The 57,671-nt window shown below is 42.3% G+C and carries 48 protein-coding genes and 5 tRNA genes (2 of these 53 cut by a window edge); 21 read left to right on the top strand and 32 right to left on the bottom strand.

Annotated features, from left to right (window positions below):
* Together GNIT_RS10395 and GNIT_RS10390 are read right to left on the bottom strand one after the other, a co-directional pair.
* On the bottom strand, positions 1 to 655 hold the 5' portion of the coding sequence (locus GNIT_RS10395; RefSeq protein WP_041246786.1) for an E22 family MetX-like putative esterase. 536 nt of this gene lie to the left of the window's left edge; only the first 655 of its 1,191 coding nucleotides appear in the window; it begins with the start codon at positions 653 to 655; the stop codon falls past the left edge of the window.
* Positions 656 to 811: 156 nt separating this feature from the next.
* Entirely contained in the window at positions 812 to 2,107 is a 1,296-nt protein-coding gene (locus GNIT_RS10390; RefSeq protein WP_014109157.1) for a GntP family permease, read from the bottom strand.
* Between the two features lie 290 nt (positions 2,108 to 2,397).
* On the opposite strand from GNIT_RS10390, the gene GNIT_RS10385 reads away from it, so the two are divergent.
* From GNIT_RS10385 to GNIT_RS10370, 4 genes are all read left to right on the top strand, one after another.
* Positions 2,398 to 4,689, top strand: coding sequence for a TonB-dependent receptor (locus GNIT_RS10385; RefSeq protein ID WP_049786931.1), 2,292 nt, complete (start codon positions 2,398 to 2,400; stop codon positions 4,687 to 4,689).
* 220 nt (positions 4,690 to 4,909) lie between these two features.
* Positions 4,910 to 5,551, top strand: a complete 642-nt coding sequence (locus GNIT_RS10380) for a response regulator (RefSeq protein WP_014109155.1) — start codon at positions 4,910 to 4,912, stop codon at positions 5,549 to 5,551.
* A 160-nt stretch (positions 5,552 to 5,711) separates the two neighbouring features.
* A complete protein-coding gene (locus GNIT_RS10375) occupies positions 5,712 to 6,401 on the top strand; it encodes a crotonase/enoyl-CoA hydratase family protein (protein WP_014109154.1) in 690 nt (229 codons plus the stop codon).
* A 74-nt stretch (positions 6,402 to 6,475) separates the two neighbouring features.
* Positions 6,476 to 7,030, top strand: a complete 555-nt coding sequence (locus GNIT_RS10370; protein WP_014109153.1) for a YceB family lipoprotein — start codon at positions 6,476 to 6,478, stop codon at positions 7,028 to 7,030.
* A gap of 23 nt (positions 7,031 to 7,053) precedes the next feature.
* On the opposite strand, the gene GNIT_RS10365 is transcribed toward GNIT_RS10370, so the two are convergent.
* Together GNIT_RS10365 and GNIT_RS10360 are read right to left on the bottom strand one after the other, a co-directional pair.
* Positions 7,054 to 8,142 (bottom strand): GGDEF domain-containing protein, encoded by a 1,089-nt coding sequence (locus tag GNIT_RS10365; protein WP_148261710.1) that lies wholly within the window; start codon positions 8,140 to 8,142, stop codon positions 7,054 to 7,056.
* An 80-nt stretch (positions 8,143 to 8,222) separates the two neighbouring features.
* On the bottom strand, positions 8,223 to 11,633 hold the full coding sequence (locus GNIT_RS10360) for a hybrid sensor histidine kinase/response regulator (protein WP_014109151.1): 3,411 nt from the start codon (positions 11,631 to 11,633) through the stop codon (positions 8,223 to 8,225).
* A gap of 237 nt (positions 11,634 to 11,870) precedes the next feature.
* On the opposite strand from GNIT_RS10360, the gene grpE reads away from it, so the two are divergent.
* From grpE to GNIT_RS10340, 4 genes are all read left to right on the top strand, one after another.
* Positions 11,871 to 12,494, top strand: a complete 624-nt coding sequence (gene grpE, locus GNIT_RS10355; protein WP_014109150.1) for a nucleotide exchange factor GrpE — start codon at positions 11,871 to 11,873, stop codon at positions 12,492 to 12,494.
* A gap of 181 nt (positions 12,495 to 12,675) precedes the next feature.
* The gene (dnaK, locus tag GNIT_RS10350) at positions 12,676 to 14,601 is read left to right on the top strand and encodes a molecular chaperone DnaK (RefSeq protein ID WP_014109149.1); all 1,926 of its coding nucleotides are present in this window, start codon (positions 12,676 to 12,678) and stop codon (positions 14,599 to 14,601) included.
* Between the two features lie 194 nt (positions 14,602 to 14,795).
* Positions 14,796 to 15,914, top strand: a complete 1,119-nt coding sequence (gene dnaJ, locus GNIT_RS10345) for a molecular chaperone DnaJ (protein WP_014109148.1) — start codon at positions 14,796 to 14,798, stop codon at positions 15,912 to 15,914.
* Positions 15,915 to 16,207: 293 nt separating this feature from the next.
* Complete coding sequence (locus tag GNIT_RS10340) at positions 16,208 to 16,675, top strand: c-type cytochrome (RefSeq protein WP_014109147.1); 468 nt, start codon at positions 16,208 to 16,210, stop codon at positions 16,673 to 16,675.
* Between the two features lie 542 nt (positions 16,676 to 17,217).
* On the opposite strand, the gene GNIT_RS10335 is transcribed toward GNIT_RS10340, so the two are convergent.
* The gene (locus GNIT_RS10335) at positions 17,218 to 17,907 is read right to left on the bottom strand and encodes a cytochrome b/b6 domain-containing protein (RefSeq protein ID WP_014109146.1); all 690 of its coding nucleotides are present in this window, start codon (positions 17,905 to 17,907) and stop codon (positions 17,218 to 17,220) included.
* 198 nt (positions 17,908 to 18,105) lie between these two features.
* Between GNIT_RS10335 and dapB the strand changes: the two genes are divergently transcribed.
* The 4 genes from dapB (at position 18,106) to greA (ending at position 24,373) form a co-directional block, all read left to right on the top strand.
* On the top strand, positions 18,106 to 18,909 hold the full coding sequence (dapB, locus tag GNIT_RS10330; RefSeq protein ID WP_014109145.1) for a 4-hydroxy-tetrahydrodipicolinate reductase: 804 nt from the start codon (positions 18,106 to 18,108) through the stop codon (positions 18,907 to 18,909).
* Between the two features lie 391 nt (positions 18,910 to 19,300).
* Positions 19,301 to 20,440 (top strand): glutamine-hydrolyzing carbamoyl-phosphate synthase small subunit, encoded by a 1,140-nt coding sequence (carA, locus tag GNIT_RS10320; protein WP_014109143.1) that lies wholly within the window; start codon positions 19,301 to 19,303, stop codon positions 20,438 to 20,440.
* Between the two features lie 17 nt (positions 20,441 to 20,457).
* A complete protein-coding gene (carB, locus tag GNIT_RS10315; protein WP_014109142.1) occupies positions 20,458 to 23,679 on the top strand; it encodes a carbamoyl-phosphate synthase large subunit in 3,222 nt (1,073 codons plus the stop codon).
* Positions 23,680 to 23,896: 217 nt separating this feature from the next.
* On the top strand, positions 23,897 to 24,373 hold the full coding sequence (greA, locus tag GNIT_RS10310; RefSeq protein WP_014109141.1) for a transcription elongation factor GreA: 477 nt from the start codon (positions 23,897 to 23,899) through the stop codon (positions 24,371 to 24,373).
* A 72-nt stretch (positions 24,374 to 24,445) separates the two neighbouring features.
* Here greA and GNIT_RS10305 read toward each other — a convergent pair whose 3' ends face one another.
* From GNIT_RS10305 to miaB, 6 genes are all read right to left on the bottom strand, one after another.
* Positions 24,446 to 26,104, bottom strand: coding sequence for a SulP family inorganic anion transporter (locus GNIT_RS10305; protein WP_014109140.1), 1,659 nt, complete (start codon positions 26,102 to 26,104; stop codon positions 24,446 to 24,448).
* Between the two features lie 202 nt (positions 26,105 to 26,306).
* Complete coding sequence (gene lnt, locus GNIT_RS10300) at positions 26,307 to 27,815, bottom strand: apolipoprotein N-acyltransferase (RefSeq protein ID WP_014109139.1); 1,509 nt, start codon at positions 27,813 to 27,815, stop codon at positions 26,307 to 26,309.
* A gap of 27 nt (positions 27,816 to 27,842) precedes the next feature.
* Positions 27,843 to 28,703 (bottom strand): CNNM family magnesium/cobalt transport protein CorC, encoded by an 861-nt coding sequence (gene corC, locus GNIT_RS10295; protein WP_014109138.1) that lies wholly within the window; start codon positions 28,701 to 28,703, stop codon positions 27,843 to 27,845.
* A gap of 33 nt (positions 28,704 to 28,736) precedes the next feature.
* Positions 28,737 to 29,327 (bottom strand): rRNA maturation RNase YbeY, encoded by a 591-nt coding sequence (gene ybeY / locus GNIT_RS10290; RefSeq protein WP_014109137.1) that lies wholly within the window; start codon positions 29,325 to 29,327, stop codon positions 28,737 to 28,739.
* Positions 29,311 to 30,411 carry a PhoH family protein gene (locus GNIT_RS10285; protein ID WP_014109136.1) on the bottom strand — a complete coding sequence of 367 codons (1,101 nt, stop codon included), beginning with the start codon at positions 30,409 to 30,411 and terminating at the stop codon, positions 29,311 to 29,313. The genes ybeY and GNIT_RS10285 overlap by 17 nt, the downstream gene beginning before the upstream one ends.
* Before the next feature lie 66 nt (positions 30,412 to 30,477).
* Complete coding sequence (miaB, locus tag GNIT_RS10280; protein ID WP_041246394.1) at positions 30,478 to 31,905, bottom strand: tRNA (N6-isopentenyl adenosine(37)-C2)-methylthiotransferase MiaB; 1,428 nt, start codon at positions 31,903 to 31,905, stop codon at positions 30,478 to 30,480.
* Positions 31,906 to 32,621: 716 nt separating this feature from the next.
* Between miaB and GNIT_RS10275 the strand changes: the two genes are divergently transcribed.
* Both GNIT_RS10275 and GNIT_RS18215 read left to right on the top strand, forming a co-directional pair.
* Positions 32,622 to 33,785: an FAD-dependent monooxygenase gene (locus GNIT_RS10275; RefSeq protein ID WP_014109133.1), complete on the top strand. Its 1,164-nt coding sequence runs from the start codon at positions 32,622 to 32,624 to the stop codon at positions 33,783 to 33,785.
* 105 nt (positions 33,786 to 33,890) lie between these two features.
* A complete protein-coding gene (locus GNIT_RS18215; RefSeq protein WP_014109132.1) occupies positions 33,891 to 34,061 on the top strand; it encodes a hypothetical protein in 171 nt (56 codons plus the stop codon).
* A gap of 136 nt (positions 34,062 to 34,197) precedes the next feature.
* On the opposite strand, the gene GNIT_RS10270 is transcribed toward GNIT_RS18215, so the two are convergent.
* The 15 genes from GNIT_RS10270 to lolB all read right to left on the bottom strand — a co-directional run bounded on the left by GNIT_RS10270 (position 34,198) and on the right by lolB (position 43,592).
* Complete coding sequence (locus tag GNIT_RS10270) at positions 34,198 to 35,577, bottom strand: alanine/glycine:cation symporter family protein (protein WP_041246784.1); 1,380 nt, start codon at positions 35,575 to 35,577, stop codon at positions 34,198 to 34,200.
* 171 nt (positions 35,578 to 35,748) lie between these two features.
* A tRNA-Gln gene (locus GNIT_RS10265) sits at positions 35,749 to 35,824 on the bottom strand.
* Positions 35,825 to 35,882: 58 nt separating this feature from the next.
* A tRNA-Gln gene (locus GNIT_RS10260) sits at positions 35,883 to 35,958 on the bottom strand.
* A 12-nt stretch (positions 35,959 to 35,970) separates the two neighbouring features.
* Positions 35,971 to 36,055, bottom strand: a tRNA-Leu gene (locus GNIT_RS10255).
* Between the two features lie 35 nt (positions 36,056 to 36,090).
* Positions 36,091 to 36,167, bottom strand: a tRNA-Met gene (locus GNIT_RS10250).
* Between the two features lie 138 nt (positions 36,168 to 36,305).
* Complete coding sequence (locus GNIT_RS10245) at positions 36,306 to 36,821, bottom strand: hypothetical protein (RefSeq protein ID WP_148261708.1); 516 nt, start codon at positions 36,819 to 36,821, stop codon at positions 36,306 to 36,308.
* Positions 36,822 to 36,901: 80 nt separating this feature from the next.
* Positions 36,902 to 37,306, bottom strand: coding sequence for a hypothetical protein (locus GNIT_RS10240; RefSeq protein ID WP_041246392.1), 405 nt, complete (start codon positions 37,304 to 37,306; stop codon positions 36,902 to 36,904).
* A 243-nt stretch (positions 37,307 to 37,549) separates the two neighbouring features.
* A complete protein-coding gene (gene ychF, locus GNIT_RS10235) occupies positions 37,550 to 38,641 on the bottom strand; it encodes a redox-regulated ATPase YchF (protein WP_014109130.1) in 1,092 nt (363 codons plus the stop codon).
* Between the two features lie 64 nt (positions 38,642 to 38,705).
* On the bottom strand, positions 38,706 to 39,290 hold the full coding sequence (gene pth, locus GNIT_RS10230; RefSeq protein WP_014109129.1) for an aminoacyl-tRNA hydrolase: 585 nt from the start codon (positions 39,288 to 39,290) through the stop codon (positions 38,706 to 38,708).
* Between the two features lie 5 nt (positions 39,291 to 39,295).
* The gene (locus GNIT_RS10225) at positions 39,296 to 39,943 is read right to left on the bottom strand and encodes a 50S ribosomal protein L25/general stress protein Ctc (RefSeq protein ID WP_014109128.1); all 648 of its coding nucleotides are present in this window, start codon (positions 39,941 to 39,943) and stop codon (positions 39,296 to 39,298) included.
* A 376-nt stretch (positions 39,944 to 40,319) separates the two neighbouring features.
* Positions 40,320 to 40,835, bottom strand: a complete 516-nt coding sequence (locus GNIT_RS10220) for a hypothetical protein (RefSeq protein ID WP_014109127.1) — start codon at positions 40,833 to 40,835, stop codon at positions 40,320 to 40,322.
* A gap of 197 nt (positions 40,836 to 41,032) precedes the next feature.
* On the bottom strand, positions 41,033 to 41,980 hold the full coding sequence (locus GNIT_RS10215) for a ribose-phosphate pyrophosphokinase (protein WP_014109126.1): 948 nt from the start codon (positions 41,978 to 41,980) through the stop codon (positions 41,033 to 41,035).
* 30 nt (positions 41,981 to 42,010) lie between these two features.
* Positions 42,011 to 42,086, bottom strand: a tRNA-Gln gene (locus GNIT_RS10210).
* 31 nt (positions 42,087 to 42,117) lie between these two features.
* The gene (gene ispE / locus GNIT_RS10205) at positions 42,118 to 42,972 is read right to left on the bottom strand and encodes a 4-(cytidine 5'-diphospho)-2-C-methyl-D-erythritol kinase (RefSeq protein WP_014109125.1); all 855 of its coding nucleotides are present in this window, start codon (positions 42,970 to 42,972) and stop codon (positions 42,118 to 42,120) included.
* A complete protein-coding gene (lolB, locus tag GNIT_RS10200; RefSeq protein WP_014109124.1) occupies positions 42,957 to 43,592 on the bottom strand; it encodes a lipoprotein insertase outer membrane protein LolB in 636 nt (211 codons plus the stop codon). Before lolB ends, ispE begins: the two co-directional genes overlap by 16 nt.
* Before the next feature lie 330 nt (positions 43,593 to 43,922).
* Here lolB and hemA point away from each other — a divergent pair, with 330 nt between their 5' ends.
* From hemA to GNIT_RS10170, 6 genes are all read left to right on the top strand, one after another.
* A complete protein-coding gene (gene hemA / locus GNIT_RS10195; protein ID WP_014109123.1) occupies positions 43,923 to 45,206 on the top strand; it encodes a glutamyl-tRNA reductase in 1,284 nt (427 codons plus the stop codon).
* A complete protein-coding gene (prfA, locus tag GNIT_RS10190) occupies positions 45,203 to 46,291 on the top strand; it encodes a peptide chain release factor 1 (protein WP_014109122.1) in 1,089 nt (362 codons plus the stop codon). Before hemA ends, prfA begins: the two co-directional genes overlap by 4 nt.
* A gap of 10 nt (positions 46,292 to 46,301) precedes the next feature.
* Positions 46,302 to 47,234, top strand: a complete 933-nt coding sequence (gene prmC, locus GNIT_RS10185) for a peptide chain release factor N(5)-glutamine methyltransferase (RefSeq protein WP_014109121.1) — start codon at positions 46,302 to 46,304, stop codon at positions 47,232 to 47,234.
* Between the two features lie 62 nt (positions 47,235 to 47,296).
* Positions 47,297 to 47,674, top strand: coding sequence for a SirB2 family protein (locus GNIT_RS10180; protein WP_014109120.1), 378 nt, complete (start codon positions 47,297 to 47,299; stop codon positions 47,672 to 47,674).
* Between the two features lie 114 nt (positions 47,675 to 47,788).
* The gene (kdsA, locus tag GNIT_RS10175; protein ID WP_014109119.1) at positions 47,789 to 48,628 is read left to right on the top strand and encodes a 3-deoxy-8-phosphooctulonate synthase; all 840 of its coding nucleotides are present in this window, start codon (positions 47,789 to 47,791) and stop codon (positions 48,626 to 48,628) included.
* 110 nt (positions 48,629 to 48,738) lie between these two features.
* On the top strand, positions 48,739 to 49,455 hold the full coding sequence (locus GNIT_RS10170; protein WP_014109118.1) for an alpha/beta hydrolase: 717 nt from the start codon (positions 48,739 to 48,741) through the stop codon (positions 49,453 to 49,455).
* A gap of 36 nt (positions 49,456 to 49,491) precedes the next feature.
* On the opposite strand, the gene GNIT_RS10165 is transcribed toward GNIT_RS10170, so the two are convergent.
* On the bottom strand, positions 49,492 to 49,953 hold the full coding sequence (locus GNIT_RS10165; protein WP_041246391.1) for a YchJ family protein: 462 nt from the start codon (positions 49,951 to 49,953) through the stop codon (positions 49,492 to 49,494).
* A 373-nt stretch (positions 49,954 to 50,326) separates the two neighbouring features.
* Here GNIT_RS10165 and GNIT_RS10160 point away from each other — a divergent pair, with 373 nt between their 5' ends.
* Complete coding sequence (locus GNIT_RS10160; protein WP_014109115.1) at positions 50,327 to 52,555, top strand: NADP-dependent isocitrate dehydrogenase; 2,229 nt, start codon at positions 50,327 to 50,329, stop codon at positions 52,553 to 52,555.
* Between the two features lie 144 nt (positions 52,556 to 52,699).
* Here the strand turns inward: GNIT_RS10160 and GNIT_RS10155 are convergent, their stop codons facing one another.
* The 5 genes from GNIT_RS10155 to mnmA form a co-directional block, all read right to left on the bottom strand.
* A complete protein-coding gene (locus GNIT_RS10155) occupies positions 52,700 to 53,854 on the bottom strand; it encodes a JmjC domain-containing protein (protein WP_014109114.1) in 1,155 nt (384 codons plus the stop codon).
* Positions 53,851 to 55,095, bottom strand: coding sequence for an adenylate/guanylate cyclase domain-containing protein (locus tag GNIT_RS10150; RefSeq protein WP_014109113.1), 1,245 nt, complete (start codon positions 55,093 to 55,095; stop codon positions 53,851 to 53,853). The genes GNIT_RS10155 and GNIT_RS10150 overlap by 4 nt, the downstream gene beginning before the upstream one ends.
* Before the next feature lie 49 nt (positions 55,096 to 55,144).
* Complete coding sequence (gene purB, locus GNIT_RS10145) at positions 55,145 to 56,521, bottom strand: adenylosuccinate lyase (RefSeq protein ID WP_014109112.1); 1,377 nt, start codon at positions 56,519 to 56,521, stop codon at positions 55,145 to 55,147.
* Between the two features lie 81 nt (positions 56,522 to 56,602).
* Positions 56,603 to 57,229, bottom strand: coding sequence for a high frequency lysogenization protein HflD (gene hflD, locus GNIT_RS10140; RefSeq protein ID WP_014109111.1), 627 nt, complete (start codon positions 57,227 to 57,229; stop codon positions 56,603 to 56,605).
* A gap of 7 nt (positions 57,230 to 57,236) precedes the next feature.
* On the bottom strand, positions 57,237 to 57,671 hold the end of the coding sequence (mnmA, locus tag GNIT_RS10135) for a tRNA 2-thiouridine(34) synthase MnmA (protein WP_014109110.1). 678 nt of this gene lie beyond the right edge of the window; 435 of the gene's 1,113 nt are visible here — the last part of the coding sequence; its start codon lies beyond the right edge, outside the window; its stop codon occupies positions 57,237 to 57,239.

The following is a 57,671-nucleotide window of genomic DNA, read 5'->3' as shown; positions in this document are numbered from 1 at the left end:
CCCACTGTTCAAGAGCGGCTGTCGTCCACGCATCACTGTATGATGAGCCAATGACCGATATAAGTCGCTCCACTTTTTCAGGGTAGGCCGATGCCCATTCAATTGCCTGCATTGATCCCATTGACGGACCGGCGACAGCATATAGCTTTTCAATCCCCAGTGAATCAAGTAGTGATTTTTGGGTATTGACCATATCGCGCATAGTAATAACAGGAAAGGTAAGACCGTATGGTTTACCTGTATCAGGATTAATGCTAGCAGGACCTGTGGTTATCACATTCTCATCTTTTACATTTAAATTCGCTAAGCTGTCCATACTGAGTACGAAAAACTTGTTGGTATCTATCGCTTTATTCGGGCCAATGATACTATCCCAATAGCCACTTGTAGGATCGTTCAGATCATACTTGCCGGCAGCGTGAGAGGTGCCAGTGAAGTAGTGTGTGATTAGAATTGCGTTTGTTTTATCGGCGTTTAACTTACCGTAACTTTCCCATCCTAATTTGACTTCTTTTACGCTTTGGCCATTGAACATTTTAAAATCGGCAATAGTGTGAACTTGTTTTTGCGTTAGTAAAGGAGATTCACTCACCGTGTTCTGAGCAGCGATTGTGAAATGACTGATAGACAGCAATATTAACGCTAATGTCAGCATACAAAGCACTGCTGCGTTTCTAATTATGTTAGTCATAACGCGATGACAAATTGCCATTACTGTCGGCGCTGAAAGCAACGGAGTTAGCCTTTTACGCTTATCCTCTGTTTCAGCTGATTGGCTCATTAATGTAGAATTTTGCATTCTGTGTTATCCCTAAAAAATGATGAATAGTGCAATCGCAAACATTAAACCAATCAGCGGCACAGCAACCGTTAGAGCAGCCATTGGTCCATATGCACGTTGATGCGTTTCATGACAAATTGCACGAATAGTCGTGACAACATAACCGTTATGCGGCAGAGAATCCAAAGCACCTGATGAAATAGATACAATACGATGAAGTTCTTCTGGATCAACACCTTGGTCGATGTAGTGAGGTCCTACTAGCGGCAAAGCGATGGCTTGCCCACCAGACGCTGATCCAGTAAGGCCTGCGATAACACTAACGGCAATTGCAGCACCGATTAATTCATTTCCCGGTATTTGGGTCATTACCTCTACCGTGTCTTGAAATGCAGTCGTCGTTTTTGCAATGGCACCAAAGCCAACCACTGCCGCGGTGTTGCCAATAGCAAGCAGTGCGCCCGTTGTGCCTAAGTTTACTGCTGTGGATAAGTTTTGAAAATACTTAAAGTTAATGGTCATTAAGGTGAGTACACCGCCTCCTAAAGCAACTATTAACGCTAGCTGTGCCAGAGATTCGTGTAAAAAGAACGATAATAAAAGAACAACCAAAAGCGGTATGAACCCGGTAATTGGGTGAGGGTACTCGCGTTCTTTTATTTCGGGATCTTCTGGTTTTGCTTCAAACACTTCCCCCGCTAATACCGCTTTCCCGACCATGCGTTTTAGCCACCAGTAGCCGAACAGTGCCATAAATATTGCAACAACTAAGCTTACTTCCCACGCTGCATAAGGACTCGTTCCAAGATATTTAATCGGGATCCAGTTTTGTATTTCTGGTGAACCCGCAGATGTCATCGTAAAGGTAACCGAGCCAAAAGCCATAGTTGCTGGTATGAAGCGTCGAGGAAGGTTGGCATCTTTAAATAAACTCAGTGCCATTGGGTAGACTGAAAATGCCACAACGAAGACACTCACACCACCATAGGTTAGTATCGCGCAGGCAGCTACCACGGCAAATACAGCTTGTTTGTAACCTATTTTACTAATAATCCATTTTGACAGCGCGTCTGCGGCGCCAGTATCTTCCATAAATTTACCGAACAAAGCGCCCAGTAAGAACATAAAAAACCACGAAGCAATAAAGCCAGTAAATCCAGACATGTATGTTGCGACAAAGTTGCTATCACCCGCAAACACAGGCAATCCGCTGGTTAGTGCTACAATCAAAGCGCATAGAGGAGCCGCTATAAATAGGTTCATTCCGCGGATGGTTAGCCATATTAGCAGACCCAAACCACCTACTAAGCCAATTAAACTTATCATTATTTTTTTCCTAATTGCCAAGTGAAAAATCTGTGACCGCAGACTGCTTCACCAGTACGCAAGTGTGCTGCATAAGCGAACTAATGCCCATAGTACGATGGTACTAGTTACCTTTGAAGGTTTTTGGCCTAGATTAGTAATAGACCGCTACTGCTAGCAAGATATTTAGAGAAGGCTTATTGCATCTTTGCTGTTTGTAAAAAGCTATTCAACAAACATGATCTGGTAAAAGTACAGATTAAAATTACAGATTAAAAGTACACACAGAGAAATACCTTTAAGGGGACACAATGAAAACTATAATGAAAAAAACGCCTCAACTTGCGCTTTGCGCTCTGGCGGTGAGTGCCGCTTTAACAATAGGAACGCAAGTTCAAGCACAAGAAACGCAGCAAGTTAGGGAAGGGAAGCTAGAAAGGATCCAAGTTACAGCACGTAAAAAGTCAGAGAACTTGCAGGAAGTACCTATCGCGGTTACCTCTATCGGTGCAAAAGAACTCAGTGAGAAAGGTATTTCTGTTATCACTGAAATACAGCAGTTTTCGCCAAATACAACATTGCAAACTAGTCGTGGTACTAACTCAACACTAACCGCATTCATTCGTGGTGTTGGTCAGCAGGATCCTCTTTGGGGCTATGAGCCCGGCGTTGGTATCTATATTGATGATGTCTACATGGCTCGTCCTCAAGGCGCCGTACTTGATCTAATCGACGTTGAAAGAATAGAAGTACTACGTGGTCCTCAAGGGACGTTATACGGCAAGAACACCATCGGTGGTGCGATTAAATACGTTACTAAAGAAATGAGTGGCGGTACAGAATTTAACGCCGAAGCAACCGTTGGTAGCTATGCACAGCGTGATGTCAAATTAACGGGTCAACTACCTGTGATTGACGACAAACTATATGTTGGTTTCGGCTTCGCAGATTTGAATCGCGATGGCTTTGGTGAGTTTTTGCAATCAGCATTGCCTAACCAAGATCGTGAAAACTACAATAAAGATTTATGGGCAGCGCGCGTTGACGTTGAGTTTAGAGCGTCAGACGATCTTTTCGTTAAATTTAACTGGGATAAGACCAGAGATACGTCTAATGCAAAAGGCGGTTATCGCCTTCTTCCAAGCCTATTGACGAACGCACCTGTGCCAGACAGCGTTTATGATTCTTATACTAGCTTACCCACATCAAACTTAGTTGAGTTGGAAGGGTACAGCTTGATGCTTCGCTACAACTACAGCGATGCAATGGAACTTAAATATATTGCGTCGTATCGCGAAAGCTATTCACCCACCAACATCGATTTTGATAACACTGCGTTAGACATATTTGATGTGCCCGCTGAGTATTCAGATGACAACAGCACACACGAGCTGCAAATGAACTACACGGGAGACCGCTTTAACGTTGTCAGTGGCCTATATCTATACGATGGTGAGTCTTGTGGTAACTTTGACGCGATCCTTGGTTTCTTAGGGCGTGCAGCGTTCGGTACGCCAGGATTAACGAGAGAAGTCACCGGCTGCAATAATTCTGAAAGCTGGGCTATCTATTCTCAAGCAACTTTCCAAGTGACCGATGACTTATCGATGACCGTGGGTGGTCGATATACTGACGAAGACAAAACGGCCATTGTTAACAACGGACTCGTATTTGCTAACGTTTATCCGCAGTCCAATTGGATCCCTGGATATACTAGACCTGACGGTCAACTTGTACCAACTGTACTAGGTGCCGATGCTAACGGTGACGGTGTACTTGATGGTCCAAAAACTGAAAATTGGACCCGCTTTACACCACGTCTTGGCATAGAGTACCAAGCCGCTGATAACATGATGTTGTTTGCTAGCTTCTCGCAAGGTTTCAAATCAGGCACATTTAACCCAAGAGCGACAATTAATGAAGAGGGCGTTAATCCTGAAATCGTAGATACATATGAAGCCGGTATTAAAGCCGATTGGAACGACAACTTTAGAACTAACGTGACCTTATTTGCGCTGGATCATAAAGACCGTCAGTACGTTGGTATTGGTGCGGGAAACAGTGCGACGGATTTGCAACAAGTACTAAGAAACGTTGCGGAAACTTCTGCAACGGGTATAGAAGCTGAAGCAACCTATGTTGCCAGTGATTACCTCACTTTCAACGTTTCTTATGGCTACATCAATGGGAAAATTGAGAAAAACAACTCGATACCGCCGCTTATTGGCTTAGCAAACACACCTGAGCAAACGATTAATTTATCGGCTAATTACGTGATTGAGTCAGATATAGGTGACTTTACAATTAATGCCGGTTATTACCACCGAGGCGACTACCTTTTGTTCGAAACAAGCACCTTGCTTGAGCAGGACGCATATGGCTTAGTCAATGTGAGTATTAATTGGCAAAGTGTTGAAGGCGACTGGTATGCAAGCTTGCATGGCAAGAACCTGACAGATGAAGAATACTTAGTGGGTGGTTATGACTTTGTCGGTGTTGCAGACGATGGCTCATTACTTCCTGGCTTAGGTGGTGATTTGACCTTAATTGGCTATTACGGTGACCCAAGAACGGTTCACTTAACTGTCGGTTATCGTTTCTAAGCGTCATGTGTCCTTAGGGGCTTCGGCCCCTTTTTTATTTTCTCGATATAAAAACATAAATTACAAAAAGCAAGCTTCAAAACACCGGCTATTTAGCGCTATTAGCCAAAGCCACAACTATTCAAATTGACTCTCAATTTAACACCCTCTAGTATTCACGACTCAGCTATTTAAAGCTAAACGGTCCAAGGCGTAATCTATTAAGGCATCAACATTCGACATGGAAAATATCAAAGCATTAATTGCTGACGATCATCCTTTATTTAGAAATGCACTCAAGCAGGCATTGAGCGATGTATTGGGTGATGGCCTGCTAGAATCCGCAGATTTTCAATCCACTATCCAGCAATTGAATTTACACGACGATATTGATTTGCTTTTTCTTGATTTAAAAATGCCAGGTAATTCTGGTCTCACCGGATTAAGTCAAATTCGTGCTGAATTTCCAAACATTTTAATTGTGGTTGTATCTGCTGAAGAGAATCCGTCGTTGATTGTCAAAGCACTGCAGCTTGGTGCAAGTGCATTTATTCCTAAATCGACATCGCTTGAGTCAATCACCGAAGCGGTTTCAGACGTCTTGAATGGTAATGAATGGCTGCCAGAAAACTTAACGCACTTAGGTGAGCATGCTTCAAATGACAATAATGAAGCCTTGCAACGAATAGAACAATTGACGCCTCACCAATTAAAAGTGCTTAGAATGATGGCTGATGGATTACTGAATAAGCAAATTGCTTACGAATTAGATATCTCGGAAAGCACGGTTAAACAGCATGCTTCTGCTTGTTTGCGAAAATTAAATGTGAATAACAGAACGCAAGCGGGTGTTATATTCAAACAGCTCATGTCCTTAGACTAACTTCGCGCTAAGTGCGTATATGTCTTTTGATCCAAAAGGGCTAAACATTCTCATTGATGTTGCGGAATGTTGCTGACAGGTAAAGTCTGATAGATTAGAGTCAAAACATGCTTGCAATGAACAATAATAAACAGTTAAAAAATACGATTAGGAGAAAAATGTGACTGACGTTGTCGCGATTAATATTGAAAACAAGGTTGCCACCATTACCATTCAAAATGGCAAAGTAAACGCAATTTCTCATCAAGTAATTGACGAGTTAAATAAAGCCTTAGACAAAGCCCAAGAGGCGGAAGCGGTTGTTGTGATCACAGGCAAGCCAGGCATGCTCTCAGGCGGCTATGATTTAAACGTGATGCGAGAAAGTATGAGTTCGGCGATGCAGCTAGTAGAAAAAGGATCGACCTTATCTCGACGCTTGCTTTCATTTCCCTATCCAGTGTTAGTTGCTTGTCCTGGTCACGCTGTTGCAAAAGGGGCTTTCTTGTTACTTTCTGCTGACTACAGAATAGGCGTTGAAGGCGATTTCAAAATCGGCTTAAACGAAGTTGCGATTGGTATGAGCATGCATGATGCTGGCGTTGAATTAGCTAGAGGTAGGTTGGCGCCTGTATTCTTTAATCGAAGCGTTATTTTAGCGGAAATGGTATCACCACAAGACGCTATCACGATGGGTTTCCTTGATAAAGTTGTTGATGAATCACAGTTTTTACCGACCGTTAATTTTATCGCTCAAGCAATGACAAAGTTAGACATGAAAGCCCATTACAATACAAAGTTGAAGGCAAGAGCTGATTTGCTGAAAAAACTAGATGCGGCAATAGAAAAAGATAGACACGGAAGTTTATAATTCTTTTAAGGCAGGAAACGAATGCATGCAAGTTACGCTATTTTTTCGCTACAGATAAAAGCCAAAGGTCATAAATGAGAATTTTCCTTTTTGTTGTCACATTATTATTGACCGCCTGCAGCAGTACTCAAGGTATTTCTGTCTATTCATTCACCAATTCGGAAGTCGAGTCCGTGCTGAATCAGCAACTGCCGAAGTTAAAAAAAGAGGTGAGCTTAATGGGCTTACCAGTTGATTTTGAAGTGAATAGCTTGCAGGTGAATATTGGGCCTGATAAGCGAGAGGTCGTTGTACTGGGCTTTGACTCAAATGCAAAAATAAACGCACTTTTATTCGAATACCCAGTGCGTCTAGCGTTACAAATAGAGGGTAGCCCTTTCTATGACAGCAGTAAGAAAGCGATTTTTTTACGTGATATAAGGTTACTCTATTCAAGCATAGATGCGGGTGGCTTTAAAGGCAACTTGTCGCTGCTCAACGGAGAAGCCATGAGCGTCATCAATAACTTTTTGGCAGCAAACCCGGTTTATAAGCTAGATACAAGTAATCCAAGGGTCGCTCTGCTGAGCAAGATCCCTTTGAATATGAAAATACGAGAAGGTAAAATTGAGCTCATTCCGAGCTTGTAAATAGGACGAAGTGACGGCATTGCTTATTCAGCATTTACGATGCAGTCTTTTCCTAGCTTTTTGGCTTTATACATACTTAAATCCGCTCGCTTTATGGTGTCTTCAAATAGCTCATTTTCTTTGACTTTTGCCACGCCGAAGCTAAGTGTGGTTACTCTGTCTCGCAGTCCTTCGGTAATTATTTGGTAACGAATATTAGAACGAATCTTTTCTATCAAGGCCTGCGAGTTTTCTGGTTCAATATTCATCAGAATAATTAGAAACTGCTCTCCACCCCAGCGCGCAACAATATCTGTTTCTCTAACCGCCGTTTGCAAATAGGCTGACACCGCTTTAATTACGCCATCACCGGCAATATGTCCAATTAGCGCATTGATTTCTTTGAAATTATCAATGTCTGCCAGTACAAGGGTATAGTCTAAAGACTTCAAACTTCGTCGTTCACTATAGTTTTGTTTCATTAATTCATATACAAAATGCCGGTTGAAACAACCCGTTAATGGGTCTTTGTTGGACACTTCATATAAACGCTTTTCATTTTTTATGTTTTTGCTGCGCGAACTTATCATAACAATCACGAGAGAAATTGCTGCAAACAAAATGTTAGTCATTAGCACATAGTGACTTATCGCCGGAAAAGCATACTGGTATGTAATATCTTCGGCATACACAATTAATCCGCCAAACAATAGGATAATAGCGAAGCCCATGACAATCGATTTTCGCGTCGAAAATAAGTTGCTTATCATTATTAGCGCTGCTGTAGGCCATAAAAAATAGTGAAAACCCATGCCTAAACCTAGGAAGTGAGTAGCTAAAACAGCATGCACAATAACTTCAAATGTTGCTGTGAGCGTTGTCAGAAGATAGCGACCGCGCTGGTTCTGATACAGTGCGAACAACCAAATTAGTACGCTAAGAATGTTCACGACCGAGAGCCACAATGAGCCGATACTTAGAAAAAAGAATATAAACAGGATGTGAACGATAGCGCCTAAAAAGCAAGCCTTTTTAAGAGTGTTGTACAGGCGATTGTTTTTGTGGTCTTTGTGTAAATTTTCAAAACCCGAATCTAAGGGAGTTTCATTCTTTTCGTTGTCTAATTTGTTCAATGGCGGCGGCACTCTGTGTCTCTATTTCGCGTTAGTTGCGAGGCGATTATAGCTTAAAAACTATTTTCTATAATACTGGCTTATGATTTAGTTTTCTGTAGAAGCCTTTTTAATGCCACTGGCTTTAACGGTTTTGGTAAATAGATCATATTGTGAACATCTGCCTGATCTCTTATAGCTTGGCTGCGATCAGCGGTACTCAATAGTAACACTGGTTTATTCAATTGGTTCTGCTGCCGAAAGGCGAGTATTGACTGACAAACGTCAATGCCGTTGTCGCCGTTATCGAGGTGATAATCTGCAATAATATAATCAATGTTAGCTAGCTGTTGAAATGGCTCAGCGTTCTTTGCATCGTGCGCTACGTGAACTTGTGCTCCCCATCCCTGTAACAGCGTCGTCATAGCATTCGCTATCAAGGCTTGGTTTTCGATTAATAAAACAGTTTTTTGCTGCATAAATGCTTGGTTTTTCGCAATATCTTCTTTTTCTGCAATCGGAATGATCCCGCATTTACTGCGACGCAGACGGATAGAGAATTGAGTGCCTTTGTCGACAATTGAGCGCACTTCAACATCATGGTTTAGAAGTTGACTCATCTTCTCTACAATTGTTAAGCCGAGGCCGATCCCTTCATTATTGCCCTTGTTATCCAATTGCTTAAACTCATCAAATATTAAGCGCTTTTGTTCTTCAGCAATGCCTTTGCCCGTGTCTAATACGCATATTTCAACTTTGTTGTCAGCTCTTCTCCTCACTCCTACAAGTATTCGACCTGATTCTGTATAACGCACGGCATTACTGATTAGGTTTTGAATGATCCTATTTAATAAACGACGATCGCTGTGTACCCAAACGCTGGTTTGCACATAATCAATACTGAGCTGCTTTTGTTGAGCAACAACGGCATACTCAGTGACTAAGTTTTTAAGTAGAGGATTTAAGCTAAAGGAGTGCAAATCAGGCTTAAATAAGCCGGATTCTAGCTTGGTCATATCAAGCAGCATCGACAGCAGTTGATCTGCATTTTCTAATGCATTAACAAGGCCCTGAGTGAGCTCTCGGTCGTCAGCATTCTTTAATCGTTGATGCAGCATTGATGCAAATAATGAAGCGGCATTAAATGGCTGCATCAGGTCATGGCCTGCAGCCGCCAAAAATTTGGTTTTACTCGTGTTTGCCATTTCAGCATCTAGTTTAGCTGAGTTTAATTCAGCGGTGCGTTCTTCTACTCTTGACTCTAAGTCTACTTTGGCGTCTTCTAGCTGTCGTTGAATATGAATATATTCACTAATATCATTGTAGGTCGTTACAAATCCGCCACCGGGAAGAGGACTTCCTGCGATTTCAATTACTCTGCCATTTTGATTATCGCGAATGAATTTGTAGGCGTTCCCGGACAAGGTATAAGAAATACGCCTTTCAATGATTTCTTCGGTCGACAACACTTCTCCCCTTTGATGCATCAAACCACGTGAGGCATTGAACTGCAGGATTTCACGTAAATGCATGCCGACTTGTAAAAAGTTTTTGGGATATTCAAATAGCTCAATGTACTTTTGGTTCCAAGCAATTAGGCTCATATCCGACCCGATAACGCTTATTCCTTGGGGAATGTGGGCAACTGAGGATTGCAATAATTCATGATTAAATTGAAAAGTTTGCGATGCTTGTTCAATCCATTCCGTCAGTTCATTAATATCCTCTTTTTTGTTTATTGAGATAGCCGCCAGAAGGATGCGAGCACTTGCGTTACCTACATGCGATGATAAAAGTCGTTCAGCATGCGCAAGTACCGATGGCTCAACATACGCTAAATTGGCGGCATCTGATAATGAAACACGGTCGGAAAACACCTTCGCAAGTTGTGCCGGAATGACGCGATTAATTAAAGCGAGTAATTCATTGGTTGGAATTTGAAAGCTGCTTTTACTCTCGTCGACGTAATTGCCTAGCAAGCCGTCATTATTGCGCATATTTGCAGGGTGCCCGTTGGCACTGGAGCGTTTATTAAATGCTACATTGAGCAATGAAATAACGACAAAAACAACCGTATTACTAAAAAATGAGATGTAAAAACCTAGTGCTAGATCAGTATCATTAAGTGTGTCAGCAAAGTAATAACTGGACAGTATGCTTGGGTATAAAATGAAGTAGGCCCAGCACGCCGCTCCAACAAGCGTGCCGAATATTGCGCTCGATTTAGTGGCATTTTTCCAATAGAGGCCAAGAATGATTGCTGGAAACATTTGTGCTAAAAGGGACAAGGCAATAAATCCACTTTTTACTAAGGGGGCTGTTTGGCTGATATTAAGGTGGTACCAGTAGGCGATACCCAACACTAAAATAATTGTAAATTGTCGTATTCTTAAGATATTTGCAGGAGCGAGGTTCTTTTTTAGGTGCGGTGATACTTGTGTTGAAAGCCAAAGTGGCGTGACAAAGCTATTCGCTACCATAATACCCATCGTCAGCGTTGCTACAATAACCATGCTAGTGGCGCCTGAAAGTCCACCGATGTAAGAAGTGACAGATACCCATTCATTGCCCATACTGACTGGGATGGATAATGCGAAGCTATCTGTAGAAAATTGATTGGTGTCTAAGAGAATATTCCCTGCCAGAGCAATAGGCAAAACGAAGATAGTCATGCAGACTAAAAACAATGGAAATAGCCATCTAGCCAGTAGTAATTCGTTTTCGTTATTATTTTCAATGAACGCGATGTGAAATTGGCGGGGCAAGCAAAACATGGCGCAGACACCCAATAAGACATGACTCGCAAAAACCCAAATAGAAAAGTCAGATTGCAATATTTGCATGCTAGCTTCATTCTTTGATGCTTCAATTAAGAGGTCAAAGACACCATCGAATAAGCTATAGCAAACGTACAGTCCAACGATAAGCAATCCGATTAATTTTGCGAGTGATTCAAACGCGATGGTGTACATCAGACCAGTGTGCTTTTCAGTTAAATCAAGGGTTCTTGTGCCGAAAATGATAGCGAACAAGGCCATTAAGCCAACGACATAAAAGCCGATGCTGGGCGTTAAACTCTGACTATCTTTTGTCATCAAGTTCAGCATTAGAGTAATAGCATCAAGTTGCAGGGCGATATAGGGGACAACACCGATAAAACATATCAATGTGATCATACCTGCAATTATATGACTGTGTTGATAGCGCATGCCTATAAAGTCGGCTAGTGAACTGATATTGTGCTGCCTACACAATTTTGCAATTTTGCAGATAACAGGAAAAGCAAACAGCATGACGATAATAACGCCTAGGTACGTAGGAACAAATGCCCAACCAAACTGAGTTGCTTGCGTCGTTGTACCGAAAAATGCCCAAGAGGTGCAGTGAATTCCAAGAGCCAAAGAATATATGATGGGAGATGCTGCGCGTTTTTTATTCCCATAAAATGCAATAGCAAAGAGGACACCTAAATAAACAAGCGTGATTAGGCCAACGGTGTATATCGAAAACAAGTAAAACCCCTGCTAAAACAATAAAGCAAATAGAACAACATCAAAGCGCTAGGTTAATGCCTTTTTTATAAAAAAGGTATCAGACTTTCGTTATCTGCCCGACAAAATAAAAAAAATGTATTTAATCTTCTATTTTCCCTTGAAGCCTCTAAAAGCAACCCCATTAAAAGGCCATGTAAGCGAATTGGTGTCATGACCAAAAAGAACTAAGTAAGTGAAAGGTCCGCGGAGAATGCAATGAGTGATGAACAGAATAAACCGGTAAATGAACATGTCGTCGAAGGTGAATTGGTGAATGATGATGAACAGCCAATGACAGCTGATGAATTAGAGCAAGCAATGAACGAAGATGAAAATGTCGCGCGCATTGCTCAGCTTGAAGCTGCGCTTGAAGTAGCTAATAGCACGATAGAAGGACAGAAAGACGCGGTATTGCGTGCTAGAGCAGATATGGAAAATGCTAGACGCCGTGCTGAGCAAGAAGTAGATAAAGCAAGAAAATTCGCGTTAGAGAGATTCGCTGGTGAACTATTACCCGTTCTTGACAATTTAGAACGCGCTATCCAAGTAGCTGATGTTGAAAATGAAGCGATAAAACCCGTCATAGAAGGTGTTGATTTAACGCTTAAATCATTCATCAGTATTGTTGAAAAATTTGGGATGGAAATAGTTGACCCGCAAGGCGAAACGTTCAATCCAGAGTTACACCAGGCAATGTCTATGCAGGAAACTACTGAGTTTGCACCGAATTCAGTAATGGCGGTTATGCAAAAGGGCTATACCTTAAACGGACGCTTGTTGCGCCCGGCTATGGTAATGGTCTCGCGCGCCGCTAGCGGCGGTGTAGACACGCAGGTGTAGTTCGTCGAAAGTTGCACCTCAATGGTGAGGCGCGAAAATAAAAAAATGAAATTTTTTTTAAAACACATATTGAAAACAGGGGTATTAGCCCCACTTATTATTGCAAGACGCAGAAACGCATAACGCGGTAATGCAACACGCAGTAATGCAAAACGCAAAAACATATTTTGGAGACACACAAATGGGTAGAATCATTGGTATCGACTTAGGTACAACAAATTCATGTGTCGCAGTGCTAGACGGCGACAAGGCAAAAGTTATTGAAAACTCAGAGGGTGATCGTACTACACCTTCAATCATCGCTTACAGCTCAGAAGGTGAGACGCTTGTTGGTCAACCAGCAAAGCGCCAAGCTGTGACAAACCCAGAAAATACACTTTACGCGATTAAACGTTTAATCGGCCGTCGTTTCGAAGACGAAGAAGTGCAGCGCGATATTGACATCATGCCTTTCAAAATTATCAAAGCTGATAATGGCGACGCTTGGGTTCAAGCAAACGGTGAAAAAATGGCTCCACCACAGATTTCTGCAGAAATTTTGAAAAAGATGAAAAAAACTGCGGAAGATTACCTAGGTGAAGAAGTCACTGCAGCTGTCATTACTGTTCCAGCTTACTTCAATGATGCACAACGCCAAGCAACGAAAGATGCGGGTCGAATTGCAGGGTTGGAAGTGAAACGTATTATTAACGAGCCAACTGCGGCCGCTCTTGCATACGGTATGGACAAGAAGAAAGGCGACAGCGTTGTTGCGGTATACGATTTAGGTGGCGGTACGTTTGATATTTCAATCATTGAAATTGATGATGCAGATGGCGAGCACACTTTTGAAGTATTGGCGACCAACGGTGATACTCACTTAGGTGGGGAAGACTTTGATAACCGCATGATCAATTACTTGGTTGAAGAATTTAAGAAAGATCAAGGTTTCGATTTACGTAAAGACCCGTTAGCGATGCAGCGTTTAAAAGAAGCTGGCGAGAAAGCAAAAATTGAACTGTCTTCTGCACAACAAACAGAAGTTAACTTGCCTTACATTACCGCTGATGCTTCTGGTCCTAAGCATTTAGCGATTAAAGTAACTCGTGCAAAATTAGAGTCATTGGTTGAAGATTTAGTTAAGAAATCACTTGAACCGTTAAAGCAGGCCTTAAAGGATTCTGATTTATCAGTGAGTGATATCAACGATATTATCCTCGTTGGTGGTCAAACACGTATGCCACTGGTCCAGAAGTACGTAACTGAGTTCTTCGGCAAGGAGCCACGTAAAGATGTCAACCCAGATGAAGCGGTTGCTGTTGGTGCTGCGATCCAAGGCGGCGTATTGTCAGGTGATGTGAAAGACGTATTGCTACTCGACGTTTCTCCTCTCTCATTAGGTATTGAGACGATGGGCGGTGTTATGACAACGCTAATTGAAAAAAATACTACGGTACCGACGAAAAAGTCGCAAACGTTCTCAACGGCTGAAGATAACCAATCTGCTGTAACGGTTCATGTTCTTCAAGGTGAGCGTAAGCAAGCATCAGGGAACAAGTCGCTAGGACAATTTAACCTAGAGGGTATACGCCCAGCAACGCGCGGCGCACCTCAAATCGAAGTTACATTCGACATTGATGCAGACGGCATTTTGCATGTTTCAGCAAAAGACAAAGACACAGGTAAAGAGCAAAAGATTACCATCAAAGCTAACTCCGGTTTGAGCGATGAAGAAATCGAGCAAATGGTGCAAGACGCTGTAGCTAATAAAGAAGCGGATGCCAAATTTGAAGAATTGGTGCAGGCTCGTAACCAAGCTGACGGCATGATACACGGAACTCGAACGCAAATTGAAGAAGCTGGCGATGCGTTGCCGGAAGAAGACAAGAAAACGATCGAAGAAGCACTAGATGCCCTAGAAACTGCTCGTAAAGGCGATGACAAAGCGGAAATCGAAGCTAAGACTCAAGCGTTGATGGAAGCGTCTTCAAAGCTAATGGAAATTGCTCAAGCGAAAGCCGCGGCAGAAGGCCAAGGCGCTCCAGAAGGTGGTGAAACAAAGTCTGGAAAAGCTGACGACGATGTTGTTGATGCTGAGTTTGAAGAAGTGAAAGACGACAAAAAATAATTGCTGTTAATTCACTGATTAACATACTGGGCGCAACTGATAAATTCAGATTGCGCCTTGTTTGTATTCAAGCTCAACTACTTTATATTAATTTGTTGTTTTATAAGAACTTTTAAACACGAAGTTGAATTCAGAATGATGGCCTAAAGAGCCTTTATAAAACAAAGAAAAACAATGCAGGAAATTTTGATCTTATGTCCAAACGAGACTATTACGAGGTATTAGGCGTAGAACGCGGTGCCGAAGAGCGCACTATCAAGAAAGCCTATAAGAAGCTCGCCATGAAATACCACCCTGACCGCACTCAGGGCGACAAGGGCATGGAAGAAAAGTTTAAAGAAGCACAAGAAGCTCATGAAATCCTAACAGATTCTCGAAAACGTGCTGCTTACGATCAATATGGCCATGCAGGCGTTGATCCCAATCGTGGCGGTGGCCACGGTCAAGGGGCAGACTTCGGTGATATCTTTGGCGATGTTTTTGGTGACATTTTTGGCGGTGGGCGTGGCCGTCAATCTCGTGCTCGACAGGGTTCGGACTTACGCTACAACCTAGAGATGTCTTTAGAGGAAGCAGTTCGTGGTAAAGACGTTGAAATTCGTGTTCCTACGCTCGTAGAGTGTGATATTTGTCACGGTTCAGGCGCGAAAAAGGGATCTTCGCCAACAACCTGTCCAACGTGTAAAGGAAATGGCCAAGTACAAATGCGCCAAGGCTTTTTTGCCGTGCAGCAAACGTGTCCAACATGTTCTGGTAAAGGTAAAATTATTAGCGACCCTTGTACTCCATGTCGCGGTCAAGGGCGTGTCGAAAAGACTAAAACCTTGTCTGTCAAAGTGCCCGCAGGTGTTGATACAGGTGATAGAATTCGCTTAACGGGTGAGGGTGAAGCGGGAGAAAGTGGTGCGCCTGCTGGTGACTTATACGTTCAAGTAAATATCCGTGAACACGAGATTTTTGCGCGAGATGGTAATAATCTATATTGTGAAGTGCCACTCGGATTCGCGACGGCAGCCTTAGGTGGTGAAATAGAAGTTCCTACTTTAGATGGAAAAGTAAAACTGAAAATTTCACAAGAGACGCAAACGGGCAAAATGTTTCGTCTCAGAGGCAAAGGAGTCAAGTCGGTTCGCAGCGGAAGCATAGGCGATCTCATGTGTAAGGTTGTGATAGAAACACCGGTTAATTTGTCTACAAAGCAAAGAGAAATGTTGGAAGAGTTCGACGCTTCTCTTGGTGGCGGCAAGCACCGACCGAAAGAACAAGGCTTTTTTGACGGGGTTAAGAAGTTCTTTGACGACTTAACGAAGTAATTTAACGCTCATATCTCAACCTTACGGTGAGATAGTGTTAAGTAAAAAGCTATAAGCGCTCCAAAATGGAGCGCTTTTTTTTGCAAGTGAATTACATGCAATGTTCGTCGAAAAAGCAAACGAGCGTATTTACGTCAATAATGCTCAGCTGGCCATTAAACTTTTGGCTATTTTGACATTCGAGCAGCGTTAAATAGGGTTAAGGGACTCGCTTTTTGCATAAAGCCTAAGTATGCTATTTGAGAACTCATATTTTACAACAGCAAACAAAAACCTTAATACAGGAACATATTATGAAGAAGATGCTTATCTCATTAGCTTTAGCTGCAACCCTTACAACACCTTTCGTTACTGCAAAAGAAGCAAGCTCAGAAAAGCAGGCAAATACTGCAGTGCAGTTTAGGCAAGCCGTGCTGCAATTGGTTAGAAGTAATATGGGACCACTTGGCGCTATGGCCAAAGGCCAAATCGATTATGATGCTGAAGTGATGAGAGTCAATGCTATGCGTATCGAGCAGTTGGCTCTTATGATGGGAGATTATTTTGAATTGGATACTAGAAAATTTTCAGTGAAGACTGAGGCTGCCGACGTCATTTGGGAAGAAATGGGAGATTTTGAAAGCAAAAGACAAGATATGGTCGATGCAGCTGCCAATCTTCAGAAAGTAGCGTTAGCAAAAGACGAAAGTAATTACCGCTCCGCAATAGGAACACTGGGTTCAACTTGCAAAGCTTGTCACGATAAATTTAAAACAGAGTAAGCAATGCCGACCGATATGCGTTCTTTTAATAAAGTAATGGAACGTAACTTAATGAAATTAAACACGACTTGTATTTTATAAATAGTAATATCGTTAAATAAGTAAATTAACTGAAAAGTGGTGTTACATTTATGGTTTTTTTATGTAATATTAATGTTAATGACGGCGTGTTTGTGTAAAACAGGTTGTTTGTACCAGTGCTATCATTGCTTTTACAGCATGTACAATGATCGTAGAGAAGGGTCCTCATTATCCAGCGAGGCTTCTATGGAAACAACGGAAGTTAATAGCGCTAAATCCTAAATAAAAACAAAAAAAGGATTAGCCATAATGTCGAAAGATGCTTTAAAACAGACTGCGGTTGCAGTGGGACTGACAATTCTTTACGGATTAACAATTTCTCAAGCGATCGCATTTTTTTGATTTAAACTATACTGTAATGTAGGTTCATACGTAGAAGAGCGAAGATAACTATCTTCGCTCTTTTTTATGTGCAGTGTTGTTCACTTTTTTATTCAACCGCAAGCCTTACCTGTTGAAATTTAGTAATAAAAATCATCTGCGACTGCTGGGGCAAAAGTGACTACAACTAAATACACGACTAGCGCAGACAAGCAGGAAAAAATAACGAACTTTATCCAGTGGTTCTTAGTTGGCGTAGTTGATAATGCGTTTTTATGTTGCTTATATCCTGTGATCATACTGATTACTAAATTTTGTTTCTTCGCAAATTTGTAAACAAGCATAGCGCCGATATGTAGCCCAAGAAAAAGCCAAACAGCGTTAAACCCTTGGTGATGAATCCAATTCATTACATTCTGTGTTTCTTCTCCTACGGCATTGTAATAAGGGCCGTTATGAAAGATGTCATCACTTATAAACAAACCGCTAATCGATTGCGTTAATAAAACCGTCAGAATAAAAATTATTGAATACGCGCCTAAAGGATTGTGGCCAACGCTGGGCTTATAGTCTGGACTAGTGAAGGTTCTTGAGTACCTCCACGCACTTTGTGGCGATACAATAAAGTGTGAGAACTTAGCGTAATATGCACCCCAAAACCCCCATAGCACTCTAAAAATTAGCAGCCCTAATATGAAGTAGCCTCCATAGAAATGCCACTGGATGGCGTCGTCGAGCAGTTCCGCGGTGATGTACTGCGAAGAAATAGCAATGACTAATAACCAATGAAATAGGCGAGTAGGGAAGTCCCAAATATATAACTGTTGCATAACGGTTCCGTAATGTAAAAATGCTAGTGCGCTGTAGCGGTCTAATCTATACCGACATAACCATTTTGGTTACTACACAAGAGGTAGTGTGAAAGATGACCTGCAATCCACAGAGTTATGATTAAAAATTTAAATCTAGCTTTAGGTTTTTCGCTAATTCGGGCAATATATCACAAACTAAAAAAACATAGAGTTTATATGACTAAAATTGGTGTTTTGGGTGCTAACGGACGAATGGGGCGTGTGTTAATAGATGCTTGCTACCAACATACAGACGTTTCGCTCGGCTTTGCTAGTGTGCGCACTGGTTCTTCACTTGTTGGCATTGACGCGGGCGAACTGTCGGGCATTGCGAAGCAGTATATAAAGGTCTGCGATGCTCAGAATCAACCTACCGGAATAGCCGATGTCATTGTTGACTTTACGCTGCCAGAAGCTTTACAAGCGAATATTGAGTGGTGCGTAAATAATAAGAAAGCGATGGTGATAGGAACGACTGGATTGTCTGCGGACGAGTTGGCGATGATTGATCAAGCTGCGAAGTCAATTCCGATTGTTTTTGCTGCTAACTATAGTGTTGGTGTTAATTTATTACTGAGCTTGGCAAGACAGGCAAGTGCAGTAATGGGAAAAGATGCTGATATAGAAATAATAGAAGCGCATCACCGATTTAAAAAGGACGCTCCTTCTGGAACCGCCGTCGCTATCGGTCAGGTAATTGCAGATGAATTGGGACGTGACCTGTCTAAATGTGCCATTTACGGTCGAGAAGGAGCTACTGGTGAACGCGATCGAGAAAGCATCGGATTCTGTACTATCCGAGCAGGCGATATAGTGGGCGAGCATACTGCAATATTTGCAACAATAGGTGAAAGAATAGAGTTGACGCATAAAGCATCAAGTCGCTTGACCTTTGCCAATGGCGCAATAACCGCTGCCATTTGGGTTAAAAACAAACCTCCAGGTCTCTATAGCATGCAACAAGTATTGAGTTTGCCCTAACTTACTACTTGCTTAAAACGAGCTTACTCCTATTGTCATTGGCAATAAGAGGCTTGATTATTGTCTTTTTTAAAGCTTTGCTTACATAATTTAAGCAGAGTGCGTGTTTTCCCGTATTTACTTGTTTAATTTGAGAAACAATTAGATCATTTGCAAGCATTAATATATAATCAGCGGAATTTGCCACAAATTTGCAATTTCGCTCTAGGCGCAAGCAAAAATCTACGGCAAGAAAAGCCATATGATTGAGTTAGCGCTTATGTGTTGAAAGTGCGAAGATTCGCGAAGAAGCTATGTGAAAAGCACTTTTTTGATGCTTTTCACGTATTTTTCGGAAATATTAGCATTTCGCTGTTATTTCCCTTGTTACCTTTAATTTTAGGAGGTTGACTTGGCTATTTCTGCCCTTTTAGTGCTAGAAGATGGTTCTGTTTTCAATGGTACCGCAATAGGTTGTGTAGGTCACAGTGTTGGAGAAGTTGTTTTCAATACATCAATGACTGGTTATCAAGAAATTCTTACCGACCCATCATACGCTGAACAAATCATCACACTGACATACCCTCACATAGGTAACACCGGAGTAAATTCCGAAGATGTCGAATCTGATAAAATATGGGCTAAAGGCCTAATAATTCGTGACCTCCCTCTAATCGCTAGTAATTTTAGAAGCGAACAAACTCTTTCTGATTATCTGGTCGACAATAATATTGTTGCAATAGCCGATATTGATACACGACGTTTAACGCGTATTTTGCGTGATAAAGGTGCTCAACGAGGCTGTATAGTGACTGCTGGTGCGTTAACGCAAGAGCAAGCTTTAGCTGAGGCGAAGGCATTTCCTGGGTTAAAGGGAATGGATCTCGCAAAAGTCGTCACTAGGGTAGAGCAAACAGAGTGGACTGATGGTTCGTGGCAGCTTGGCAAAGGTTATGATATTGATAAGCAAGACTTGCCTTACCATGTTGTTGCTTATGATTTCGGCGCTAAGAGTAATATCTTGAGAATGCTAGTAGACCGCGGCTGTAAACTGACACTAGTTCCCGCGCAAACCTCAGCGGCAGATGTTTTAGCGTTAAATCCAGACGGTATATTTTTATCAAATGGTCCCGGTGACCCCGAGCCTTGTGATTATGCTATTGAGGCTATAAAGGTTTTTCTTGAAAAGTCGATTCCAATCTTCGGTATTTGTCTTGGACACCAATTATTAGCATTAGCGAGCGGTGCAAAAACAGAAAAGATGAAATTTGGCCATCATGGCGCAAACCATCCTGTGAAGGATTTAGCGCGAAATGTTGTTATGATTACAAGCCAAAATCACGGTTTTGCTGTGGATGAAACGTCACTGCCCGATTGCCTTAAAGTCACTCACGTTTCTTTATTTGATAAATCGCTGCAGGGAATTGAGCGCACAGATAAACCTGCGTTCAGCTTCCAAGGGCACCCTGAAGCGAGTCCTGGTCCGCACGATGCGGCACCGTTATTCGACAAATTTATTGAACAAATAGTTCAGTCTCAAAAACAAGCTTAATAGTAGGAAATCAGACTATGCCAAAACGTACCGACCTCAAGAGTATCTTAATTCTTGGTGCTGGACCTATCGTGATCGGTCAAGCTTGTGAGTTTGACTACTCCGGCGCGCAAGCTTGTAAAGCATTACGTGAAGAGGGTTACCGAGTGATACTTGTTAACTCCAATCCAGCCACTATTATGACTGACCCAGAAATGGCGGATGCAACTTATATTGAGCCAATTCAATGGGAAGTTGTTCGCAACATTATTGCTAAAGAAAGACCCGATGCCGTGTTACCTACGATGGGGGGCCAAACTGCGCTTAACTGTGCATTGGATCTCAATAAATACGGTGTTTTAGAAGAATTCAACGTCGAATTAATTGGCGCTTCTGCGGACGCTATTGATAAAGCCGAAGATAGAGAACGCTTCGATAAAGCAATGAAGTCGATTGGTTTAGAGTGCCCAAGAGCTGAAATAGCGCATAACTTAGAGCAAGCCTATGATGTATCTACACGCATTGGCTTTCCATGCATTATCCGACCTTCGTTTACGATGGGTGGCAGCGGTGGCGGTATCGCGTACAACAAAGATGAATTCACCGAAATATGTACTCGCGGTTTGGATTTATCACCCACATCGGAACTGCTTATTGATGAGTCATTAATCGGCTGGAAAGAATATGAAATGGAAGTGGTGCGGGATAAAGCCGATAACTGCATTATTGTTTGTACAATTGAAAACATTGACCCTATGGGGGTGCACACCGGCGACTCTATAACGGTTGCACCAGCACAGACCTTGACCGATAAAGAGTTTCAAATAATGCGAAATGCGGCAATGGCTGTGTTACGCGAAATTGGTGTTGAAACGGGTGGCTCAAACGTGCAGTTCGGCGTCTGTCCAGACACCGGCCGTATGGTCATTATCGAAATGAATCCTCGAGTGTCGCGCTCATCGGCCCTTGCGTCTAAAGCAACAGGGTTTCCAATTGCCAAAATTGCAGCAAAATTAGCCATTGGTTATACACTCGATGAATTAGCAAATGATATTACAGGCGGTTTAACGCCGGCTTCGTTTGAACCTGCAATTGATTATGTAGTAACGAAAATACCGCGCTTTAATTTTGAAAAGTTTGCTGGTTCAAATGACCGTCTGACAACACAAATGAAGTCAGTTGGCGAAGTCATGGCGATTGGCCGTAATATGCAAGAATCATTGCAAAAAGCATTGCGTGGACTCGAAGTTGGCGTCTCAGGCCTGAATCCAATTCTTGATTTGAATGACCCAGAAGCCAAAAACAAAATTATTTATGAACTCCGTGAACCGGGCGCTGAGCGTATTTGGTATATCGGTGATGCTTTTAGAATGGGCATGTCAGTAGATGAAGTGCATTCACTTACCAACATTGACCGTTGGTATTTAGTGCAAATAGAAGACATCGTGCAATTAGAGCAACTGGTAGAACGCATCGGCTTGTCAGAAATTGATGAAAAACTAATGCGTACGCTTAAGCGCAAGGGCTTTGCGGATGCAAGATTAGCAGAGCTAACCAGTGTGGCTGAGGATGATGTGCGTGATATGCGCAATAAGTTTAATGTACTGCCCGTTTATAAGCGCGTAGACACTTGTGCCGCAGAATTCAGCACCTCGACAGCTTACATGTACAGCACGTATGATGAAGAATGCGAGTCGAATCCGTCTGATAGAGACAAGATCATGGTGCTTGGTGGCGGTCCAAACCGCATAGGCCAAGGCATTGAATTTGACTATTGCTGCGTGCACGCTGCATTAGCGATGCGCGAAGATGGTTATGAGACAATTATGGTTAACTGTAACCCTGAAACTGTTTCGACCGATTACGATACATCAGACCGCCTATATTTCGAGCCTGTTACCTTAGAAGACGTGCTGGAGATAGTGCGGATTGAAAAGCCGAAAGGCGTCATTGTGCAGTACGGTGGGCAAACACCACTTAAGTTAGCGAGAGCGTTGAAAGAAAATGGTGTGCCGATTATTGGCACGTCGCCTGATGCGATTGATCGCGCAGAGGATCGTGAACGCTTCCAGCATATGGTCAACAAACTAGGGTTGAAACAACCTGCAAATGCGACTGTTAGCAATATGGAAGAAGCCATGACTCAGGCTGCAATTATTGGCTTTCCATTAGTGGTGCGTCCGTCATATGTATTAGGCGGCCGAGCAATGGAGATTGTTTATGATCTGCAGGATTTGAGACGCTATTTGAATGAAGCAGTAAAAGTCTCTAACGATAGTCCCGTTTTGCTTGACCGTTTCTTGGACGACGCTATTGAAGTTGATATAGACGCTATTTGCGATGGTGAGCAAGTTGTGATTGGCGGTATCATGGAGCATATTGAACAAGCCGGCGTGCACTCAGGGGATTCAGCGTGTAGCTTACCTCCGTATACACTGTCAAATGAAATTCAGGACGTCATGCGCAAGCAAGTGACGCAAATGGCCTTAGAGCTTGAAGTTGTAGGCTTGATGAATACGCAATTTGCGATTAAAGACAATGAAGTATATTTGATTGAAGTTAATCCGCGAGCTGCTAGAACCGTTCCATTTGTTTCAAAAGCGACAGGTGCGCCACTAGCAAAAATTGCTGCGCGAGTAATGGCCGGAACAAGTTTAGCTAAACAAGGCTTCACTAAAGAAATAATTCCACCTTTCTTCAGCGTAAAAGAAGTTGTTTTGCCGTTTGCTAAATTTCAAGGTGTCGATCCACTGTTGGGCCCAGAGATGCGTTCAACAGGTGAAGTGATGGGCGTGGGTAACGGCTTTGATGAAGCTTATGCTAAAGCAAACTTGGGTGCTTCAGCACCTCTCCCTGTCGAAGGTAAAGTACTCTTATCTGTTCGCAATAATGATAAGCAGCGCTTAATTGGATTGGCAAAAGAAATGATAGAGCAGGGCTTTACTGTCGAAGCAACGAAAGGAACAGCACACTTTTTGGGTGAGCATGGCGTAAAATGCGCTGTTGTAAACAAACTCTCTGAAGGTCGCCCTAATATTGTTGATGCAATTAAAAATGGCGAGTACTGCTACGTAGTAAATACCACAGAGGGTAGACAGGCAATAAACGATTCTGTTTATATTCGTCGTGAAGCATTGCTTAACAAGATAAGTTACACCACCACGCTGAATGCTGCTTTTGCAACAATCAGAGCGCGAACTGCTGATGCAAAAACCAACGTTACGTCGGTGCAAGAACTGCATAAGCGAATAAACGCTTAGGTAAACTTGATGAATATTGCGCTGAAGTCTGTTAACGGGCTTTAGCCATTTCAAAAATAGTATATAATCAATTTATTGATTGAATATGAAATGCGCCGTGATTGGCGCATTTTTGCCTAGTATGGATCGGTGAAATGTTCTTTGGAACGCTTTGTCTAATGAATATTAATGGCACCAATTCCGTTTTAGATACGACAAAAAAATAAAGAGTAGATACATGACTACATATCCAATGACTGCGCATGGCGCAAAAATGCTGCAAAAAGAATTGCTTGAATTGAAGACAGTAAAACGCCCAGAGATCATTAAGTCAATTGCGACTGCGCGTGAGCACGGTGATTTAAAGGAAAACGCGGAGTACCATGCAGCGCGTGAGCAACAAAGTTTTTGTGAAGGCCGTATTCAAGACATTGAAGGTAAATTGTCAAACGCACAAATTATTGATGTAACGAAAATACCAAACACTGGCAAAGTGATATTTGGCACAACAGTGACCGTGATGAATTGCAAAACAGAGGAAGAAATTACCTATAAAATTGTGGGTGATGATGAATCAGATATTAAGAAACTTCTTATTTCGGTCAATTCACCGATTGCGCGAGGCTTGGTCGGTAAAGTGGTTGATGATGTTGTTAATATCCAAACACCAGCGGGTAGCGTTGAGTTTGAAATCATTGAAGTAGAGTATATTTAAACTAAAGCGAGAGTCATAGCCGCAGCCATCCCCCATCCCCATGCTGTCACCAAGACTATATCCGAACAGCGCTTAGGCTAGTTCCTGAGCGTTCAACCACTCCGTTGCCTTGGTCAGTGCTTCTGTCCGATTACTGACATATGCATCGGATGGTAAAATGTCAGAAAACCCCATCTTTTGAAGCTTCTTCTTTGAACTGCCTTTTTTCACTAACATAAGAATATGTTTTTCTAGTTGATTAGCATCTTTAATTAAGTTCTCTATCGCAAGGGCAATTGTATCGTCAAGGAACGATACATCGCTTAAGTCGATAATAATTACTCGGTGTTCGGTCATGCTGCTTAATTCGCGCGACAATGCTTTTGAAACACCGAATATCATAGTGCCGCTTAAATAGAAGAACAAAATTTGGCCATTGGCCTTGTTAAGTAATTGTCGTTGCTCACTGTTGAGTGGTAATTGACCGTCAACGTCGCTGATCGCTTTGATATTCTTTTCCTGCGATGCACTGAGTTTTTCGATGGTCATTATGTTGGCAATAAAGACACCGATGCCTACAGCTACGACAAGGTCAACAAATACTGTCAGCAATAATACCGCATACATAATTAAGGATGATTGCTTAGAAACTCTGTGAGCGCGCTTAATGAAGCTCCAATCAAGTATGTCTATACCGACTTTCACCGCTATACCTGCCAACACAGCTATTGGGATCACCGAGATCAGATTAGAGGCCCCGAAAACAGCGAGGACTAGAACCAATACACGGATTAGCCCAGAGAGCGCCGTTTTGGCTCCTGCCTGAATATTTACAACGGTTCCCATGGTCGCCCCTGCACCTGGTAAACCGCCGAACAAACCCGACATCATGTTACCGATGCCTTGACCAATTAGCTCTTTATCTGATTTGTGTTCGCTTCTTGTAAGATTGTCTGCGATGACCGACGTTAACATCGAGTCAATGCATCCAAGCATGCCAAGAACGATGCCATCAAGGATCATGATTCTGATCTGGTCTGGAGTAAATTCTGGTAACACAATGGAAGGTAGTGTGACGTTTATTTCGCCAATTCGCCTGATATCAATTGTTTGGAAGAATAGAACTGACACAAGGGATATCATAATGAGCGCGATAAGCTGTGGAGGGACAATATTTTTAAGTTTTTTGGGCGTTACATATAAGATGGCGATGGTGGCGAGTGCCATGCCAAATTCGATAAAGCTGATATCTTTAACAATGTCGGGCAGTGATGTTAGGGTGCCTATTACCCCACCGGCGGGCGCTGCAGAGCCTAAAGCGGGGGCAAGCTGCATGACTATCAAAATACAGCCGATGCCAGACATAAAGCCACTGATAACACTATAAGGCATCATGGTGATATATTTGCCGAGTTTCATGATACCGAAAATAATTTGGGTTAAACCTGCAATCATGACTACGGTGAATGCCATGGCCAAACCATTGTCAGGATTATTGGCCACCAGTGTGGTAACCACAGCCGCCATGATAACTGTCATAGGCCCGGTTGGTTCAGAAATTAGAGTAGGAGTGCCGCCGAACAATGCCGCAAACAAGCCGATAATAATCGCGCCATATAAACCCGCTTCTGCTCCTGCACCTGAAGCAACCCCAAACGTTAATGCCAGTGGCAAAGAGACAATAGCGGCGGTGACTCCACCAAGAATATCGCCACGCAGATTGCTTTTGTTTATGGTATTGAAAATTTGCAAAAACGTTTACCTCTTTTAACGCTTCACCTTATTCATGGTAAGACGTATTTCTTATTATTTGTGCAGTATACCCGCTAATGTTGGCGCAGTGGTTTGATCTGCTTAACGGTGATTGATTCTTTTTGAATAGGGCAAAATCACATTACTACAGCAGCTAATTTTTTGGAAAATAGCGTGTGGCCTATTTATTCAAAATAAGACTCTATTTTATTTTCCTGTGCGACAGAACGACACCAACTGCAAATAAAATCAGAAAGAAAATATAGACCGGCAAGTTACCTAGCTGTCTGTAAGGTGTTTTTCCAGTAACGAGCAAAACGTTTTCGCTTAGGACAGTATCTTCAAACTGAGGAGCTAAGGCTGTAATCTCCCCTCTATGGTCAACAAATGCTGTTACTCCTGTGTTGGTTGAGCGCAGCACGGGTAAACCAAATTCTTTGGCGCGCATTTGAGCTATCTCTAAATGCTGATGCGGCCCATGTGAATCGCCAAACCATGCGTCATTACTCACTGTAATAATCGCGTCGGTTTGATCAGTTAGATTTGCGCTTATTTGACTCGGAAATGCTATTTCAAAACAGATAGCAGGTGTGAGCGTCATTCCATTTGCTAACAAGTTCGGCTGCACGTAGCTACCTCTTGTAAATGAGGACATGGGTAAGTCGAATATTGGCGCGAGTTTTCTCAATATGGATTCAAAGGGAACAAACTCACCAATGGGCAATAAATGATGTTTGGCAAAACGGTTTTTATGCCCGTACTGGTAGGGTATCGTATTTTTGTTTAGCTCATCATTGCCTAAGCTCAGTAAATTATTATAAATTTTTTCAGTATTATAATTTACGTCAACAATACCTGTAATGAGCGCTGTATTTGTTTCTGTCGCTTTTTTATCGAGCAGCTCAAGATAGTCAGTTGCCGCTATCTCAAGTTTAGGAATGGCTGCTTCTGGCCAAATTATGAGGTCAGAATCCCAGTGTTCACTGCTTAAATTCCAGTATTTCTGCATAGTTGGGCGATCTTGCTCTGGAACCCAACGAATAGTTTGTTCAATATTGCCTTGAACCATAGTGACGCGCTTTACTTGACCACTCTCTTGAGTCCAGTCGACTTTGTCTAAGACTACACCAGATACACATAGAATGAGGCCTACAAATACGGCTTGGAGTTGATTGCTCGCCACTCTTTTAGACGTTTGAAATTGATTCAGCATCAGCCCTAGATTGACGGTGATTAGAATTAGGATTGCGCTAACACCAATTTCACCTATCAGCGGGATCCACCCACTCAATGGACCATGTAATTGACTATAACCGATAGACAACCAGGGAAATCCGGTCATAAAGTGTGCTCGAGCAAACTCTAGGACTAACCAAAGTAGTGGTAGGGTCAGTGGCCAAAACTGTTTATCAAAAAAACGATTTGTTAGCCACATTGCGAATGCAGGGAATAGAGCCAGATAAGCGCATAGGACCGACATCATGCCTATAGAGGCAATTAAAGGAACACCACCGTGCACAGATATGCTGACATGTATCCAACTAATACCTGCAGCAAAGTAGCCGAAGCTAAAAAACCAAGCTGTTTTAAAACTATCCTTGGTCTGTTGAGACTGAACAAAAAACCATAGCGGAAGGACGATAAATGGCAGCCACCAAGCCTTAAATGGAGCAAAAGCGAAGGTTAAACTCGCCCCTAAAATGAACAGCAAAAAGCCCTTTATCCAAATATTCAGCGCCTAGTCCTCTGAATCAAGCAGCGTAATTTTTAGCTGCACAATACGACGCTTATCTGAACTAGTGACCTTAAACTTCATATTTTCTATCGTAATTTCGTCATCAGTGTCTGGCATGTGACCAAATGCACGCAGCACGACGCCACCAATAGTATCGGATTCTTCTTCATTTAAATTGCTTTCAAAAAATCGATTAAAGTCTTCGACAGACGTTAATGCTTTCACCGAATAAGTATGTTTATTAAGCGGACGAATTTCATCCGTTTCCTTGATTTCATCATCATACTCATCTTCGATTTCGCCAACAATGAGCTCCAAGATGTCTTCAATGGTAACTAAACCGGAAACGCCGCCGTATTCATCCACAACAATCGCCATATGGTAGCGCTGTTGACGAAACTCTTTTAGTAATACGTCAACACGCTTACTTTCTGGAACGATGATAGCTTCGCGCAGTACTTCTTTTAGCTTGAATTCTTTGTTTGGCAAGAACGCATACGGTATTAAATCTTTAGCGAGCAAGATCCCTTCAATATGGTCTTTGTCTTCGGAAATAACTGGGTAACGGGAGTGAGCGTGGTCGAGCATAATAGGCAGAAACTGTTCAACACCTTGTTCAATGTCGATGGTGACCATTTGTGCTCTGGGGATCATAATTTCCCTGACACGAATTTCGCTTACAGTCATTACGCCTTCTATCATCTCTTTTGTTTGAGGATCAATTACGTCACGCTGCTCGGCATCTGAAATGACTTCAGAAAGTTCTTCTCTGTTTCTCGGTTCGCCCTTAAAAGATCCGGCTAAGCGATCAAGCCAGTTTTTATTTGAGGAACCGCTGGTAGAGTGGGGGTTGTCGTCGCTCATGATATTTTTATCTATTTCCTAATAACGGTATATTTAATGATCTTGGTAGGGATCGTCAATGTTTAATTTTGCAAGTATAGCGGTTTCAAGACCTTCCATTTCTTGCGCTTCTTTTTCGTCTATATGGTCATAACCTAACAAATGCAATAGCCCGTGCACGCACAGATGCGCCCAATGGTTCGTCACCTGCTTGTCTTGCTCTTTCGCTTCTTGCTCAACAACAGCGGCGCACACAACTAAGTCGCCTAAAAATGGCATCTCAATATGCTCGGGTGCTTCAAAGGGAAAGGATAACACATTTGTTGGTTTATCTTTGTTTCTATAGTCTGAGTTAAGCTGGCGTGATTCGACAAGGTCTACTATGCGCAGCGTCACTTCAAATATCTCTTGATGCATAGTTTCGATATCTGCGCTACTGAGCTCAGAATCATCGTTCGAGGTCTTTTCAGAGGATACGAAGGGAGTGGAGCGTGCAGTTGATGCAGCGATACATAGCGCAGGGCTGGGTGAACGAAGCATTTCGATAGTCGTGTTCAGCCATTTTTCAATTTGCGTTGCTGTCGGTAACACGTGATTGAGCGTATCTTGCTCAATCACGTTTTGTAAATCAACTTCGATCGTCATTACTAGGCTGTTTACTTGTTTGATTTAAGTTTTGCTCATCGATATGTTGACTAGAGTTTTTTATTTGTTCCTCTCTCAGCCGTTGCTTTTCCAGTGATTCTCTCTCTTTTTTACTCTCGTAATCTTCGTAGGCTTGCACGATACGAGCAACCACAGGGTGTCTCACTACATCTTGTGCAGTAAAGAAATTAAAGGAAATATCGTTTACATCACTTAATACTTCTATGGCATGACGCAAGCCTGATTTTGCCCCTTTGGGTAAATCAATTTGCGTTATATCGCCGGTAATCACGGCTTGCGAGTTAAAACCAATGCGGGTTAAGAACATTTTCATTTGTTCAACGCTGGTATTTTGTCCTTCATCAAGGATGATAAAAGCGTCATTGAGTGTTCTACCACGCATGTAGGCTAGTGGAGCAACCTCGATTACGTTACGTTCAATCAATTTTTCGACTTTTTCAAACCCTAACATCTCGAATAAAGCATCATACAAAGGGCGTAAGTAAGGGTCTACCTTCTGGGACAAGTCACCGGGTAAAAAGCCAAGCTTTTCGCCTGCTTCAACCGCTGGGCGAGTCAATAAAATACGCCTTACTTCCTGTCGCTCAAGTGCATCAACAGCGCAGGCAACCGCAAGATAAGTTTTACCCGTTCCAGCAGGACCTATACCAAAAGTGATGTCGTGAGTTACCACGTTTGAAACGTATTTTGACTGGCTTGGATTACGCGGTTTAATCACGCCACGTTTCGTTTTTATATGAACTTCTTTCCCGTAATCCCCAGCTTCAGCGCGCTCTAAGCATTTTACCTCTTGGATGGCTAAATGAACCTGATTAGGCTCTAATACCGGGACACTGCCTTTAACAGGTTGGGTCTCGATATAAAGTAATTTCAAGAGCTCGCTAGCGCCATTTGCCTGCTGCTGGTCGCCTAGTACTTTGAATTCATTTGAGCGATAGGTAATTTCAACACCTAAGCGGCGTTCAATTTGCTTTATGTTGTCGTCGAATGGCCCACAAAGACTTGATAAACGTTTATTATCTTGTGGCTGTAATACGATTTCGTTACTCACTAACTTTGTCAATGTAATCTCTTCTATTTAGGGCTTTAGCTCATTCTGAAACTGCGTTTATTGTACGTGAACTATTTCTTACGCAGGAACGAATTGAGTCACACCATTGTTGTCAGGTTGCGGCTTTTTGGCCAAAATACTCTGGGGCGATACTGCAACACGCAATCCCATGTCTTTTTCACGCAGCACAACTTTGCCACGCAGTGAATTACTGTAGACTTCTGTAATTTCAACGTCAACAAATTCGCCAATCATATCTGGAGAGCCTTCGAAATTAACGACTCGATTATTTTCGGTTCTGCCGGTTAATTCCATCACACTTTTCTTCGACGGCCCTTCAACAAGAATACGTTGAGTTGTGTTTAGCATGTGGCGAGCAATACGGTGCGCATTTTGATTAATTCGCTGTTGTAATATTTGTAGTCGCTGCTTTTTAGTTGCTTCCGTAACGTCGTCAACAATATCCGCTGCTGGCGTACCGGGTCGTGAGCTATATATGAAGCTGAAGCTCATGTCGTAGTCGATGGCACTTATAAGATCCATTGTTGCTTGGAAATCGGCATCCGTTTCACCAGGGAATCCGATAATGAAGTCAGAAGACATACAAAGGTTAGGACGCACTTTCTTCAATTTTCGAATAATAGATTTATACTCAATGGCGGTATGACCACGTTTCATTTGAGTAAGAATACGATCCGCACCGCTTTGCACTGGTAAATGTAAATGGTCGACAAGCTCAGGAATGTGTTTGTAAGCCTCAACAATATCATCTGTAAATTCAACAGGATGAGATGTTGTATAACGAATGCGGTCAATACCATCTATCGAGGCTACCAGTTCAAGTAGCTCAGCAAAACGACACACATTACCGTCGTAGTGAGGTCCTCTAAACGCATTCACATTTTGTCCTAATAAATTAACTTCTCGCACGCCTTGCGCCGCAAGTTGAGCAACTTCTAACAGTACATCGTCTACTGGACGGCTAACTTCTTCTCCGCGTGTATACGGTACGACGCAGAAGCTACAATATTTTGAACAACCTTCCATGATAGATACGAAAGCTGTTGGTCCGTCTGCACGAGGTTCAGGCAAACGGTCAAATTTTTCGATTTCAGGAAAGCTAACATCAACAACGGACTTGTCACCGCCTTTGATTTGCTTAATCATTTCTGGCAAGCGATGCAGTGTTTGTGGCCCAAATACGATATCTACGTAAGGGGCACGTTTTCTTATTTCCGCGCCTTCTTGCGATGCAACGCAACCGCCAACGCCGATGATTAAGTCAGGCTTAGTTTGTTTGAGGTTCTTCCAGCGACCTAATTGATGAAATACCTTTTCCTGTGCTTTTTCGCGAATTGAGCAGGTATTCAGCAAGATAACATCTGCATCTTCAGCTTCTTCCGCTAGCGTATAGCCATGAGTTGAGTCAAGGAGATCTGCCATCTTCTCAGAATCATACTCGTTCATCTGACAGCCCCAGGTTTTGATAAATAACTTCTTGTTCATAGTGGCAATATTTCGTCTTTTATTAGGTCGTTACGGTTCGAACGAACGATTTTCTCGAGTTCGTGTCGATTATTCATTCTAGTAAGAATGATTGTGTGTAACCGTCCATTTTAGACTGAAACAGTGACAGACGCTAGTGCAAACCGGTCAGTCATCTATCTTTTCTTTTTTATTGCCAGAGCATCGTTGTTTAATCGTTACATTCTCTGCACAAATAAAGATAATTAGCAGAACTTAAGCAAGAAATAACTGCTCATTGCTTTGACTATCGCCCAATTATCATTTTGTCGAGTTGGCGGATGTGCATATTAACGATATTATGAAACGTAACAGAGACAGCGTCATCGGGATGTTGAATAAGCGGGGCTCTGAAGTGAATCTCGACGGAACTGAGATCAATATTATGCTAGCGTTGTATCTTGATGCGTTTGCTAAGCCCCTGAAGATTTATTTAAGGTCATATTTTTTATTAGCTATTGTTACTCAATGAAGGGTTTCGCAACGAAAGGTTCCGCAATGAAGGTGACTTAAAACGTGAACTCTTTATTCATTAGAACGTAATCAAAAGCTAACAACTATTTTGAAGTCCGCTGCTGAACAGTCTATTTTTTAAGTCATATCTTCACATAAATGACAAACTAGCATTAAGGTTAAATAAAAGTAGTGGAGTAGAGACAGCGAATGAACACATTTAGCGGCAGAAAGAGTGGGAACGCATGGACATAATCGCAGATTACTGCATTTTTGGTGGCGGCATGATTGGTGGCGCTATGGCTATTGGCCTGTCAGAATTGGGATATAAAGTAGCTGTAATAGAAGCTCGCCAGCCAGAACCATTCAACGTGGACAGCTTACCTGATTTAAGGGTCTCTGCCCTGAATCGCTTTACTCAGCGCCTTCTGCAACGATACAACGTGTGGGATAAGGTGTTGGCCATGCGATGCCAGCAATATCAACGCCTATCAGTTTGGGAAAACGCCGCCAGTCCTCTGCATTTTGAAGCTTCACAGATAGGAGAGAATTATTTAGGTTACTTCGTTGAAAACCGAATATTGCAGCTCGCTCTGTTGGAGACGATTGAAGGTGAGCACGCTGATAATATTCAAGTAGTGTATGCTAGAGCGGTCGATATCAATGCTTCAAACGGTTGTATAGCGCTAGACAACGGTAGTCATATTCACGCTAACATTCTGATTGGTGCCGATGGCGGAAACTCTCAGCTGCGCGAAGAAGCAAATATTGGCATTACAGGTTGGCAATACGAACAGCGTGCGAATGTCTTGTTAGTAAAAATGATGTCGGAATTTGAATCTGCAACATGGCAGCAGTTTACACCACAGGGACCGATTGCTTTCCTCCCTTTGTTTGATGGTTACGCTAACTTAGTCTGGTATGCGGATTCAGCGACAAGCCAACATATTCGAAATACCAGTATTCAAGAGATTAAAAAGGACATTCTAGCTCGGTTTCCACCGAGTTTAGGAGAATTCGAGGTAGTAGATAAAACCGCTTTTCCACTGCGACGGATGCACGCTAACCGATATTCGCGAAACAACGTGGTATTAATCGGAGACGCGGCACATCAAATTAATCCATTGGCGGGACAAGGTGTGAATCTTGGTTTTAAAGATGTTGCAGCGTTAGTTGAATCGATCAAAAACAACCCCATTACTGAGTCTAATCACGAAGCACTACTTGATTACGAAAATAAGAGGCGAACACCAAACTTGCTTATGATGAGTGCGATGGACGTGTTCTATCAAACCTTCAGTAATGATGTGGCGCCTCTGAAATTGCTTCGTAATCTTGGCGTTCGAGTGGCTAACAAGGCCGGACCAATCAAGAATAAAGCACTGAAATACGCGATGGGTATTGAATAGCAATAGTCTTTAACTATTACTCATGGCCCAGTACAGGGCACAAAGAAGTCTAAAAACAGTGAGAAAGTAGCGGATTAACGCTACATCTTAAATAAGGAAATAGTTATGGCAGTTTTAGGTATTTTGGCAGTGTTGTTTATTGCCTTAATCGTTATCGTTCCGATGCTTGAGAAGTCAAATATGAGGATATCTCCTGAAACTCAAGCTAAGTTTATGAAGTGGGTAATACCACTTATAGTCATTTTGCTTGTCATTCAGCTCTTTATGCATATATAGGCGATGTATATATAGGTGATGTATATGTAGTTAGTGTACATTTCTGCGAACTATATCGAATGAGTTCATACGCAGGCAGTGTTTTCTATTGGTGAGTATCCTTTATTTAAGTAGCCCACCAATAGAATATTTGTTCTTACTTCCAGATTTTGTCTTCTGTGCTACCTTGAATGTTGCAATCAGCTTCCACAAAATCCATCTTAGCTTGGTTCTTGCGCTTTTCATTGTAGTCTTTTGTAACCGCTACAATGGTAGGTGTAAGCAATACTATAGCGATGATGTTTACGACGGTCATCAAGCCTAACGCCATATCTGCCATTGCCCAAACTTTAGGCACTGCAGCCATAGAGCCCCACAAAATCATCGCAAGATAGCCCGTCGTGTAAAAAGCTCGGCCATATTTGTTGTCTAGTTTAAACACATGTAAATTACTCTCACCGTAAGCGTAGTTTGCGACCACTGAGGTAAATGCAAACAAACTAATCGCTGCTGCAACAAAATCGCCGCCGTAGGCTCCCAGGTGACTCTCCATCGCAGTCTGGGTTAATCGAATACCTTCCATTTGACCAACTTCATTGCCGTGACCAGCTAGCAATATGATGAAAGCAGTGCAAGTGCACAAAATCATCGTATCGATAAATACGCCGAGCATTTGTATATAGCCTTGTGATACAGGATGGTTAGGATGAGGAGATGCACTAGCCGCAGCGTGCGGTACACTGCCGGAACCCGCTTCGTTAGAATATAATCCACGCTGTATCCCATTCTTCACTGCCGCGGCAAATGCACCGGCTCCAGCTTCTTGTAAACCAAACGCAGATTTTACGATGTCTATGATAACGTCAGGCAATAATTGAATATTGATAATGGTAATAACAAGGGCAACTAAAACGTATGCGATCCCCATAAAAGGGACAATCCATTCGGCAAATCTTGCAATTGCGCGCAAACCGCCAATGACGATTAAACCCGCTAAGATGATAATGACCAGTCCTGAATGAAAGGTTTCGATGCCATAGCTATTGCTGAGCGCGTCAGTGATAGTATTCGCTTGAACCGCTGAAAATACAAATCCATAGCCAAAAAATAAACATAGGGCAAATAGAATAGCGAACCACGAATTATTTAAACCTTGCTTGATATAGTATGCTGGGCCGCCTCTATATTCACCGTTCTCATCTTTTATTTTATATACTTGGCCTAATACGCTTTCAGCATAACCAGTTGCCATGCCGAGCAGGGCAATAACCCACATCCAAAATATTGCGCCAGCACCACCTAATGATATAGCCACAGCAACACCGGCTAAATTACCGGTGCCGACTCTCGCCGATAGGCTAGTGCATAGCGCTTGGAACGAACTGATCCCCGCGGCGTCACTTTTGCTACTGCCTTTCAGCAAGGAAAACATATGTTTGAAGTTTAGTAACTGGATGAATTTAAGTTTTACTGTAAACCAGACGCCCGCAATCAAGAGCATGAAGATAAGCACCTGCCCATCACCCCACAACACCATGTTGATGAAGTCGACAGTGTTAGTGACGGCCTCACTGGCATTAAAAAATAATTGAGAAAAAATGTCTGAAAATTCGGTGCTGAGGGTTTGGTTCTTCGTGACTGAGTCAAGTAACAAAATTCTTTTCCTTTAAAACGCAAAAACGCCGGATAAACCGGCGTTCGTGAAATTTGGCTGGGGTAGCAGGACTCGAACCTACGAATGACGGGATCAAAACCCGTTGCCTTACCAACTTGGCTATACCCCAAGAGTAATCAAGGATGTTCTAAATTACAACTCAAAATTTTGAGTTTTAAAAAACTGATTGGCTGGGGTAGCAGGACTCGAACCTACGAATGACGGGATCAAAACCCGTTGCCTTACCAACTTGGCTATACCCCAACAGTTTTTTTTTGGTGCGGAAGGAGAGACTTGAACTCTCACGCCGTGAAGCACTGGAACCTAAATCCAGCGTGTCTACCAATTCCACCACTCCCGCATATCTCAGTCACATATTATTCCTAATAAGTGAATTGGTGGCTACGGCGGGACTCGAACCTGCGACCCCATCATTATGAGTGATGTGCTCTAACCAGCTGAGCTACGTAGCCATCATTACCCCTCACAGCGCTTGTCTGTTTCAGAGTGGCGCGTATTATGCTCAGTTGAAGTGAGGTCGTCAACCCCTTTTTTGCATGAAATAACTGGTTGGACACAAAATAATCAAGAAAGCTAAATAATGACCAACATTAAGGGTGTTTTCTCGGTAATATTCCGGTTCCTATATTGAATTTTTGCATTTGCAGAGCGAGTTTTTGCCCTAACACCGAGTCTGATAATCTAGGCACTCTCGTTTCATCGGTTTCGTAGTTACTTTGTTTAAATGCGACGGCGAAGTTTGCATCATTTTCCGTGAGGCCTTTGTGTCGGGTTTTAGCTGACAAATCGCTTATCTTTCCAATGCTATTTTTTCTCGAAAAGCGTGCAAATGTCTTAAAAGTAAAATGTTCCTCTACATGGCGGTTACTCAAATGCAGCAGTGCGTCCATAAGACTAAATAAAAATGCATTTTCTGTTGATTCTTCAATGATCACATTTAGCTTTGTTAGCGATAGCAATTCAGGCAATTTTGTCGCCTCTGATTTTTTATATTCAATGGTAATAAGCTGTTGTTCACCATTCAGTGGCAAAATCTGAGTAAGCGCAAAGTGGCCTTCATCGTACTGTAATTTAGCCAACACTTCCTTGAGTTTAGTTTCGCTCATGCAAGCACTCTCATCATTTGCATTTGTTCTGCGCGACATCGCCATTAGCGGCAAGTCATGATGGCAACTAAAGGGTGTAGTTACCTTGTTTTTTCTTTGTACTTGATGAGCTCTCGCACTTCGTGCTCTCTGGCTTTCATTAGTGCTAAAAATGCAGTTTGTATAATTTCAGAAGAGGGAAGCTGAGGTTCAACACGCCAACGTCGTCCATACACGATTTTTAGGCTTTCTTGCGATTGTCGACTTAGATAGTTATCTACACCAATGATACCGACCTGAATGAATATCCCACCGTTGTCTTCATCGACAAATAGGAGATAGCTTGGGTCGTAGCTTATTTCAGCGACTATGTCTTCTACAGAGTCTTTTGTATGATGATAAGACAAGTAATGTTGCGGTATACAGTTTGTACCATCGTCCAGCATGACGTTCGGCGCACTGGGCAAGGCGGTTTCGCCGGGTAATAAAGGAAGCTGTGTTTTCATATCGTCTGTTCACCAAATACTATTGACGTAACGCCGACCTACGCTGGTAAGTCGTATTTACATAATGTCGCTTTTGTACGATGAATCTAACATTTGGGTTTTGTAGAGAGTGTGAAATATTTATGAAGAAAAATTAAAGTAAAATGTTGCCTAAGTTGGTACCGTATTTTAGGTCTCAATAATGGCGTTGAGCGTTGAAAAAAAAGCCCAGTATATTCGTTATATAGTGGGCTTAAACTTGTTCTATACGTTAAATCTAAAGTGAATTACATCGCCGTCTTTTAGGATGTATTCTTTACCTTCTAAACGCCATTTACCTGCATCTTTGGCACCCGATTCGCCTCTGCATGCAATGTAGTCATCATAACCAATAATTTCAGCACGGATGAAACCTTTTTCAAAGTCTGTATGAATTTTACCGGCACCTTGTGGCGCGGTTGAACCGATAGGGTAAGTCCAAGCTCTCACTTCTTTTACGCCAGCTGTAAAATATGTCTCGAGCGTTAAGAGGCTATAACCAGCGCGAATTACGCGATTCAAACCAGGCTCAGTTAGCCCTAGCTCAGCCATAAACTCGGCTTTTTCTTCTTCGTCTAGTTCTGCAATATCTGATTCAATCGCTGCGCAAACGCTAACAACAATAGCGCCTTCGGCTTCAGCTATCGCACGCACCTTGTCAAGGTATGGATTCTTTTCAAAGCCCTCTTCGTTAACGTTGGCAATATACATCGTTGGCTTTAACGTTAAGAAGTTCATATAGGCAATTGCCGCATGTTCTTCTTTACTCAGTTGAACAGAGCGCAGTAACTCTCCCTCATTTAAGTGCGGTAGCAACTTTTCCAGTACTTTCAGTTCAAATTTAGCATCAGAATCACCGCTCTTCGCTCGTTTACCAACGCGAAGCATCGCTTTTTCTGCAGTTTCTAAATCGGAGAGGGCTAGTTCGGTATTAATTACATCAATATCTTCCTGAGGATCCACTTTACCTGCAACATGAATAATGTTTTCGTCGTCAAAACAACGCACAACGTGACCGATAGCATCGGTCTCTCTGATATTTGCCAAAAACTTATTACCTAAACCTTCACCTTTTGATGCACCAGCAACCAAGCCTGCAATGTCTACAAACTCCATAGTTGTAGGAATAACACGCTGAGGTTTAACTATTTCTGCTAATGCAGTTAAGCGTTCGTCAGGAACGGGTACGACGCCAGTGTTAGGCTCAATCGTGCAAAACGGAAAGTTGGCTGCTTCTATGCCTGCTTTAGTCAATGCATTAAAAAGAGTAGATTTACCTACGTTCGGAAGGCCGACAATGCCGCATTTGAAACCCATATTCGTTGTCCTTTAATATCTATTTCTTGAGAAGTACTGCGCTATGCGCAATACCAAATAATACTTAATCCGCTTTAAAAGAGTGTAAGCGCTGTGTGGCAGAGACTAAATCTTGTTTAATCAATATTTCTGTGCAGCGTATAGCTTCGTCTATAGCCGCATCTATTTTTTCTTGCTCAGCTTGTGAAGCTTTACCTAAAACATGACCCGTCACTTTACCTTTGTGACCGGGATGGCCAATTCCTATTCTCAAACGCAAAAATTCACGCTGATTGGCTAAATTGGCAACAATGTCGCGAATGCCATTCTGCGTAGAGCTTCCGCCTATTTTAAATTTAGCGATGCCGGGCTCAAAGTCGAGTTCATCGAACGCAACTAATAGTTGGGTGTAATCTATTTTGTAGAAGTTCGCTAATGCAGCAACGGCTTGCCCACTTCTATTCATGAAGGTTGTTGGAATGAGTAAGCGGATGTCTCTACCGTGCAGAGTAAAGCGACCAGTGAAACCAAAAAACTTACTTTCAAACTTTAAAGGGCAGTTAAACCTTGAAGCTAAGCTTTCAACAAACATAGCACCCGCATTGTGACGAGTGTTTTGATATTCGGGGCCTGGATTACCCAGGCCCACGATTAGACGAATGTCAGACAAACTGATTATTCCGCAGTAGTGTCTGCTTCACCTTCAGCTGCATCGTCAGCATCTTCTTCAACGCTTGGGCCTTTAGCTGTTTTAACAGTAACAACTGCTAAATCATGCTCTTCGCCTTTGCCTAACTCTACTGACTCAACGCCTTTAGGGAAGGTAACGTCAGACAAGTGAATTGTTTGACCAATTTCAATGTTCTTCAAATCAACTTCGATATATTCTGGTAGGTTTTTAGGCAAACAAGTGATTTCGATGTCGTTCATGTGATGCTCAGCGTGACCGCCATTAAATTTAATCGCATCAGATTCAGCTTCGTTAATAAAGTGAATAGGAACATTAGTCGTTAATGATTGGCCAGCAATAACACGCTGGAAATCGATGTGCGTTACTTTTGGCTTGTAAGGGTGACGTTGCATATCTTTTACAAGTGCTTCTACTTTTTTACCTTCGATGTTGATAGTCAACACGTGTGAGTAAAAAGCTTCGAAATCTTGTGCTTGGTTCACTTTGTTGTGATCAAGCGTAATAGATACTGGTGCTTCATCACCACCGTATACGATTGCAGGCACTTTATCCTGTAGACGAAGGCGGCGGCTCGCACCTTTCCCTAGGTCAGTTCGGATAGTTGCATCCAATTTAAAAATTGCGTCAGACATGTTATGTCTCCAAATATAGTAGTTTAATAAACTCGATTTCGCGACCAAATCGAGTACGTTGTCGTTCCTTACTTTTTATATGCTGTTGCCTAATTCTATTGGTATATGCAAGGAAAAATGACCTACATAAAATAATACGAATTAAGAACACAACACAGTAAAAAACAAAAGCCCGTACTAAAACGGGCGGCGCATTCTATCACTGTGATTATTAACAAACAACGTAAAGTTGGCCTCAGATAGCGTAAATTACGATGAAGTCCGAACGTTTTATTTTTACCTCAGGGTGCGGATAGTAACGTTCGTATCTTTAATGACTATATTCTGTGCATAATTTTTGTGAATAATTCGCAATAAAGAACTGGCTCAGATCACCTTAGATGTCTTTTTTAGTGAGCTCTGGGCGCCCTAGCTCTGCAGCGTTTGATTCATCTATAATAGAGACGCTTTCAACTTTAATCGCTTCACCAAACTGGGTTGTAGTGATCATGTCCGGTATAACTCTACCGCTTAATTCTATTACTAAACCGTGCCTTAAATGCTTTTTATCCATTCCAATAGGCGTGTACTTATTTCCATTTTCATCGATAAAACCAAAAAAGCCACCTTCAAACTCTTGAAATAAAACCTGGCCTTTCAACGTTAGTAATTTTGATTTATCACTTTTGAGTTCTTGCATATCATCACTCAATCCAAGTTCTGTAACTTTATCGTTAGCACTTGTTGTAGATTCTTGTGTGTTTTTATCATCAGATAGATTTGACTGGTTGTCTTGACTCATTTCAGTTGAAGAATTAAGCGTGGACTCTTCTTTTTCGGTTTTTTCACCGCAGCCCGATAACATTGCGCTTACCAATATTAAGCTGGTAATAGAAACTTTTGATGCTGACATACTGCTCCTTCCTTAAAACGTAAGTTGGCGTAATTGAACGTGGGAATATCTTACTATTAATCGCCACAGGTTTATATCATAGTTTGAGGTCGCAAAAGGGCAGTGGTGTTAGAGTTAGGAGCTTCTTTTGAGAAAGTCCATAAACAAAAAAGCCGCTGAACGTTAACGCTCTGCGGCTTTTACAAATGAGCTATGATTTAGTATTCAAACATTGCAGATATAGATTCTTCGTTGCTAATACGTCGAATGGTTTCCGCTAACATTTCTGACAGTGATAATTGTTTCACTTTCTTCAATGCTCTCATTTCTGCGCTAAGTGGGATACTGTCAGTAATAATAATTTCATCAATAACAGAGTCTCGAAGATTCTGCACAGCGTTACCAGAGAATATTGCATGTGTTGCGTATGCAAAGACTCTTGCAGCTCCATGTTCTTTCAATGCTTCAGCTGCTTTCGCTAGCGTTCCGCCGGTGTCAATCATGTCATCGACGATAATACAGTCGCGCCCTTTAACATCACCGATAATATTCATGACTTGAGCAACGTTCGCTTTAGGTCGACGCTTATCGATAATTGCAAGGTCTGTATCGTTCAATAATTTTGCTGTTGCTCGAGCTCTTACAACGCCGCCGATGTCAGGAGACACGACAATAGGTCGAACAAAATCACGCTGGAACATGTCATCGAGCAATATCGGTGTACCGAAGGCATTGTCTACCGGCACATCAAAGAAACCTTGAATCTGTTCTGCGTGTAAATCAATCGTCAGCACTCGATCTACGCCAACGTTCGATAGGAAGTCAGCAACTACTTTAGCGGTAATCGGAACCCTTGCCGAGCGTACTCGTCTGTCTTGACGAGCATAACCAAAGTAAGGAATAACCGCTGTGATACGACCGGCAGATGCACGACGAAAAGCATCAATCATGACAATCAATTCCATCAAATTATCATTCGTCGGCGCACAAGTAGATTGAATAATGAAAACGTCAGAACCACGCACGTTTTCATGGATTTCTACGCAAATTTCACCATCACTAAAACGACCAACACTGGCATTTCCTAATTTAGTGTATAAACGTTCGGCGACTTTCTGGGCGAGTTCAGGTACAGCATTTCCTGCAAAAAGCTTCATATCAGGCACAAGATAATCCTCAGTGCGTTGTTTAGATGGTGGCTGGGGTAGCAGGACTTGAACCTACGAATGGCGGGATCAAAACCCGCTGCCTTACCAACTTGGCTATACCCCAATAAGGTTTTAGCTTGTCCAAGAACTGGATGTTAGCTGTGTTGCATACCCAAGGCGATATGCAAACCTGAAAGGTTAACGCCTTTAGCAACAAAACCAGTGTAACATTCGGGTAGCAAGTGGAGAACCTTGTCTGCGTTTTCTTTCGCATCGAAAACTGCAAAAACACTTGCACCTGTTCCAGTCATCCGGGACGGTGCGTAGTGTACCAACCACTGTAATAAATTTGCAACTTCCTTATGCGTTTTCTCCACTAAAGTTTGGCAATCGTTGTGAGTTTCTTCAAAACGGTACGTTTTGAAATCAATCTTTGGGGTATTTCGCGGTAAATCTACAGACGTAAAAATAGCTTTGGTTGATATTGCCACATTGGGCGTCGCTACCAAATACCATTTTTCAGGTGTCGTGGTTGGTAATAATACTTCACCTACGCCTTCTGCGAATGCGGTGTTGCCGTGCACGAAAATAGGAACGTCAGCACCTAGCGCCAATCCAATGTCGGCTAAGGCGAACGTGTCGAGATTGCAGCCCCATAGTTGATTTAACACAAGTAATACAGTGGCTGCGTTTGAAGATCCGCCACCGATCCCGCCGCCGAGAGGTAATCTTTTATTAATGTATATTGTGCAACCTGATTTTTCTGCTGCAAAGGGCTTCAGCGCGATAGCAGCTCGGTAGACTAAGTTTTCGTGTTCAGGCACACCCGATATTTGCTCAGCTATATTGATTTCGTTCTTATGATTAACAACAAAGCCAATGTCATCGCCGTAATCTAATAGCTGAAATAAGCTTTGCAGCTGATGATATCCATTTTCATATCGTCCATTGATGTGCAAAAACAGGTTGAGCTTTGCTGGGCTTGGATACCACTTTATTTTCTCTGCCACTGGTTAACCTTAAATTTTAATCGAGTTTGCTTAATCGGGTTATTAACTTCAACAGAAAAGGGCAGCCACACACCCTGTACCTGTTTATATTGGCTGTAGGTGATTTCCCAGCCAAAGCAAGTTGCACAAACAGGTTGGATGCGTTGAGGTAAGCCGCTTTCGTTTAAAAAAACTTGGTCCTGTTCATTTGCGGAGCCTTTAATCCACTGAGGTAAGTTATCAAGCGGCAATATCCACCCAGTAGTTCTGTAAATCAGCGCTTCAGTTGACACGTCTTCGTAGTTTTCACCATCAGCATCTAAGCGTGCAATTTTTCCGTCGTAGTGTAAATTTAACAGCGATACGCCTATTAGGTTGGTCAGCCGAAAGTCAATGGACTGATTTGCTTGCTGCCAATTTAGGTAGGCACTCTTGCGCTCATCAGGCGTTATTACTGCAATTTTACCGGTCAGTTCCCAATGACTCATCAATCTGAGTTTTTCCTGATTTGGCAGCTGCAGATAGCCAGCGGACATATCGATTTCTGCTCGCTTGTCTAAATTAAGGGTATTCTTACATCCGCTAAGCAACAGCAAAAAAAGACAAACACCGAAAACTCGATATGATGAAAAGGTAAGCACTGAATCGCCCTGAATTAAAAAACCCTGAGGAGATTAGCATTTTTGACGTTTAAATTAAATTAGCGTAATCATTTTATGAAGAAGTTCTCTATGCTTGTTATGTTCTATTGACGACTGACGCTCTGTTTCGCAAGCTTCCGTTCGTTAAGAACCATCAATTAGCAGCATTTAAAAGGTTAAAAGTGGCGTCATCCTTTTACCAAAAAAAGCAAAAACAACAGAAATACGTCCACCTTTAACGAATTCTTTAATCTCAATTTCTTTCAATCATATACGCTTTTTCGTACAATGCCGCGAACTTAGTCAATTAGGCATCTCTACCTTTTTTAAATGACCATCATTGCGCTCGGGATTAATCATAAGTCTGCACCGGTAAAGTTGCGGGAAAAAGTCGCTTTTTCTCCGGACAAACTCGCGCACGCGCTGCAATCTTGTCCGCAATACACAAGTGCAGAGCAAGTGGTTATATTATCCACTTGCAATAGAACGGAAGTATATATACAAGCAAAAGAACCTGAGGATGCTCAAAAACTATCGGAATGGTTGGCTGACTTTCACCAAACTGATCACGAAACGGTTCGACAGCACAGCTACGTGAAGCATGGAGATGATGCAATCAATCATCTTATGCGAGTTGCATGCGGATTAGACTCTTTGATTGTCGGAGAGCCGCAAATCTTAGGACAAGTGAAGCAGGCATATACGGAATCAAAAAACGCGGGTAAAATCAGCACAGAATTTGAAAAGCTATTTCAGTCGACATTTTCAGTCGCCAAACAAGTGCGTACTGAGACTGAAATTGGCGCAAACGCAGTTTCTGTGGCTTTCGCGGCTGTTCAACTAGCAAAGCAAATATTTTCAAAGTTAACACACAGTAACGTGCTGCTAATTGGCGCGGGAGAAACGATTGAACTAGTCGCAAAACATTTGGTTGACGCTGAAGCAAAGTCGATTACAGTGGCGAATAGAACCCTTTCTCGAGCCAGTAAGCTAGCAGACAGCCTGGGTGGTAAAGCCATTACTATCAGTCAAATACCAGAGCATTTAGCGCAAGCCGATATAGTGATTAGCTCAACAGCAAGTTCACTGCCACTAATAAGCAGAAGTACGGTGGCGACAGCGCTTAAAGTGAGAAAGCACAAACCGATGCTGCTGATTGATTTGGCCGTGCCTCGAGATATTGAAAACGAAGTGGGTGAGTTAGATGACGCGTATTTGTATACCGTGGATGACTTGCAGAATATTGTAGAGCAAAACGTAGCAAACCGAGAAGTTGCAGCGCAACAAGCCGAACACATGATTGGCGGTATGGTTGCCAGCTATGGTTATTGGCAACAACATTATCAAAATGTTGATCTCATAAAAAACTATCGTGAAAAAGCGGAAAAAACCCGCGATGACGCTCTGCAAAAAGCATTGAAACAGATTGGCGATGGCATTGCGCCAGATGAGGCTATGAAAGAGTTGGCCTTCAAGTTAACCCAAGCTATGTTGCACGGACCAACAAAGGCTTTGCAACAAGCCAGTAAACTGTCCGACGATGATAATCTAAAGTTTTTAGCAAAAGCTCTAGGTTTAGAAGGCACAGTTAAAAGAAAAACAGGAAAACAATGAAACAGTCCGTAGTGCATAAATTAGAATCGTTGGTTGAACGCTTTGAAGAAGTTCAGGCCTTATTAGGCGATGCTAGTGTAATTGGTAATCAAGAAAAATTCCGCAATTTGTCTAAAGAATATGCTCAATTAGAAGAAGTTGTGAAACAGTTTGGCAGCTATCAATCGGCGCAAAAGGATGTTGAGTCTGCGCTAGAAATGCTGCAGGAAAACGATCCAGAAATGAAAGAAATGGCACAAGAGGAGTTGAAAGACAGCAAGGCACGTGTCGAAACGTTAGAAACTAGCTTGCAAATATTGCTCTTGCCGACAGATCCTAACGACGACAACAGCTGTTTCTTAGAAATTCGCGCAGGTGCTGGCGGTGATGAAGCCGCTATATTTGCAGGCGATCTCTTCCGTATGTACAGCCGTTACGCTGAAACGAAAGGCTGGAAACTAGAGTTGATCAGCGCTAATGAAGGTGATCACGGTGGTTTTAAAGAAATAATCGTTAATATAAGCGGTGATGGCGCATACGGTGTAATGAAGTTTGAATCCGGCGGGCATCGCGTTCAGCGGGTACCGGAAACGGAATCTCAAGGACGTATTCATACATCAGCCTGCACTGTTGCTGTTTTACCTGAAGTTCCTGAATCGCAGGCGATTGAAATTAATCCTGCGGACCTTCGCGTTGATACGTTCAGAGCATCGGGAGCCGGTGGTCAGCACGTCAACAAAACTGACTCAGCAATCAGACTTACACATATACCCACTGGCGTTGTGGTGGAATGCCAGGATGAGCGTTCGCAGCATAAAAATAGGGCGAAGGCGATGTCAGTACTGCAAGCTCGCTTGAATAAGATTGAAGAAGACAAACGTAACGCCGAAGAGGCCAGCACCAGAAAAACACTCGTAGGCAGCGGCGATCGTTCGGAGCGTATACGCACCTACAACTTCCCGCAGGGCCGTGTGACTGACCATAGAATTAACTTAACATTATATAAATTAGATGACGTAATTGCGGGTGATTTAGGCGCATTAATGGAGCCTATTCGCCAAGAACACCAGGCGGACATGCTCGCCTCATTGTCTGACGAGTATTAGTTTTTAAGTGATGCTTACTGAAAATGGGATACCGTTCAATGGTGCAAGCGCGGCGCACGTTAACGTCATTACTGAGAGCATTAACGAATGCATCACCATCGCGGATGCTTTGTCCGCTAGTCGAAAGTTACTAGCGGAACACCAAGAAAACCTGACTTTTAATGAGCCTATTCTCGAAGCGTCGATTTTTGTAGAACAAGCATTCGACAAAACATCTCTGCAGCTGATCACACAAAGCGATGCAAAACTTTGTGATAGCGCTAAGAAGCTGCTATCAACGATGCTGAGTAAACGTATATCTGGAGTTCCTGTAGCATATATTGTTGGTCATCAGCCGTTCTGGACTCTCAATTTGAAAGTGTCAGAGCAGACCCTAATACCTCGCGCTGACTCTGAAATTATAGTTGAAACGGCAGTATCACTGTCACTAGTAAAAGACGCTAGCATACTCGATCTGGGAACAGGAACAGGCGCGATTGCTCTCGCAATAAAATCAGAATGTCCACAGTGGAGTGTAATGGGATGTGATTTTAAAAGTGAAATAGTTGAACTTGCAAACGCGAATGCTCGCTCGAACCAACTTAAGGTCGATTTTTTCTTAAGTGATTGGTTTTCGGCCGTTCCAGCAGCGAAGCGCTTCGATTTGATTGTTTCAAACCCGCCTTATGTAGAAGCAAGCTCTAGCTGGCTTCAGCAAGGAGACGTTCGTTTTGAACCTGACAGCGCATTAACTTCTGGTGTAGACGGTTTGGATGACATCAGGCATATTATTTTGCGCGCTCCTCACTTTTTGAATACGGCTGGTTATTTGCTGCTTGAGCATGGACATGAACAAGCTGAAGTGATTCAAGAACTTTTACATGAAGCCGGTTACAAAGAAGTGACAACACACAAAGATTTAAGCGGATTGGATAGAGCTACGTTAGGACGTTGGATGCTTTAATCACTGGCTCAATATTTAAAACGACGAACAACAGTTCAATAAAAATAAAAAAGGACAACGACATGTATCAAGCAGCAATACATATTCACGTAGCCGCAGTGGTGATAAGCCTCGCGTTTTTCTCATTCCGCTTTGCGCTGACGCTAAAGGGCAGTAACATATTGCAACAGAAGTGGCTTAAAATAACGCCTCACCTTGTAGATACGGTACTACTGGGAACCGCTATTTGGTTATTAACACTCTCTAGTATGGTGGAGGTTGATGGTTGGGTTGCCAGTAAAGTGATCGGTGTCATTATGTATATTGTGTCAGGATTTTTTGCATTAAAATGGGCGAAAACAAACCGTTCGCGAGTTATCGGTTTTGTTTGCGCCGTTATTTGGTTGATGCTAACTGCATCAGTTGCATTTTCTAAACAGCCGTTTTCTTTTTTGGCATAGGTGCTGGCCTTTATTACGGAGCTCTGCTAGACGCTGAATATCCATTAGCATAGCCTCTGTTTTACGTTATTTATAATCTATAATTTGACTCATTGACCCTAGGATTACTCTGTTTTGATTACACAAGTAAAAGTACAAGATCTCACCGTCGATAATAATGCGCCATTTGTTCTTTTTGGTGGCATGAATGTTTTAGAATCACGTGATTTAGCTATGCAAATTGCTGAAAAATATAAGGAAGTAACTACTAAGTTAGGTATTCCATATGTGTTTAAGGCATCATTTGATAAAGCAAACAGAAGCTCTGTAAATTCGTATCGTGGACCTGGCTTAGAAGAAGGCTTGAGAATTTTTGAAGAAATCAAAAGTCAGTTTCATGTACCGATTATTACTGATGTCCATGAGCCTTTTCAGGCGGCGCCAGTAGCTGAAGTGGTCGATGTTATCCAGCTTCCTGCATTTTTAGCCCGCCAAACCGATCTCGTAGTGGCAATGGCAAAAACCAACGCGGTAATTAATGTTAAAAAACCGCAATTTTTAGCCCCACACGAAATGCGCCACATTATTACTAAGTTTGCAGAAGCGGGAAATGAAAAAATTCTGCTGTGCGAGCGAGGGTCCTGCTACGGATACAATAACCTGATTGTTGATATGTTGGGTATGGACGAAATGAAAACCATGGCGCCCGTGATTTTTGATGCCACGCACGCATTGCAGCAACCTGGGGGTCGCAGTGACTCTGCGGGAGGCCGCAGGCAGCAAGCCGCTGAGCTTGCGCGCAGTGGCATGGCGCTTGGCATTGCTGGTTTGTTCATTGAATCTCACCCTAACCCTGATGAAGCTAAATGTGACGGCCCGTGTGCATTGCCTCTTGATAAGTTGGAAGGCTACTTGTCACAAATGAAAGCGGTTGATGATTTGGTAAAAAGTTTTGCGCCGCTGAATATTTTATAGCGTCGTCATATTGTTTGGACGCCATACTATAGCTACGCTATATTGCAGCAACACGACAACAGAGCGAAGCAGCCGCTCGCTCTATGCGATGGTAAGGAAGCAAACTATGCTTGAAACAAGCGCTCCATTTACATTTTTCTTCGCGTTTCTATAAGCACATGGTTAAAAGCGAAGTCGTTAAAAACGAAGCTGTCATTCTGCTGCACGGCTTAGCTAGAAATGCGTCTTCCATGCATAAGCTTGAAAAAGCGCTAGTTAAGCAAGGCTATGAAGTTGTTAATGTCGATTACCCTTCAACGAAACATGATATTGAATCGTTGGCAGAGTGGAGTATCGGAAACGCCATACAAACAGTGCAGCGTCAAAATACCATTCATTTTGTAACACATTCCATGGGCGGCATTTTGGTTCGTCAATTTTTGCGTAAGCATGATATGCAAAATCTTGGCAGGGTAGTCATGTTGGGTCCACCAAATTCTGGCAGTGAAGTCGTGGATATTCTACAAAATTTACCTGGTTTTAAAACCGTTAATGGCCCGGCTGGTCTGCAGTTATCAGCAACCAAGAATAGCTTGCCGAATCAATTGGGACCGGCACATTTTGAAGTCGGTATTATTGCTGGATCACGCAGTATTAATTTGGTGTTATCCACAATGCTACCTGAACCCAATGACGGCAAAGTATCGGTGCAAAGTTCAAAGCTTGAGGGGATGACAGACCACGTTGTTATGCCAGTGACGCATACATTTATGATGCGCAATACTGCTGTCATTGAGCAAGTTATTGCGTTTTTACAAAAGGGGGCCTTTGACAAAGTCGAAGATTAGATCCTTTGTTTAAGCCGCACTTATGCAAAACAGGACTTATGCAAGACAGCACTTTTTGTATTTCTTGCCGCTGCCACACGGACAAGGATCGTTTCTAGTCGGTGTGATTTGTCCGCTTTTCTCTTTTGTAAGGCCGCTGGTATAATACCAATTACCATCCTGTTTTATGAAACTAGAAAGTTCATGCATGGCAAAAAAATCGCCGTCAATGCTATAAGTAGCGACAAACTCAACTGTTCCGACGTCATCACTTTCTGTCGTATCTAACACCTCAAGCCGCAACCATTTAGTGCTTTCTGAATTCTCACGTAGCGCCTGCAGACTTAGGTTCTTTTGTTGAACAGGAGCATAAGTTGTTAAAAGATAATCATAGTTTTTGACTACGTACGCAGAGTACCGAGACCGCATCAGTTGCTCGGGACGCTGGGCATTCTTATTTCTTATTATGGGTTCACAGCATTCTGAAAATTGGCGATTGCTGCCGCAGTGGCAATTCATGTATATCTCAATAACAAACGTTTGTGCCTGCAAGATACTCAAATTGATTGATTTGTTCTAGCAAAAGTTAAACTTGTATATTTGATGGTGTAGTATTTTTACAATAAACTCTGAACACCTTGATAGTTGGTCACTTGATTTGACCAAATCTTGAGTTTAATCGGTTGATCTCATCTGATGAGTTACGATGTCACCCTCAAATAACCCTATTCCTATATAAAAACTGTTTAAATTCCTTTAAAATGCGCGACTCAGATTTACATGCATGCATGATTTCATTTAATAATGATTAAATTTTGATTGTAATCTAACAACATTGCATTCAATCAAACTCGTTATTTTATTTTACAGTTAACAAGCATTAGGAATTTTAATGACTACTGATACATCCAAGATTATTTACACCATTACCGATGAAGCGCCGGCTTTAGCCACGCAATCACTTTTGCCGATCATTAAGGCATTTACTGCCTCTTCTGGTATTGATGTTGAAACTCGTGATATTTCTTTAGCAGGCAGAATCATTGCAAATTTCCCCGATTATTTAACTGAAGAACAACGAATTGGTGATGATCTTGCAGAGCTTGGTGAACTTGCTAAGACCCCTGAAGCTAACATCATCAAATTACCTAATATCAGTGCTTCAATACCGCAGCTTCAAGCCGCGTTAAAAGAACTGCGTGCCAAAGGTTATGCTTTACCAAATTATCCAGAAGAAGCAAAAACTGAAGAAGAAAAAATAATAAAGGCAACCTACGCAAAAGTATTAGGTTCTTCGGTAAATCCTGTTTTACGTGAAGGTAACTCTGACCGCCGGGCACCTGCTTCAGTAAAACAGTATGCTCGCATCAATCCACATTCAATGGGAGCGTGGGCGCCTGATTCGAAGTCTCACGTTTCGCATATGCAATCGGGAGATTTTTACGGAAGTGAGAAATCAACAACTGTTTCTGGCGCACAAGATGTGCGCATTGAATTTATCGACGCGAGCGGCACCGTTACGACACTTAAAGAAAAGGTCTCGTTATTAGACAAAGAAGTCATTGATGCATCAGTGATGAGCAAGAATGCCTTAGTTAGCTTTTTCGATAAAGAGATTGAAGCAGCGAAAGAACAAGACGTTTTGCTTTCACTGCATATGAAGGCAACCATGATGAAAGTGTCGGACCCAGTTATATTTGGGCACGCTGTTGAAGTGTTTTATAAAGACGTATTTGCTAAACACGGTGATACTTTTGCAAAGCTTGGCGTCGATGTTAAAAACGGCTTAGGTGATGTTTACGATAAAATATCGTCATTGCCGGCAGATGAAAAAGCTGAGATAGAAGCTGACATTCAAGCTGTCTATGGTACGCGTCCTGATATGGCAATGGTTGACTCTGACCGTGGCATCACAAACTTGCACGTTCCAAGCGATGTTATTATCGACGCATCAATGCCTGCTGCAATCCGTGCGTCAGGTCAAATGTGGGGACCAGATGGTAAGCAAAAAGATACCAAATTCATGATCCCAGACCGCAACTATGCGGGTGTTTTCGATTCGGTCATTGAGTTTTGCAAAAAGCACGGTGCATTTGATCCGACTACGATGGGTTCTGTGCCTAACGTTGGTTTGATGGCGCAGAAGGCGGAAGAATATGGTTCACATGACAAAACATTTATATTGTCTGAGGCTGGCACCGTCCGTGTGGTTAATACTGCCGGTGACGTATTACTTACTCACGAAGTAGAAAATGGCGACATTTGGAGAATGTGTCAGGCCAAAGATGCGCCAATACAAGATTGGGTCAAATTGGCGGTTACTCGTGCTAGAGCGACCAATACTCCTGCTATTTTTTGGTTGGATGAAGATCGTGCACACGATGCGCAAATGATTAAAAAAGTAAATATGTATCTAAAAGATCACGACACGTCAGGGCTAGATATACAAATTATGAGCCCTGTAGAGGCAACTGAGTTTACGTTGCAGCGTTGTGCAAAGGGCGAGGACACCATATCGGTCACAGGTAACGTGCTGCGCGATTACTTAACCGATTTGTTCCCTATTTTAGAATTAGGCACTAGCGCGAAAATGTTGTCTATTGTTCCTTTGATGAATGGTGGCGGTCTGTTCGAAACAGGAGCGGGTGGTTCAGCACCTAAACATGTGCAGCAGTTCGAAAAAGAAAACCATTTGCGATGGGATTCGCTGGGTGAGTTTTTAGCATTAGCGGCGTCTTTGGAACATTTAAGCGTGACAAGCGATAAGCCAAAAGCAAAAGTATTGGCGGATACCTTGGACCGAGCAACAGCGAAGTTCTTACAAGAAAATAAGTCTCCATCACGAAAAGTAAATGAATTAGATAACCGTGGTTCGCACTTTTACTTAGCAATGTATTGGGCGCAAGAACTTGCGGCTCAAACGGGAGATGCAGGTCTACAAGCTCAATTTAAGCCGGTAGCTGAAGCAATGACTGCGCAAGAAGCGACTATTGTTAACGAATTGAATGGTGCTCAAGGCGTTGCTGTTGACTTAAATGGCTACTACTTTGCCGATGATAATTTAGCAGCTGAAGCGATGCGCCCAAGTGCGACATTGAACGAACTCTTAGCATCAGTATAAAGATAGAGGTGTTTGCCTGCATTAAGACAAACACTTTTTATGTAACGCCGAATGTAATTAGTTTAATAAGCTAGTGAAAAATCAGCAAAGATAACCCCCGAATATTAGCAATAATGTTGGGGGTTTTTATATTTTAGGGCGTTACTAATCCAATAATACCCAATAACCGACGTTCAATAGTTCAGCGACAACTGCGATAAATTCGGGCTTATTAATGAGGTCCTCGGTTAACTCAATGCCTACCGTTACCTCTCTGCTGTTGAGCAAAGTCTCGAAATCGTTTCTTAGACTCTTAGCCACAGCAAATAGGTTGCCATCAATAAAAAATACAAATTTATCAGAAACCTGATGCTCTGCATAAATCGGCTTAACGCCAGTCATTCTGCATAGTGAAACACCTTGTGATAATGCTTCAAACGTTTCTTCGATTGTATAGTCTGCTTTTAAAGCTTCGTCGCTTGGCAGGCTTTGACGACTGAGCAATTGAAGAAGTGCATTTTCTGCTTGTTCAGAGTTAATAAGTTGAATGAGATGTTGTTTTACTTTTGTTATTTCAGCTAAATCGATCGCTGCGCTTTTGCTATTTTCTGCTCTGAGCGTGATTAATTCTGGATCGGTATAGCGTGCTGATGTGGCTGGGTTGATGCTATTTTCATCAACTAAACCGCTCAATATTTCGAGCGAAGTAGGTGCCCTAAAACCAATACTATAATTTAAGCAATCAGAGAGTGCGACGCCATTATGTGGATGTTTTGGCGGAATATAAACAACATCGCCAGGTAGTAGTATCTCGTCAATAATAGGTGAAAAGCCGTCAATTTGTTTTAGCAAAGGGTGAGGGACTGACTCCGTGTAATTGCCAGGTAAACCCACTTGCCAACGTCTTGAACCTTTGCCCTGTATAATAAATACGTCATATTCATCGGAGTGTGGGCCAACACCTGCACCTTCGTTAGAAAAGCTAATCATGACATCATCAAGACGCCAATTAGGAATAAAACTGACGAGTTGAGTTAACTCGTCAATGTCATCAATGTAGCGATCTACACCTTGGACCAGCAAAGACCAAGCGCCAGTGCAAATTTCGTCAAATGTATCAAAGGGTCCTTGATAAGCACTCCATTGACCATTAATACAGGAAACAACGCGGCTATCTATTTCATCTTCTTGGGCCAAACCCGCTAATTCGTGCTCGTCTATTGGATCGGTGAACGAATCAATAAAACCTCTAATTATGCAGGGTTTTTTTTGCCAATATTCATTTAGGAAGTGAGCTTGGTCAAAATCAGTAATAATCATTTTTTACCTAATAATTTATACACGGTAACTTGCCCCAAACCCTTCAATTGCTTAGTAGCGCCAGGACAAAATTCATAATGCTGCATACTATACAGCATCGTTTGTTGACAGACTTGAATTTCTCTATTGGCTGCTGTTGATTCTAGTCGAGAGGCTAGATTCATGGTATTGCCCCAAACATCAAACGCAGGTCGTGAGTGGCCAATAATTCCCGAAATGGCGTTACCTGAAGCGATGCCAATTTTAATTCCGATATCAATACCGGCTTCTATTTCAAACTCTTTGCTTATAGCTAGCGCAAATTCACAGCAATGTTGACTTGTTTCATAAGCGCTCAATCGGGCCGTATCCAGACCTGCTGCTGCGATGTATTGGTCACCATTAGTTTTGATTTTAGTTATATTGTGTTGTTCTGCAATTGTATCGAATACCGTATATATGCGGTGCAAAAACATCACTAAATTTTTATCTGAAGTTTGCCGACTGAAGGGGGTGAACTGAGTGAAATCAATAAATATAATACTCGTGAAGGCGTGCTCGTTAATGCAAGTACTGAGTTCCTGTTGCTGGGCTGACATTAGATATTCTGAGATATGCTGAGGTATCACCTTTTTTAATAGTTGACTGGTCTTTCGCTCAGTCGCACGAATTTTTTGCCAACTGCTATCCATCTGCCAACGTATCCATGTGGCAAGCATGAAGCACGATATTGCCAAAGCAAAGCCATTTACATTTATCAGGCTAGTTTGCCATGCTTCTTTATGTACAGAAAAAACAAATCCGGTTTGAAAATAAATGAACAGCCCACAGAATGTGCACAGAGTTATCCACATCTGTTTTGTTTCATGTTGATGAAAAAAGTAGAGGGAGGCGAACATCCCTAACAAAAAGTAAAACTGAATATTGAGGTTTATTTTCCACAACAAAATAGCGGTAAAGAGGTAGCTAATGAAGGTCAATATCAGCAGCCATCTGGCTAATTCAAAGAAACCCAGTTTGGTTAAGAAAAAGGCCGATGAGAAAAAGCCAATATGAATGAGCATATTGATCACATGCATATAGATATCAGGAATATTTGAAAACCAGACCAACTTTAACGATTGTAAGAACAGCACGATGCATAAACAAAGGCAAACGCCGGCAAGTATCTCTGCACGGGTGCTTTTTTTGGTGAGGAGAGTAAGAGGTGCTGACTGTGAGCGCTCGTAATAACGCTTGAGACTTGCAAGTACCTTAAGCATGACACACATCCTTGTGAGTCTTTAATTTGGTATTTAGTTTTTCAGAATGTTAGTTGTCAAGCAACTGATCGACAAGCCTGATCGCGTCACCGATGTAGTTTTCCGGAGACAATTTTTTCAAATCAATTTTAACTTCTTCAGGTAAGTCGAGCTTATCTATGAATTCAGCCATGACAGTAGCATTCACCTTCTTACCGCGCGTTAAATCTTTGAGCTTCTCATAGGGTTTTTCAATACCATAGCGACGCATGACGGTTTGAATTGGTTCGGCGAGCAACTCCCAATTATTATCGAGTTCAGCACGCAAACTTGCTTCGTTAACCTGCAGTTTGCTGATCCCTTTTAATGTAGCTTGGTAGGCAATAACCGCATAGCCTAGACCAACACCTAGGTTTCTCAAAACGGTTGAGTCTGTTAGATCTCTCTGCCAGCGACTTACAGGTAATTTACTCGCTAAGTGACCTAGGATGGCATTTGAAATACCTAAATTACCTTCGGAATTCTCAAAGTCGATAGGATTTACTTTGTGTGGCATTGTTGAAGAACCAATTTCACCTGCTATCGTTCTCTGTTTGAAATGACCCAACGCGATATAGCCCCAAATATCTCGGTTAAAATCAATCAATATCGTATTGAAACGACTTATCGCGTCATATAATTCGGCAATATAATCATGCGGCTCAATTTGTGTCGTAAATGGATTCCAAGTAATCCCTAGTCCGTCTACGAATTCGTTTGCGAAAGCATGCCAATCAGTATTTGGATATGCGCTTAAGTGAGCATTGTAGTTACCTACGGCACCATTGATTTTACCCAACAGTTCAACGTTTATGATTTGTGCCCTTTGACGCTTCAAGCGCATTGCCACGTTAGCCATTTCTTTGCCCATAGTAGTGGGAGAGGCGGGCTGTCCATGAGTTCTGGCCATCATTGGAATACTTTTATATTCCTTAGCCAAACGCGTTAATTCTGAAATAAGTTGATCACAATAGGGCAATAATACGTCATCGCGTCCGCCTTTGAGCATGAGTGCATGCGACAGGTTGTTGATATCTTCTGACGTGCAGGCGAAGTGGATAAACTCATTAATTGCCTGTAGCTCTGCATTATCAGCTACTTTTTCCTTTAAAAAATATTCTACTGCTTTGACATCGTGATTTGTGGTTGCCTCAATATCTTTTATGCGTTGAGCGTCAGTTTCACTGAAATCATCAACAATATTATTAAGCAGGGTGTTTGCTGCGCTACTAAAAGCAGGAACTTCAGAGATGTCTTTGTGCTTTGCGAGTGCTTGTAGCCACCGAACTTCAACAACAACGCGCTGCTTAATTAAACCGTATTCGCTGAAGTACTCTCGTAGTTCCTTGGTTTTACTTCCGTAGCGGCCATCCACAGGGGAAAGAGCGGTAAGTGCGGATAGGTTCATTGTGTGTCCTTAATAAATATAAATTATGAGTAAAATATGTATTTCAAAATTGAATGGCTCAGCATCTCCAGCATGACTGCTTCATGAGATAACTCTCACAGCTTGTTTTGCCGCTTTTAAAATCTGACTTTTGTTGAATAATATGTGTCTTCGTTTACCGCCCATTTGACGCCACAGCACAGCAGAACGAACGCCAGCCAGCAAAAGTGCACGCACTTTGTGTTGATTAGTGGGTGAACTGAGGTGCTGCTGATTTCCAGCGATTTGAATTTTGGGAGCAAGAGGACTTACTACGTCTGTGTAGACGCTAGCGAGTGATGACATTATTTGACCATTCTCAAAATCGACGTGACCCAATTGTCGCTGCACGTGTGATATCCGTTCGCCTAAATCGCTCAATGCTGAGGGGTGTTTGCTGAGCTTTCGCTCCAAACTCAATATAGATGCCACATAGCGCGTTATTTCAGCGTCTTTGTGTCTGCTTTCATTGTCTAGTTGTGCTACCAGTATTGAAAATCCGACTGACAGATTTGATAGTGAGCCATATACCTGCTGGGGATTGTCAGGTGTGGTGACTAAAATACTTGAGATACTCGCCTCAATTGCCTGTGTGTCGGCGCTACCTTTTCGCGCAATACTTTGCACTAAGGCTGCTGCTTGGCAGACTCCCGCTAAGGCTATGTGGCGCTCTATATCAGGGCTAATCATTTATTTATTACCCTTCTGCATTGACTGCATTTATTGGAAATGTTTTTACTTCGTTATCAACTAAATAAGCTTCAATGATACCGCCCCCTAAGCAAATGTCACCGGCATAGAAAACCGCTGACTGACCAGGCGTCACTGCCTTCTGAGGCTCATCAAAAATGACTTTTACATTGCCGTCTTTATCAGGAGTAACAGTGCAGGGGATATCGCTTTGTCGATAACGCGTTTTTACCATCATTTTTGTTGTTTCAGTGGGCCCAATTCTGTCAACCCAATGAAGTTGATTGGCAATCAAACCTTCGGAGTACAGTTTTGGATGGTCTGCACCTTGGCCAACAACTAAGACATTGCGAGCTACATCTTTATCAACAACATACCAAGGCTCTTCGCCATGCTCTTTTTTACCGCCAATTAGCAAGCCTTTACGTTGCCCTAAGGTGTG

The organism is Glaciecola nitratireducens FR1064 (genome assembly GCF_000226565.1).
GTDB lineage: Bacteria > Pseudomonadota > Gammaproteobacteria > Enterobacterales > Alteromonadaceae > Glaciecola > Glaciecola nitratireducens.
The sequence above is the reverse complement of the archived record's forward strand: the minus strand, read 5'-3'. Positions and strand labels throughout refer to the sequence as shown.

Bases quoted from the DNA above. Each gene is read 5' to 3' on its own strand.
- GNIT_RS10390 (WP_014109157.1), bottom strand. From the start codon at position 2,107: ATGATAAGTTTAATTGGCTTAGTAGGTGGTTTGGGTCTGCTAATATGG.
- GNIT_RS10385 (WP_049786931.1), top strand. From the start codon at position 2,398: ATGAAAACTATAATGAAAAAAACGCCTCAACTTGCGCTTTGCGCTCTG.
- GNIT_RS10380 (WP_014109155.1), top strand. From the start codon at position 4,910: ATGGAAAATATCAAAGCATTAATTGCTGACGATCATCCTTTATTTAGA.
- GNIT_RS10370 (WP_014109153.1), top strand. From the start codon at position 6,476: ATGAGAATTTTCCTTTTTGTTGTCACATTATTATTGACCGCCTGCAGC.
- grpE (WP_014109150.1), top strand. From the start codon at position 11,871: ATGAGTGATGAACAGAATAAACCGGTAAATGAACATGTCGTCGAAGGT.
- dnaK (WP_014109149.1), top strand. From the start codon at position 12,676: ATGGGTAGAATCATTGGTATCGACTTAGGTACAACAAATTCATGTGTC.
- dnaJ (WP_014109148.1), top strand. From the start codon at position 14,796: ATGTCCAAACGAGACTATTACGAGGTATTAGGCGTAGAACGCGGTGCC.
- GNIT_RS10340 (WP_014109147.1), top strand. From the start codon at position 16,208: ATGAAGAAGATGCTTATCTCATTAGCTTTAGCTGCAACCCTTACAACA.
- GNIT_RS10335 (WP_014109146.1), bottom strand. From the start codon at position 17,907: ATGCAACAGTTATATATTTGGGACTTCCCTACTCGCCTATTTCATTGG.
- dapB (WP_014109145.1), top strand. From the start codon at position 18,106: ATGACTAAAATTGGTGTTTTGGGTGCTAACGGACGAATGGGGCGTGTG.
- carB (WP_014109142.1), top strand. From the start codon at position 20,458: ATGCCAAAACGTACCGACCTCAAGAGTATCTTAATTCTTGGTGCTGGA.
- greA (WP_014109141.1), top strand. From the start codon at position 23,897: ATGACTACATATCCAATGACTGCGCATGGCGCAAAAATGCTGCAAAAA.
- corC (WP_014109138.1), bottom strand. From the start codon at position 28,703: ATGAGCGACGACAACCCCCACTCTACCAGCGGTTCCTCAAATAAAAAC.
- ybeY (WP_014109137.1), bottom strand. From the start codon at position 29,327: ATGACGATCGAAGTTGATTTACAAAACGTGATTGAGCAAGATACGCTC.
- miaB (WP_041246394.1), bottom strand. From the start codon at position 31,905: ATGAACAAGAAGTTATTTATCAAAACCTGGGGCTGTCAGATGAACGAG.
- GNIT_RS10275 (WP_014109133.1), top strand. From the start codon at position 32,622: ATGGACATAATCGCAGATTACTGCATTTTTGGTGGCGGCATGATTGGT.
- GNIT_RS18215 (WP_014109132.1), top strand. From the start codon at position 33,891: ATGGCAGTTTTAGGTATTTTGGCAGTGTTGTTTATTGCCTTAATCGTT.
- GNIT_RS10270 (WP_041246784.1), bottom strand. From the start codon at position 35,577: ATGGTGTTGTGGGGTGATGGGCAGGTGCTTATCTTCATGCTCTTGATT.
- GNIT_RS10245 (WP_148261708.1), bottom strand. From the start codon at position 36,821: ATGAGCGAAACTAAACTCAAGGAAGTGTTGGCTAAATTACAGTACGAT.
- GNIT_RS10240 (WP_041246392.1), bottom strand. From the start codon at position 37,306: ATGAAAACACAGCTTCCTTTATTACCCGGCGAAACCGCCTTGCCCAGT.
- ychF (WP_014109130.1), bottom strand. From the start codon at position 38,641: ATGGGTTTCAAATGCGGCATTGTCGGCCTTCCGAACGTAGGTAAATCT.
- GNIT_RS10225 (WP_014109128.1), bottom strand. From the start codon at position 39,943: ATGTCTGACGCAATTTTTAAATTGGATGCAACTATCCGAACTGACCTA.
- GNIT_RS10220 (WP_014109127.1), bottom strand. From the start codon at position 40,835: ATGTCAGCATCAAAAGTTTCTATTACCAGCTTAATATTGGTAAGCGCA.
- hemA (WP_014109123.1), top strand. From the start codon at position 43,923: ATGACCATCATTGCGCTCGGGATTAATCATAAGTCTGCACCGGTAAAG.
- prfA (WP_014109122.1), top strand. From the start codon at position 45,203: ATGAAACAGTCCGTAGTGCATAAATTAGAATCGTTGGTTGAACGCTTT.
- prmC (WP_014109121.1), top strand. From the start codon at position 46,302: ATGCTTACTGAAAATGGGATACCGTTCAATGGTGCAAGCGCGGCGCAC.
- GNIT_RS10180 (WP_014109120.1), top strand. From the start codon at position 47,297: ATGTATCAAGCAGCAATACATATTCACGTAGCCGCAGTGGTGATAAGC.
- GNIT_RS10165 (WP_041246391.1), bottom strand. From the start codon at position 49,953: ATGAATTGCCACTGCGGCAGCAATCGCCAATTTTCAGAATGCTGTGAA.
- GNIT_RS10160 (WP_014109115.1), top strand. From the start codon at position 50,327: ATGACTACTGATACATCCAAGATTATTTACACCATTACCGATGAAGCG.
- GNIT_RS10155 (WP_014109114.1), bottom strand. From the start codon at position 53,854: ATGATTATTACTGATTTTGACCAAGCTCACTTCCTAAATGAATATTGG.
- GNIT_RS10150 (WP_014109113.1), bottom strand. From the start codon at position 55,095: ATGCTTAAGGTACTTGCAAGTCTCAAGCGTTATTACGAGCGCTCACAG.
- purB (WP_014109112.1), bottom strand. From the start codon at position 56,521: ATGAACCTATCCGCACTTACCGCTCTTTCCCCTGTGGATGGCCGCTAC.
- hflD (WP_014109111.1), bottom strand. From the start codon at position 57,229: ATGATTAGCCCTGATATAGAGCGCCACATAGCCTTAGCGGGAGTCTGC.